The 57,671-nt window shown below is 40.3% G+C and carries 55 protein-coding genes (1 of these 55 running past the window's edge); 44 read left to right on the forward strand and 11 right to left on the reverse strand.

Features of this window, described 5'->3' with window-relative positions; all coding sequences use genetic code 11:
* From CYP26_RS04535 to CYP26_RS04585, 10 genes are all read left to right on the forward strand, one after another.
* On the forward strand, positions 1-461 hold a 461-nt coding region (locus CYP26_RS04535; RefSeq protein ID WP_258031343.1), incomplete at its 5' end, for a methyl-accepting chemotaxis protein.
* A 768-nt stretch (positions 462-1,229) separates the two neighbouring features.
* Positions 1,230-4,010, forward strand: a complete 2,781-nt coding sequence (gene napA, locus CYP26_RS04540; protein WP_103630541.1) for a nitrate reductase catalytic subunit NapA — start codon at positions 1,230-1,232, stop codon at positions 4,008-4,010.
* A gap of 11 nt (positions 4,011-4,021) precedes the next feature.
* Positions 4,022-4,780 (forward strand): ferredoxin-type protein NapG, encoded by a 759-nt coding sequence (napG, locus tag CYP26_RS04545; protein WP_410368994.1) that lies wholly within the window; start codon positions 4,022-4,024, stop codon positions 4,778-4,780.
* On the forward strand, positions 4,777-5,568 hold the full coding sequence (gene napH / locus CYP26_RS04550) for a quinol dehydrogenase ferredoxin subunit NapH (RefSeq protein ID WP_103630543.1): 792 nt from the start codon (positions 4,777-4,779) through the stop codon (positions 5,566-5,568). The genes napG and napH overlap by 4 nt, the downstream gene beginning before the upstream one ends.
* Positions 5,565-6,092, forward strand: coding sequence for a nitrate reductase cytochrome c-type subunit (locus CYP26_RS04555; protein ID WP_012001478.1), 528 nt, complete (start codon positions 5,565-5,567; stop codon positions 6,090-6,092). Before napH ends, CYP26_RS04555 begins: the two co-directional genes overlap by 4 nt.
* A complete protein-coding gene (locus CYP26_RS04560) occupies positions 6,092-6,559 on the forward strand; it encodes a 4Fe-4S ferredoxin (RefSeq protein WP_103630544.1) in 468 nt (155 codons plus the stop codon). The genes CYP26_RS04555 and CYP26_RS04560 overlap by 1 nt, the downstream gene beginning before the upstream one ends.
* Positions 6,556-7,491: a WD40 repeat domain-containing protein gene (locus tag CYP26_RS04565; protein WP_103630545.1), complete on the forward strand. Its 936-nt coding sequence runs from the start codon at positions 6,556-6,558 to the stop codon at positions 7,489-7,491. Before CYP26_RS04560 ends, CYP26_RS04565 begins: the two co-directional genes overlap by 4 nt.
* Complete coding sequence (locus tag CYP26_RS04570) at positions 7,488-7,829, forward strand: chaperone NapD (protein WP_103574268.1); 342 nt, start codon at positions 7,488-7,490, stop codon at positions 7,827-7,829. Before CYP26_RS04565 ends, CYP26_RS04570 begins: the two co-directional genes overlap by 4 nt.
* Positions 7,830-8,602: 773 nt before the next feature.
* Positions 8,603-12,214, forward strand: coding sequence for a DNA polymerase III subunit alpha (gene dnaE, locus CYP26_RS04580; protein ID WP_103630547.1), 3,612 nt, complete (start codon positions 8,603-8,605; stop codon positions 12,212-12,214).
* A gap of 15 nt (positions 12,215-12,229) precedes the next feature.
* Positions 12,230-12,937: a DUF6882 domain-containing protein gene (locus CYP26_RS04585; protein WP_103630548.1), complete on the forward strand. Its 708-nt coding sequence runs from the start codon at positions 12,230-12,232 to the stop codon at positions 12,935-12,937.
* A gap of 35 nt (positions 12,938-12,972) precedes the next feature.
* On the opposite strand, the gene waaF is transcribed toward CYP26_RS04585, so the two are convergent.
* Genes waaF through CYP26_RS04600 form a run of 3 tightly spaced genes read right to left on the reverse strand, consistent with a single transcriptional unit; the run spans position 12,973 to position 16,095 of the window.
* Positions 12,973-13,926, reverse strand: coding sequence for a lipopolysaccharide heptosyltransferase II (gene waaF / locus CYP26_RS04590; RefSeq protein ID WP_103630549.1), 954 nt, complete (start codon positions 13,924-13,926; stop codon positions 12,973-12,975).
* Positions 13,923-14,954, reverse strand: coding sequence for a glycosyltransferase family 4 protein (locus CYP26_RS04595; protein WP_103630550.1), 1,032 nt, complete (start codon positions 14,952-14,954; stop codon positions 13,923-13,925). Before CYP26_RS04595 ends, waaF begins: the two co-directional genes overlap by 4 nt.
* Positions 14,926-16,095: an O-antigen ligase family protein gene (locus CYP26_RS04600; RefSeq protein ID WP_103630551.1), complete on the reverse strand. Its 1,170-nt coding sequence runs from the start codon at positions 16,093-16,095 to the stop codon at positions 14,926-14,928. Before CYP26_RS04600 ends, CYP26_RS04595 begins: the two co-directional genes overlap by 29 nt.
* Positions 16,096-16,181: 86 nt before the next feature.
* Between CYP26_RS04600 and CYP26_RS04605 the strand changes: the two genes are divergently transcribed.
* The 3 genes from CYP26_RS04605 to CYP26_RS04615 are packed head-to-tail and all read left to right on the forward strand — an operon-like array spanning position 16,182 to position 19,030.
* Positions 16,182-17,210, forward strand: coding sequence for a glycosyltransferase family 2 protein (locus CYP26_RS04605; RefSeq protein ID WP_181000862.1), 1,029 nt, complete (start codon positions 16,182-16,184; stop codon positions 17,208-17,210).
* A 3-nt stretch (positions 17,211-17,213) separates the two neighbouring features.
* Positions 17,214-18,263: a glycosyltransferase gene (locus CYP26_RS04610; protein WP_103630553.1), complete on the forward strand. Its 1,050-nt coding sequence runs from the start codon at positions 17,214-17,216 to the stop codon at positions 18,261-18,263.
* Complete coding sequence (locus tag CYP26_RS04615) at positions 18,260-19,030, forward strand: polysaccharide deacetylase family protein (RefSeq protein ID WP_103630554.1); 771 nt, start codon at positions 18,260-18,262, stop codon at positions 19,028-19,030. Before CYP26_RS04610 ends, CYP26_RS04615 begins: the two co-directional genes overlap by 4 nt.
* A gap of 75 nt (positions 19,031-19,105) precedes the next feature.
* Here CYP26_RS04615 and CYP26_RS04620 read toward each other — a convergent pair whose 3' ends face one another.
* From CYP26_RS04620 to waaC, 7 genes are read right to left on the reverse strand one after another with little or no spacing between them, the layout of a single operon-like run.
* Complete coding sequence (locus tag CYP26_RS04620; RefSeq protein WP_103630555.1) at positions 19,106-19,609, reverse strand: hypothetical protein; 504 nt, start codon at positions 19,607-19,609, stop codon at positions 19,106-19,108.
* Positions 19,609-20,406 (reverse strand): polysaccharide deacetylase family protein, encoded by a 798-nt coding sequence (locus CYP26_RS04625; protein ID WP_103630556.1) that lies wholly within the window; start codon positions 20,404-20,406, stop codon positions 19,609-19,611. Before CYP26_RS04625 ends, CYP26_RS04620 begins: the two co-directional genes overlap by 1 nt.
* On the reverse strand, positions 20,403-21,482 hold the full coding sequence (locus CYP26_RS04630; RefSeq protein ID WP_103630557.1) for a glycosyltransferase family 4 protein: 1,080 nt from the start codon (positions 21,480-21,482) through the stop codon (positions 20,403-20,405). The genes CYP26_RS04625 and CYP26_RS04630 overlap by 4 nt, the downstream gene beginning before the upstream one ends.
* Entirely contained in the window at positions 21,479-22,549 is a 1,071-nt protein-coding gene (gene rfaQ / locus CYP26_RS04635; protein WP_103630558.1) for a putative lipopolysaccharide heptosyltransferase III, read from the reverse strand. Before rfaQ ends, CYP26_RS04630 begins: the two co-directional genes overlap by 4 nt.
* Complete coding sequence (locus tag CYP26_RS04640; RefSeq protein WP_103630559.1) at positions 22,546-23,250, reverse strand: glycosyltransferase family 2 protein; 705 nt, start codon at positions 23,248-23,250, stop codon at positions 22,546-22,548. Before CYP26_RS04640 ends, rfaQ begins: the two co-directional genes overlap by 4 nt.
* Entirely contained in the window at positions 23,244-24,137 is an 894-nt protein-coding gene (locus CYP26_RS04645) for a lipid A biosynthesis lauroyl acyltransferase (protein WP_103630560.1), read from the reverse strand. Before CYP26_RS04645 ends, CYP26_RS04640 begins: the two co-directional genes overlap by 7 nt.
* Complete coding sequence (gene waaC, locus CYP26_RS04650; protein WP_103630561.1) at positions 24,130-25,104, reverse strand: lipopolysaccharide heptosyltransferase I; 975 nt, start codon at positions 25,102-25,104, stop codon at positions 24,130-24,132. The genes CYP26_RS04645 and waaC overlap by 8 nt, the downstream gene beginning before the upstream one ends.
* Before the next feature lie 63 nt (positions 25,105-25,167).
* Between waaC and CYP26_RS04655 the strand changes: the two genes are divergently transcribed.
* Genes CYP26_RS04655 through CYP26_RS04670 form a run of 4 tightly spaced genes read left to right on the forward strand, consistent with a single transcriptional unit; the run spans position 25,168 to position 28,684 of the window.
* Positions 25,168-26,178: a 3'-5' exonuclease gene (locus CYP26_RS04655; protein WP_103630562.1), complete on the forward strand. Its 1,011-nt coding sequence runs from the start codon at positions 25,168-25,170 to the stop codon at positions 26,176-26,178.
* 20 nt (positions 26,179-26,198) lie between these two features.
* Positions 26,199-27,257, forward strand: coding sequence for an NAD-dependent epimerase (locus tag CYP26_RS04660; RefSeq protein WP_103630563.1), 1,059 nt, complete (start codon positions 26,199-26,201; stop codon positions 27,255-27,257).
* Positions 27,258-27,836, forward strand: a complete 579-nt coding sequence (locus tag CYP26_RS04665; RefSeq protein ID WP_103630564.1) for a DNA-3-methyladenine glycosylase I — start codon at positions 27,258-27,260, stop codon at positions 27,834-27,836.
* 20 nt (positions 27,837-27,856) lie between these two features.
* Positions 27,857-28,684: a DNA ligase gene (locus CYP26_RS04670; protein ID WP_258031418.1), complete on the forward strand. Its 828-nt coding sequence runs from the start codon at positions 27,857-27,859 to the stop codon at positions 28,682-28,684.
* Here CYP26_RS04670 and CYP26_RS04675 read toward each other — a convergent pair.
* Positions 28,681-29,721: an LLM class flavin-dependent oxidoreductase gene (locus CYP26_RS04675; RefSeq protein ID WP_103630566.1), complete on the reverse strand. Its 1,041-nt coding sequence runs from the start codon at positions 29,719-29,721 to the stop codon at positions 28,681-28,683. The genes CYP26_RS04670 and CYP26_RS04675 overlap by 4 nt on opposite strands.
* Before the next feature lie 190 nt (positions 29,722-29,911).
* On the opposite strand from CYP26_RS04675, the gene galE reads away from it, so the two are divergent.
* The 27 genes from galE to CYP26_RS04810 all read left to right on the forward strand — a co-directional run.
* A complete protein-coding gene (gene galE / locus CYP26_RS04680; RefSeq protein ID WP_103630567.1) occupies positions 29,912-30,895 on the forward strand; it encodes a UDP-glucose 4-epimerase GalE in 984 nt (327 codons plus the stop codon).
* An 8-nt stretch (positions 30,896-30,903) separates the two neighbouring features.
* Entirely contained in the window at positions 30,904-32,226 is a 1,323-nt protein-coding gene (locus tag CYP26_RS04685) for a UDP-glucose dehydrogenase family protein (protein ID WP_103630568.1), read from the forward strand.
* Positions 32,223-32,669 (forward strand): ecotin, encoded by a 447-nt coding sequence (locus CYP26_RS04690; protein WP_103630569.1) that lies wholly within the window; start codon positions 32,223-32,225, stop codon positions 32,667-32,669. The genes CYP26_RS04685 and CYP26_RS04690 overlap by 4 nt, the downstream gene beginning before the upstream one ends.
* Positions 32,666-33,898 carry a nucleotide sugar dehydrogenase gene (locus CYP26_RS04695; RefSeq protein ID WP_103571625.1) on the forward strand — a complete coding sequence of 411 codons (1,233 nt, stop codon included), beginning with the start codon at positions 32,666-32,668 and terminating at the stop codon, positions 33,896-33,898. Before CYP26_RS04690 ends, CYP26_RS04695 begins: the two co-directional genes overlap by 4 nt.
* A gap of 118 nt (positions 33,899-34,016) precedes the next feature.
* Positions 34,017-35,534, forward strand: a complete 1,518-nt coding sequence (locus CYP26_RS04700; RefSeq protein ID WP_103630570.1) for an MATE family efflux transporter — start codon at positions 34,017-34,019, stop codon at positions 35,532-35,534.
* On the forward strand, positions 35,535-36,296 hold the full coding sequence (locus CYP26_RS04705; RefSeq protein ID WP_103630571.1) for a glycosyltransferase family 25 protein: 762 nt from the start codon (positions 35,535-35,537) through the stop codon (positions 36,294-36,296).
* Positions 36,297-37,229, forward strand: coding sequence for a glycosyltransferase family 2 protein (locus tag CYP26_RS04710; RefSeq protein ID WP_103630572.1), 933 nt, complete (start codon positions 36,297-36,299; stop codon positions 37,227-37,229).
* On the forward strand, positions 37,226-38,284 hold the full coding sequence (locus CYP26_RS04715; RefSeq protein ID WP_103630573.1) for a glycosyltransferase: 1,059 nt from the start codon (positions 37,226-37,228) through the stop codon (positions 38,282-38,284). The genes CYP26_RS04710 and CYP26_RS04715 overlap by 4 nt, the downstream gene beginning before the upstream one ends.
* A complete protein-coding gene (locus CYP26_RS04720; protein WP_103630574.1) occupies positions 38,281-39,324 on the forward strand; it encodes a glycosyltransferase in 1,044 nt (347 codons plus the stop codon). Before CYP26_RS04715 ends, CYP26_RS04720 begins: the two co-directional genes overlap by 4 nt.
* The gene (gene pglJ / locus CYP26_RS04725) at positions 39,321-40,445 is read left to right on the forward strand and encodes an N-acetylgalactosamine-N,N'-diacetylbacillosaminyl-diphospho-undecaprenol 4-alpha-N-acetylgalactosaminyltransferase (RefSeq protein WP_103630575.1); all 1,125 of its coding nucleotides are present in this window, start codon (positions 39,321-39,323) and stop codon (positions 40,443-40,445) included. Before CYP26_RS04720 ends, pglJ begins: the two co-directional genes overlap by 4 nt.
* On the forward strand, positions 40,438-42,537 hold the full coding sequence (locus tag CYP26_RS04730; RefSeq protein ID WP_103630576.1) for an STT3 domain-containing protein: 2,100 nt from the start codon (positions 40,438-40,440) through the stop codon (positions 42,535-42,537). The genes pglJ and CYP26_RS04730 overlap by 8 nt, the downstream gene beginning before the upstream one ends.
* Before the next feature lie 2 nt (positions 42,538-42,539).
* Positions 42,540-43,655 carry a N,N'-diacetylbacillosaminyl-diphospho-undecaprenol alpha-1,3-N-acetylgalactosaminyltransferase gene (gene pglA, locus CYP26_RS04735; RefSeq protein ID WP_103630577.1) on the forward strand — a complete coding sequence of 372 codons (1,116 nt, stop codon included), beginning with the start codon at positions 42,540-42,542 and terminating at the stop codon, positions 43,653-43,655.
* Positions 43,648-44,253: an undecaprenyl phosphate N,N'-diacetylbacillosamine 1-phosphate transferase gene (pglC, locus tag CYP26_RS04740; RefSeq protein WP_103630578.1), complete on the forward strand. Its 606-nt coding sequence runs from the start codon at positions 43,648-43,650 to the stop codon at positions 44,251-44,253. Before pglA ends, pglC begins: the two co-directional genes overlap by 8 nt.
* Complete coding sequence (gene pglD, locus CYP26_RS04745; protein ID WP_103630579.1) at positions 44,240-44,830, forward strand: UDP-N-acetylbacillosamine N-acetyltransferase; 591 nt, start codon at positions 44,240-44,242, stop codon at positions 44,828-44,830. The genes pglC and pglD overlap by 14 nt, the downstream gene beginning before the upstream one ends.
* A gap of 49 nt (positions 44,831-44,879) precedes the next feature.
* Positions 44,880-45,971 (forward strand): UDP-N-acetylbacillosamine transaminase, encoded by a 1,092-nt coding sequence (gene pglE, locus CYP26_RS04750; RefSeq protein WP_103630580.1) that lies wholly within the window; start codon positions 44,880-44,882, stop codon positions 45,969-45,971.
* The gene (gene pglF / locus CYP26_RS04755; RefSeq protein WP_103630581.1) at positions 45,972-47,753 is read left to right on the forward strand and encodes a UDP-N-acetylglucosamine 4,6-dehydratase (configuration-retaining); all 1,782 of its coding nucleotides are present in this window, start codon (positions 45,972-45,974) and stop codon (positions 47,751-47,753) included. It begins immediately after the preceding gene.
* Between the two features lie 2 nt (positions 47,754-47,755).
* The gene (locus CYP26_RS04760; RefSeq protein WP_009294679.1) at positions 47,756-48,652 is read left to right on the forward strand and encodes a PDC sensor domain-containing protein; all 897 of its coding nucleotides are present in this window, start codon (positions 47,756-47,758) and stop codon (positions 48,650-48,652) included.
* A complete protein-coding gene (gene hisH, locus CYP26_RS04765) occupies positions 48,649-49,260 on the forward strand; it encodes an imidazole glycerol phosphate synthase subunit HisH (protein ID WP_103630582.1) in 612 nt (203 codons plus the stop codon). The genes CYP26_RS04760 and hisH overlap by 4 nt, the downstream gene beginning before the upstream one ends.
* Positions 49,260-49,970, forward strand: a complete 711-nt coding sequence (gene hisA, locus CYP26_RS04770; protein WP_103630583.1) for a 1-(5-phosphoribosyl)-5-[(5-phosphoribosylamino)methylideneamino]imidazole-4-carboxamide isomerase — start codon at positions 49,260-49,262, stop codon at positions 49,968-49,970. The genes hisH and hisA overlap by 1 nt, the downstream gene beginning before the upstream one ends.
* A 63-nt stretch (positions 49,971-50,033) precedes the next feature.
* On the forward strand, positions 50,034-50,399 hold the full coding sequence (locus CYP26_RS04775) for a chemotaxis response regulator CheY (RefSeq protein WP_002939933.1): 366 nt from the start codon (positions 50,034-50,036) through the stop codon (positions 50,397-50,399).
* Entirely contained in the window at positions 50,399-51,232 is an 834-nt protein-coding gene (locus tag CYP26_RS04780) for a 50S ribosomal protein L11 methyltransferase (protein WP_103598477.1), read from the forward strand. Before CYP26_RS04775 ends, CYP26_RS04780 begins: the two co-directional genes overlap by 1 nt.
* Entirely contained in the window at positions 51,225-53,150 is a 1,926-nt protein-coding gene (gene ftsH, locus CYP26_RS04785; protein WP_103630584.1) for an ATP-dependent zinc metalloprotease FtsH, read from the forward strand. Before CYP26_RS04780 ends, ftsH begins: the two co-directional genes overlap by 8 nt.
* A gap of 1 nt (position 53,151) precedes the next feature.
* Positions 53,152-53,769, forward strand: a complete 618-nt coding sequence (locus CYP26_RS04790; protein WP_103630585.1) for a phosphatidylserine decarboxylase — start codon at positions 53,152-53,154, stop codon at positions 53,767-53,769.
* Between the two features lies 1 nt (position 53,770).
* Positions 53,771-54,502, forward strand: a complete 732-nt coding sequence (gene pssA / locus CYP26_RS04795; RefSeq protein WP_103558772.1) for a CDP-diacylglycerol--serine O-phosphatidyltransferase — start codon at positions 53,771-53,773, stop codon at positions 54,500-54,502.
* A 139-nt stretch (positions 54,503-54,641) separates the two neighbouring features.
* On the forward strand, positions 54,642-56,156 hold the full coding sequence (locus CYP26_RS04800; protein WP_103630586.1) for a 2-isopropylmalate synthase: 1,515 nt from the start codon (positions 54,642-54,644) through the stop codon (positions 56,154-56,156).
* Positions 56,157-56,534: 378 nt separating this feature from the next.
* Positions 56,535-57,251 (forward strand): basic amino acid ABC transporter substrate-binding protein, encoded by a 717-nt coding sequence (locus CYP26_RS04805; protein WP_103630587.1) that lies wholly within the window; start codon positions 56,535-56,537, stop codon positions 57,249-57,251.
* A 100-nt stretch (positions 57,252-57,351) separates the two neighbouring features.
* Positions 57,352-57,671, forward strand: partial view of a M16 family metallopeptidase gene (locus CYP26_RS04810; RefSeq protein ID WP_103630588.1) — the beginning only. It continues 2,419 nt past the right edge of the window; 320 of the gene's 2,739 nt are visible here — the first part of the coding sequence; it begins with the start codon at positions 57,352-57,354; the stop codon falls past the right edge of the window.

The raw sequence follows: 57,671 nt of genomic DNA on the forward strand, positions 1-57,671 counted from the left end.
TTGAACAAATGTCTAGCTCAATGAATGCTATCTCTCAAAAGACAGCTGATGTCATAAGACAAAGTGATGAAATTAAAAACATCATAACTATCATTAGAGATATAGCAGATCAAACAAACCTTCTAGCTCTTAATGCTGCAATAGAAGCAGCACGTGCAGGAGAACATGGCAGAGGATTTGCAGTTGTTGCTGATGAAGTAAGAAAACTAGCTGAAAGAACTCAAAAATCTCTAGGAGAGATAGAAGCAAATACAAATGTCCTAGCTCAATCAATAAATGAGATGAGTGAATCAATTAAAGAGCAAAGTGAAGGAATCAATATGATAAATCAATCAGTTGCTCAAATAGATCACCTAACAAAAGAGAATGTTGTAATTGCAAACCAAGCAAATGAAGTAACATCAGAAGTAGATGAGATGGCTAAAGCTATTGTTGAGGATGTTAGGAAGAAGAGGTTTTAACAAACAAACCCAAGCACAATACAAAGCATAGTCCTCTGAAGCATTAGAGGGCTATGTGAATTTAGACTACTTGTTTTTCTGCTTTAAACTTTGAATTTAATACTCAAGAAAATTCAAGCAAATTTTAAAATTAGAGCTGGCACATCACGCTTCCAAATTCAGTGGCAAGTGATAACGAGACCTAAAATCAGTAGTCAATTCTTGCGAGTGAATGGAATTTTAAAATTTGTAAAGACAGCTTAATTAAATTTCTAAATTTGCTTTATCAAAAAGGGGAGACAAGGGGACTTGAATTACGAAGCTGTCCCCTTATCCCCCTTTTTAAATCCCCTAAACCCCTCGCACGTTAGAGGTGCATGCAATTGTGCTAAAGCACTGCATGTGGATGATTTCAATAAAATTTAAATTTAGAGCCGTGATATGCTCGTTTATAAATTTTAAAATTTCTTGTTCCATCGTGCATAAATTTGATTAAATAAAAGATAAATTTAGCCCAATTTATGTGTTACTTTTCTACTCAACTATTTAAATAAATTTATAATTTATTTTTTTAAGATTTACTTGTAAAATCCCCATAAATATGTAAAAAAATTGCTTTAAATTATCACATTAGTTCTTTTATCAAGGGCTATTTATATAAATTTTCTTAAACTAATATGTAATTTTATGTTTTAAGTTTATTAAAATTTTATCTATGTAAATCAGGGGTAAATAAGTTTAATGAGGATAATATCTATTAAATTTGTTTAAATCTTTGAAGGAGAAAAAATGAATCGACGAGATTTCATCAAAAGTGCTGCAGCTAGTGCTGCTTGTGCTAGTGCTGGCATCGCTGTGCCAAGCTCGCTAAGTGCGGCAAGTGAAGTTGAAAAAGGTTGGCGTTGGGACAAAGCTGCCTGTAGATTTTGCGGAACTGGATGTGGCATCATGGTCGCAACCAAAGAGGGCAAGATAGTAGCTGTAAAAGGCGATCCAGAAGCACCAGTAAACCGCGGTCTAAACTGCATCAAAGGCTACTTTAATGCTAAGATCATGTACGGCGAAGATAGGATCACTCATCCGCTTTTACGTGTAAATGAAAAGGGCGAATTTGACAAAAAAGGTAAATTTAAGCAAGTAAGCTGGAAACAAGCATTTGACGTGATGGAAGCTCAGTTTAGAAAGACTTATGATGAGCTAGGACCTCACGGTATCGGTGTGCTTGGCTCTGGTCAATACACTATCCCAGAGGGCTATACAGCTGTTAAGCTTATGAAAGGTGGCTTTAGAAGCAACAGTATCGATCCAAACGCAAGACACTGCATGGCAAGTGCGGTTCTTGGTTTTATGCAAGTTTTTGGTATCGATGAGCCATCAGGCTGCTTTGATGACATCGAGCTAACAGATACCATCATAGCTTGGGGCGCAAATATGGCTGAGATGCACCCGATCCTTTGGGCGCGCGTGAGCGATAGAAAGCTTAGCGATCCTGATAGAGTAAAGGTCGTAAATTTAAGCACTTACTCAACTAGAACATCAAATTTAGCCGATATCGAGATCATTTTTGCTCCGTCATCTGACCTTGCTATCTGGAACTACATCGCTCGTGAGATAGTTTATAACCACCCTGAGATGATCGATGAAGAGTTTGTTAAAAAACACTGCGTCTTCACAGCTGGCCCAGTTGATATCGGATATGGTCTTCGTCCAGACATCCACCACAAAAAATATGCTCCAAGCGAGCTAGACACAGCTGCGACTGAGAAGTCAAAGGTGCTAAGCGAGGCTGAGGGCGTTACGCTTTCTTATCTTGGCCTAAAGGCTGGTGATACGCTAGAAAATAAAAATGCTGCAAAAGCTGGCGATCACTGGCAAATAACATTTGAAGAGTTTAAAAAAGCTCTTGCGCCTTACACACTTGATTTTACAGCTAAAGTGGCAAAAGGCGATCCAAACGAAGATATCAATGAATTTAAGAAAAAATTAAAAGCACTTGCTGATCTTTACATCGAGAAAAATCGTAAAGTCGTGAGCTTCTGGACTATGGGCTTTAATCAACACCAACGCGGCACATGGGTAAATGAGCAAGCTTATATGGTGCATTTCTTACTTGGCAAGCAAGCACTTCCAGGCTCAGGTGCCTTTTCTCTAACAGGTCAGCCAAGTGCGTGCGGAACAGCAAGAGAGGTTGGAACATTCGTTCACCGCTTGCCAGCTGACATGGTTGTCGGCAATCCAAAACATAGAGAGATCACTGAAAAACTTTGGAAACTACCTGCTGGCACACTAAATGCCGTACCAGGCTCACACTACGTAAAAATGATGCGTGATCTTGAAGATGGCAAGGTTAAATTTATCTGGGTTCAAGTAAATAACCCATGGCAAAACACTGCAAACGCAAACCACTGGATCAAAGCAGCTCGCGAAATGGACAACTTCATCGTCGTAAGCGACCCTTATCCAGGAATTTCTGCAAAAGTAGCTGACCTTATCCTCCCAACTGCGATGATCTACGAAAAATGGGGCGCATACGGCAACGCCGAGAGAAGGACACAGCACTGGAGACAGCAAGTGCTCCCTGTTGGCGAAGCGATGCCTGATATCTGGCAGATGCTTGAGTTTAGTAAGCGCTTTAAACTAAAAGATGTTTGGGGCGAGAAAAAGCTAAATGACAAAGTGACACTTCCAAGCGTGCTTGAGGCTGCAAAAGCTATGGGATATAGCGAAGAAGATACGCTATTTGACGTGCTTTTTGCAAACGAAGATGCTAAGAAATTTAGCGCAAACGATCCGATCATGGAAAACTATGACAACACAGAAGTCTTTGGCGACAGCAGAAAAGTGATCGGCTCAGATGGTAAAGAATTTAAAGGATATGGATTTTTCATCCACAAATATCTTTGGGAAGAGTATAGAAAATTTGGCGTTGGCCACGGCCACGACCTAGCTGACTTTGACACTTACCACAGAGTAAGAGGTCTTAGATGGCCAGTTGTCGATGGTAAAGAGACTCAGTGGAGATTTAACACCAAATTTGACCCATACGCTAAAAAAGCTGCTCCAAATGATAAATTTGCATTCTACGGCAACAAAAACGCAGCCCTTCCAACAGGCGATCTAAAAGGTGTGAAAAATCAAGAGAAAACTCCTCTTGCAAACAAAGCAAAAATTTTCTTCCGCCCTTACATGGATCCATGCGAGATGCCAAGCAAAGATTATCCATTCTGGCTATGTACTGGCCGTGTTCTAGAGCACTGGCATACAGGCACGATGACTATGCGTGTTCCTGAGCTTTATAGAGCCGTCCCAGAGGCGCTTTGCTACATGCACGAAGATGACGCTAAAAAGCTTGGCGTAATGCAAAACGAGATCGTTTGGGTCGAGTCACGCCGTGGCAAGGTAAAAGCAAGAGTAGATCTAAAAGGTAGAAATAAGCCGCCAGTAGGACTTGTTTATGTGCCTTTCTTTGATGAAAACGTATTTATAAATAAAGTCTGCCTTGACGCTACTTGCCCTATCTCAAAAGAGACAGACTATAAAAAGTGCGCGGTTAAAATTTACAAGGCGTAAAAGTGGCTGATATGGAATTTTCAAGTAGGCGAGAAGCTTTGAAATTTGGAGCTAAGGCAGCGATCTTAGCTCTTGGCGGAGGCTTTGTATGGTCACTTAGTGCCAAAGCCTCACCGCTTGTACTTCTTAGACCGCCTGGTGCGAAAGCGGAGAAGCAGTTTTTGAAAAGCTGTATTAGGTGTGGGCTTTGCGTAGAGGCCTGTCCATTTGATACGCTAAAACTTGCTACTCTTGAAGATGGTATAAGTGTCGGTACGCCTTATTTTGAGCCTAGAAAAATTCCTTGTCATATGTGCGAGCATATCCCTTGCGTGCCAGCCTGTCCGACTGGGGCACTAGACGCAAATTTAGTTAGCACAGCTGGCAAACTCGATATCAACAAAGCCAAAATGGGCGTTGCAGTGGTCGATATGAAAAACTGCGTGGCCTACTGGGGCATACAGTGCGACGCTTGTTACAGAGCCTGTCCGCTCATAGACAAAGCCTTGTATCTTGAGTATCGCCGCAACGAAAGGACGCAAAAGCATGCATTTTTGCTCCCAGTAGTTGACAGCGATATTTGCACGGGTTGTGGCGTGTGTGAGCGAGCCTGTATCACCGAAAAAGCAGCCATTACTGTGCTAAACCGCGAGGTTGTGCTTGGCAAAGTTGGCGATAACTATGTCAAAGGCTGGATAAAAGAAGATGAAAGGCGCGTGGATGATGCCAACAGCAAGATAAAGCTCGACATAAAAAAGGCGACTGACTATCTAAATGGCGGTGAGCTATGAAATTTTTAATCTTAAGACGAATAACTCAAATTTCTATCCTAGTGCTATTTATCCTAGGAAATGTTTATGGAGTTAAGATACTTAGCGGAAATTTAAGCTCATCTACGCTTTTTGGACAAATTCCACTAAGCGATCCATTTGCGGTGCTTCAAATTTTACTAGCAAGCTTTAGCGTAGGCATAAATGGGGTAATAGGCGCAATCATCGTCTTTGCATTTTACGCACTCATCGCTTCTAGAGCGTTTTGCTCGTGGGTTTGCCCAGTAAATTTACTAACCGACATTGCTTACAAGCTAAGGGAGAAATTTGGCTTTAAGGGTGAGAAAATTTTAAACGTAAGTAAAAATTTGCGCTATTACTTACTAGCGCTTGCTCTTATCTTAAGCCTTGCTCTGTCAGTGCCAGCGTTTGAGAGTATTAGCTTTATAGGTATCATCCAGCGTGGCATCATCTATGGCTCAGTTAGCGCCATTGGCATCGCCATTGGCATAGTGGCCTTTGATATGTTCGTACTAAAGCGTGGAATTTGCTCACACGTCTGCCCGCTTGGTGCATTTTACGCGGTGATATCAAAATTTGCTCTTATCAGAGTAAAACACGACGCAAATGCCTGCACAAAATGTATGAAGTGCAAGCTCGTCTGCCCAGAGGTGCAAGTGCTAGATATGATCGGCAAAGAGAGCCGCGCGGTTAGCTCAAGCGAGTGCATAAGCTGCGGTAGATGCATCGACGTTTGCGGCGACGGGGCGCTAAATTTTAGTATTAGAAATTTAAGGAGAGAAAAATGAAAATGAAAATAATGGCGCTTGGAGCACTATGCGCTGCCTTTTTAGCGGCATGTGCATTGAATAATCCAAGCATTAGCGATTCGCAGATCGGCCTTAGAAATGTCGATTTGTTAGATGATAAAGACGTTGTTTTAAAAGACATCAACTACACAAAAGAGCCAGCGGGTATGGCAAAGAGGTTTGATAGATCTTTTGAAAATGCACCTCCGTTTATCCCACACGACACTGAGGGTTTGGTGCCTATCACAAAAGATTCAAATATGTGCGTAACCTGCCACATGCCTGAGTTTGCAAAAGATAGCGGAGCTACTCCTATCCCAGCTTCTCACCTTTATGACATCAGAAACAAAAAAGATCTTGCAGGCAAGCTTGATGATGAGAGATATAACTGCACAACTTGCCACGTCGAGCAACAAAATGGCGTAACTCAGCTTGTTGGCAATAAATTTAAGCCTGACTTTAGAGATAAAAACGGCTCACATAAGTCAAATTTACTAGACGTTTTAAATGACGGCGTTAAGTAATGCAAAGCAGGCGCGAGCTTTTTAGCAAAATTTTGGGGGCAAAACCTGCTCCCAAATTTATAAATCCGCCATTTTTTAGCGGTGAATTTGACTGCGCTGGCTGTGAGGCTGGCTGCGTAAGTGCCTGCGAAAAAGAGCTTCTTAGCTTTGAAAATGAAAGAGTTGTTTTTAAAGTTAAAAAGCTAGGCTGCGACTTTTGCGAAGAGTGTGCGAAAGCTTGTCAAAGTAGCGCTCACGTGACACTAAGCTTAAACTCGCCAAAGAGCATAAACGCAAAGGTTAGCATCAACGTCGCTAGCTGCCTAGCGTGGAATGACACGATTTGCTACAACTGCCTTGATGCTTGTAAATTTAAAGCAGTTGAGTTTCTTGGTGTTTTTCGCCCTATAATCAATCAAAATTGCGTAAGCTGCGGCGAGTGCTTTGATGTTTGTTTTAAAAATTCGCTTGAGATGGAGGCTTTATGAGAGTTTTATTTTTTCTTTTTTGCTTGTTAAATTTTGTCTTTGCAAATGAGATCACAATGCCTGTTAAAGAGATAGAAGCTAGTGCAAATGTGCTTAATACTACGCTGATAAATGGCAAACTTTTTATCGCAACTGATGGTGGCACGGTTGAAATTTACGATCCAAAAGAGTCTAAATTTGATGAGATCATCAAAATGGATGATATAAAAACATACGTAAGCGACCATGAGAGGCCAAAAATTTTAAGCGTAGATGAGCTTGGCGGAAAGATCCTCATCCTAAGCGAGGGTGACTACGCTACAAAGGTGCTTTATATAAGAGAAAATGGGCAGATGAGAAGCATAAAAATGGCTAATCAAGCGATAAAAAAGGCTCTATTTTTAGGTGATGAGCATATAGCACTTGCCTCGATCAGCAATGAAATTTACTTTTTAAACCTAAAAAGTGGCGAAATTTATGATAGTTTTAAAATATCAATCGCAATGCTCTCAGATATGGAGATAAGCGAGGATAGAGGCACGCTAGCGATCGCTTGCGAGAGTGGTAAGGTCTATTTTTACAATGTTCGCACTAAAAAAATGGACAAAATTTTAGATATCCACACTGATAATATCTACGACGTCGCCTATAAAAATGGCGTCATGATAAGTGGAGGCACCGACAGGATCGTTGGCATCTTCTCAGCTGGGACGCTAAAAAAGATAAACACTGGCTTTTTGGTTTATGGCGTGGGGCTTAGTAGTGACGGTAAGACCGCTGCATATATGAGCGATGAGATGAGCGATGTAAATTTGGTTGATAGCACAAGCCTAGAAAATATCGCAATGCTAAAAACTGGGCAAAGCACGATAAATAGCATAGTTTTTATAAGCGACAACGAGGTTGTGACCTCTGCTTATGAGAAGAAAATTTTATTTTGGAGAGTTAGATGAATATTTCAAGCCTGATAGTCTATACTGATAATAAAAACGAGAGCGTAAAAAGCGAGATAGGCAAGCTAAAAGAGTGCGAGATCATCACTGATGCAGAAGATAGGATCGTGGTGGTAGTTAGCTCAGAGAGCATAGAAGATGAGATCAGAGTTTTTAAGATGATAGAGGGCATTAGCGGTGTGGTGAGCGTTGCGATGGTTTATAGCTATCAAGAAGACGCTCAGGAAAATAGAGAGAGGCTTGAAGCAAACGGCAAGATAAGTGAAATCTTAACAAGCGATGACGTAAAAGCCGAAGATATCGCATACGGCGGTAGCGTGCATTATAAGGTGAGGTAAATTTAACTCCCTTTTGGATAAAAGAATTTATAAATTTAAAGTTGAGATTTCAAAAATAGAAATTTATTATTTCGCAAATTTTAAAACTTTACTCACTCGCCTTAGCAACTTACTAAATTTAGCTCTTGTAAAACTCGCCACTAAATTTAGAAGCGTGATATGCTCGTTCTTAAATTTTTAAAATTTGCCTACACTTGCCTGACGATAAAACGCATGCAGTGCGTTAGCACTATCGCATGCACCTCTAACGTCGTCGGGGTTAGGGGGATCGTTAAAAAAAAGGGGGGGGGCTTCTTTGCTTCGCAAGCTCGCAACTGCAAGCAGACCGTAATTCAAGCCCCTTCCCTCTTAAAAAAGAAGCAAACATTTAAATTTGATTAGATTAATTTACAAATTTTAAACTTTCACTCACTCGCAAGAATTGACTACTGATTTTAGGTCTCGCAAAGCTTGTCACTAAAATCAGAGCCGAAATTACTCGTTCATAAAATTTTAAAATTTGCTGGAATTTCAATAAAATGTATGCATTGTAAAGCAAATTTTAAAATCTTACTTGCTCGCCTTAATATACCACTAAATTTAGAAGCGTGATTTGCCAGCTCTAATTTTAAAATTTGTCAGACGCTAAATAGCGCAGCGCGGTAGCATAATCGCGCGCTTTGCTCTTACTACATACCGAAAAATATCTAAATTTTTAAAGCTCCCATTAAGTTTTCATCAAGCGCCTTATTAGCCAAAATTTTGTAAAATCCGCTCATTAAAAAGGATAAAAAATGAGTGAAAATTCTGGCTTTACACACCTACATTTACACACCGAATACTCCCTACTAGACGGAGCTAACAAGATAGAAGAGCTAGCTCATACGCTCCATGACAGAGGCGACACGGCAGCAGCGATCACGGATCACGGCAACATGTTTGGCGCGATTGATTTTTACAAAAAGATGAAAAAAAATGGGATAAAACCGCTAATTGGCATCGAGGCTTACGTGCACAACGGCGAGCAGCTCGATGATAAGAGCACCAAGCAGCGCTTTCACCTCATACTAATCGCCAAAAACGAGACTGGCTATAAAAATTTGATGTATCTTAGCTCCATGAGCTATATCGAGGGCTTTTACTACTATCCTCGTATCAATAAAAAAATCTTAAAAGAGCACAGCGAGGGGCTAGTTTGCAGCTCTGCTTGCTTGCAGGGTGAGGTGAGCTGGCATCTAAATTTAAGCGAGCGTAACGTTAAATTTGGTGCTAAAGGCTACGAGAGGGCAAAAGAGGTCGCGCTTGAGTATAAAGAAATTTTTGGCGATGACTTTTACCTTGAGATCATGCGCCACGGCATCGGCGATCAAAGGCGCATAGACGATGACATCTTGCGTATCGCAAAAGAGACTGGCATCAAGGTCATCGCCACAAACGACACCCACTACACTTTTAAAGAAAGAGCCGCTGCGCACGAGGTTTTCATGTGCATTGCGATGAACAAAACATTAGACGATCCAAACCGACTTCGCCACAGCGTCCATGAGTTTTTTGTTAAAAGCAAAGAGCAGATGAATGAGCTATTTTTAGACATCCCTGAAGTGATAGAAAACACCCAAGAGATCGTGGATAAGTGCAATCTTGAGATCAAGCTTGGTAACCCAACTCCGCCAAATTTCAAATTTACTCTTGAGTGCGCCAAAGAGAGAAATTTAACCCTCCCAGAGCCAGAAAACAGATATAGTTTCAAAAATGACGCTGTATTTTTCGAGCACGAGTGCAGAAAAGGCCTTGAAGAGAGGCTGAAATTTGTCCCAAAAAATTTACACGAAGAGTATAGAAAGCGCCTTGAGATAGAGATCGGCATCATCAATAAGATGAATTTCCCAGGATATATGATGATCGTTTGGGACTTCATCAACGAAGCCAAGCGTAGAGGCGTGCCAGTTGGCCCAGGACGTGGCTCTGCGGCTGGTAGCTTGGTCGCTTACTCGCTAAAGATAACTGACCTTGATCCTATCCCATACAACCTGCTTTTTGAGAGATTTCTAAACCCAGAGCGCGTTAGCATGCCAGATATCGACGTGGACTTTTGCCAAAGCAGGCGTGGCGAGATCATCGACTACGTCACGCAAAAATACGGTAAATTTAACGTTGCTGGCGTCATTACATTTGGTAAATTGCTCGCAAAAGGTGTCATCAGAGACGTCGCTAGAGTTTGCGACATGCCTTATGCGGAGGCTGATGCGATGGCAAAACTTATCCCTGATGAGCTAAATATCACACTAAAAGATGCCTATGATAAAGAGCCAAAGATAGCTGAGCTAATAAGTCAAAACCCAAAGGCGGCTAAAATTTGGAAATTTGCCCTTGATCTTGAGGGGCTAAACAGAAACGCCGGTCAGCACGCAGCGGGTGTCGTCATCTCAAACGAAGAGCTTTGGAACAAAACCCCGCTATTTCGCCAACCAAACAGCCCAGAAGATCGCTTTGTCACTCAGTATAGCCTCAAATACCTTGAAGACGTTGATTTAATAAAATTTGACTTTCTTGGCCTTAAGACGCTAACGGTTATCGACAATGCGATAAAGCTCGTTAAACAGCGCACTGGCAAGGAGATCATCTGGGAGCAGGTCGATAAAAACGACTCTGGCGTTTATAAAATGATACAAAGTGGCCAAGCCATCGGTATCTTTCAGATAGAGGGCGAGGGCATGAGAAAGCTAGGAACTAGCCTGCGCCCAGACTGCTTTGAGGACATCGTTGCGATGCTAGCACTCTACCGCCCAGGGCCTATGGAGAGTGGCATGCTTGATGACTTCGTCAAAAGAAAACATGGCGAAGCGGAAATAACATACGCATTTAAGGAGCTTGAGCCGATCCTTGCGCCAACATACGGCGTCATCGTCTATCAAGAGCAAGTCATGCAGATCGTGCAGGCCATAGGCGGCTTTAGCTTAGGCGGTGCGGACCTTGTGCGCCGTGCGATGGGTAAAAAGATCAAAGAAGAGATGGACAGGCTAAAGGGCGAGTTTGTAAAAGGTGCTGAGGCAAAGGGGCTAAATGGACAAAAAGCGGACGATCTTTTCGAGCTGATCGTTAAATTTGCAGGATATGGCTTTAACAAGTCTCACTCTGCAGCATACGCTTATGTCACATTTCAGACTGCTTATCTGAAGGCTTACTATCCGGCTGAATTTATGGCGGCACTTCTAACAAGCGAGGAGAGCAACGTCGATAAGATCGTTCGCTACATCGATGAGATAAAACGCATAAACATCGATACCTTGCCACCATCTATCAACAAATCAACCAAAGAATTTAGTGTCGTTAAAAATGAGGGTCACGATGGCATTATATTTGGACTTGGGGCGATTAAGGGCGTTGGTGGAGCGGCAATTGAGAACATCATCGCTGAGCGTGACGCAAAAGGCGAGTTTAAGAGCATGGATGACTTTGTCTCAAGGATCGATCCATTTAAGGTCAATAAAAAGGTCTTTGAAAGCCTTATAAAAGCTGGTTGCTTCGATGAGTTTGGCTTTAGCCGCAAGATGCTTTTACAAAATGTAGAAAATATCGTAGAAGCTTGCAAAAATGCAGCCCAGATACGTAAAAACGCGGCTGAGAGCCTATTTGGCGAAGATGATAGCATGAATGATGTGAAGATAAATTTCGTCACTATAGATGATGAATTTGACATCAAGCAGATATTGAAATTTGAGCAAGAGAGCGTTGGCATCTACCTCTCAGGCCACCCGCTTGATGACTATAAGGACGAGATAAATAAGATCAAATACACGCTAAGCTCGGAGTTTGAAACCTTGCCGCAAAGTGCTGAAATTTTGGTAGTTGGCAAGATCGAGGACTTTAGCACAAGGATCACAAAAAGCGGTAAAAAAATGGGCACTATAAATGTGCTTGATTTTCACGGCAACATCGAGATCGCCGTCTTTGAAAGGGAGCTTGGCAACATCGAAGATATCGTAAAAGACGAGGCAAAGCGCGATTTGCCTTATGCTTTTAGGATAAATATCTCGCGCGACGATCAGTTTGTTAGGACAAATTTAAATGAGGTTTATAGCCTAGAAGACGCGCAAAATTTAGACTTTAAGACTAGAAAGCTAAAGCAAAACTCTAAATTTAGCAAAAATGAAGAGGCGAGCGCCCCTCAAAAAGTAAGAGAGTATGCCGAACTAGAGGTGCTTTTGATGCTGAGCGAGCTTAGCAGGCAAAAGCTGGAGCAAATTTACTCGCTAGTTTTTAGCAAAAATGCTCCAAATAATCAAAAACGGCTAATTTTGAAGATAAAAAATGAAGCAACTGGCGAAATTTTCATCTATAAGACCGAGTTTATCGTAAGTGATGATGTAGGCGAAGAGATAGAAAAGCTAGCCGCTTCAGCGTAAATTTAAGGACGAGAAATGTTTGATATTTTTAGAAAAAAGGACCATTTTTTAGATGAGCTTGGTGTGGATAAGTCTAGCTGGAGTGAGCTTTTTAGCGCTTGCCTTGGCAGAGCGATGCTGCTTCAAAAACGGCTTTTTAAGCAAGTGGTTGAGGCTAGCAAGTGGCAGGCTGACTTTGAAAGTGGCAAAATTTGCTTTGACAAGCAGGAGTTTTATATGCAGTTTATCGGCTCTGAGAGCTTTTCGTCAAACACTTGGCTTTGGGGATATAAAAATATAAATGGCTTTAATGAGCGCTTGCTTGGACTTGCAAATAGGGCGCGTGAGTTTGGCGAGAAATTTGGGCTTGAAGCGTTTAAAACGGCGCAGTTTGAGCTGGACGAAAATGTAAATGGTCATACGCTCAGCATGGTCGCTTGCGTGGCGCTTGGCGAGGAGCTAAGCTATTATAGGATTGATTACGACGGAGGTGCTGCGTACGTGGCATTTAGGGCGGAGACTATCTTTAAAGAGCCAGTTTTAGCAAACGAAGTAGTAAGCGTAGTAAATGAGTGTATAAGTGCCTATGAGCTTGATCACAGGCTTTTTATAAAAGGGCTTTTGCTGGGTTGCGAGATAAAATTTAGTGAAAACAAAGATGAGATAGTAGCTAAATTTAAAGATAATGTAATTTTTTCATTTGATGAATTAAACAGGCTAACAAGCGTCTCTGCGAAGCTTTAAGCTTATATTTTGGCTGGGTTATTCGTGCGCTTAGCTTAATAATCTAGCTCTTTTCTTAGTAAATTTATCTCATCTATTACCATTTGTGGCTTTAGCTCTTTCATACAAGCATGCGTTTTTAGCGGGCAAACTCGCTTCATACAGGGCATGCAAGCTAAATTTAGATGCATTATCTTTGTAAATTTATTGCCCCAGGGCGAGGTCTCGCTAAATTTTGTCGGTCCAAAAAGAGCGATTGTTGGCACATGAAAGGCGGCAGCTACGTGCATAGGACCGCTATCGTTTGTGACGAAAATGCCATTTTTACTAAGTCCAGCTATGCGCTCACAAAGCTCTTTGACACTGGTTTTGCCAGCTAAATTTTGGCAAGCTACGCCATTTTCTTTTAAAATTTGCTCTATTTTTTCACAAATTTCTTGCTCGCCTTTGCCACCAAAGATAACGATCTCAAACTCATCTTTAAAATTTAAAGCCACCTGCGCAAAATACTCTGGATACCATCTTTTCGCACTTCCATAGCTTGCACCTGGATTTAGTGCTAATGTTTTTTTGGTTGAAATTTGAGGTGTAAAATGTAGCTTTAGCTGAGTAGAAATTTCGCTTAGGCCTAGGGCATTTTTTACAAAATTTGCATATTTTAGCACCTGATGAAGGACAGTTTTACTCTTTTTAAATATGGCTTTTTTCTTAGCATTTATAAAAAATAGCAAAAATTTACTAGCAAACGAGCTTCTAAAGCTAAGCGCTAGATCAAATTTGCCAAGACTTTTTGCACTTTTTGCAAGAGATAAAAGTCTAAATTTAGCCTTTTTGCTCTCATCAACGACTACTTTTTCGCAGTTTGGATGGCTTTTGTAAAGCTCGCAAGCTACAAATGAGCCAAAAAAAACAATTTGTAAATTCTTCTCATTTTGCACCAAATTTTCGATCGCAGCGCTTGCCATCACACTATCACCAAGCCAGGTTGGAAGCTCGATAAAAACTCTCATTTTAAGGCATCTTTTATAACATCAAGCGTAAGAGCGGCGTTTTTTTCGATGCTAAAATTTAAAGAAAGCTCGTAAGCCTTCTCTTGCAGGCTCGCTAAAAGCTTATGGTTTGTGAGAATTTCATCTATAAACTCCAGCGCGCTCTCATCATTTGGGCTTTGAAGCACAAATTTGTCTTCTAAAATCTCGCTAGCGCCATTTTGAGCTGTCGTAAAGACCACGTTTTTAAAGCTAAGTGCCTCTAGCACGACATTTGAAAATGGTTCATAGTGCGTTGGAAAGATAAAAATATCGCTCGCCTCGTAAAATTTAGCTGTGCTCTTTTGCTCGCCGACAAAGTAGGCGTTTAGTCCAAGTTTTTTAGCTAGGCGTTTGTAGCTTGAGATGTTTTTGTCTTTTCCCACAATGAGCGTATTTACGGGCGTTTTTAGCTTTGAAGCAAGGAGCAAAAACTCTTTTAGCCCCTTTCTTTTAAAGCCATTTCCCACAAAAAGCAGGGTCGCAAGCTCAAATTTAAGTCCGAATTCCTCACAAAGTGCGAGCTTTGCCTCGGCTTTTTGTACCCTTTGGGGTAAATTTACGCCGTTATAAATGGTCGTGATCTTTTCAGGCTCTATGCTGTAAGTTGCGATGATCTGCTCTTTGATGAAATTTGAGTTTGTGATGATCTTTTGGGAGTTTTTAAAGCACTTTTTCTCTAAGTATGGATAGACGAAATTTAGGGGGTTTAGCCACCAAAAGCTCTTTGTCGCCCTATAAACCTTATGCACGCCGTCTCCTGCCCTGTAGATATCGGCGCAGCTTACTCGCTCTAGGCTAAAGTAAAACTCGTCCTCTTTTTTTTGACGTTTTACTTGGCGGTTAAAATTTAGAGCTTTTTTCCAAGAAGAGACGCTGGTGTCTCCAAGATATGAGCGAATTTCTGTTTGAATACCAAGCTCATTTATGGCCTTAACAAGCCTTCTTAAGTATCTTTCAGCACCTCCAACTGCGCTTGGATTAGTTCTTAAAAATACTATTTTTTTCATCTATAACTCCTAAAGCCAGTGCCCAAAATAAGAGCATCAAAAGTGCGTTTTCATGGTGAAATGTCGTATTTACAAGTGAAATTACATTTTGAAAAAAAAGCATCAAAAGCGCTAGAAAAACTATACGGCTTTGTCTGAAATTTTTAATAAATTTAATAAAAAGTGATAGTTGAAATACTAAATACGCAAGCAGGGCGATGATGCCTTTTTCGGTTAAGAATGTTAAGAAGGTATTATGTGAATGAGATACATGTGCTTTTGCACTTTGTGGAAAAAAGTGTGTCAAATCTATACTCTTAAAATTTCCACTACCTATGCCAAAAAAGATATTGTCTTGCCATGTTTTAAATGCACTTTCAAATATGAGAAATCTAAATTCACCACCTTGCACCCCTTTTGACATTTGATCGTATATTCTTTCATCTGCAGTAAAGGCTATGGTTATATATAAGTATGTAAAAAACACTACGCAAAATAAAATGGATAGTGTTAGTGAGAGCTTAAAGCTAACCTCTTTTTTATATATCAAATATGAGAAAATTAAAACACTAACCAATGGAATCATATAAGCAGTCGATCTTGAACCAGCGATAGCAAGAGCTAAAATACAAATTATAGATATGGAAATATTTATTGATCTATTTTTATTTTTATTTGATATAAATAATAGTGCTGTTAGAAAAATTAAAAATATGTAAATAGCACTATGATTTACATGTCCAATTGATTTTAATATTAAAAAAGCCTCTGGATCTTGATCACTAAATTTTTCTATGCAAGCTGGTATAAAAGCGACAATAAAACCAGCAAATAGTGCATAAAACATAAATTTAAAATTTATTTTTTCTGTTCCAACAGTTCTAGCTACAAAGAAAAACAACATACATCTTAATGGATCAAGCACTCTTGAAGGCGAAACCCCATTTACAAGGCAGCTTATAAAAGTGGCCAAAACAAAGATAAAGAGGGAAACATTTATAACATCAAATTTAAATTGCCTTTTTTCTTTAACACAAATATAAATTCCAACTAAGACAAAAAGCGTTAAAGAAATTTGTTTTAATCCTTCGGTAACTGGTAGTGTAAATAACATCACAAGCAAAAAAAAGTTATAGAGTTTTGACGCAATCTCATTTTTCATGCATATCCTTTAAATTTAAGTTTGCATTTTATCATTGATGAACTAAAAATAATATACAATTAAACAAAAAGTTAAAAGGAAGTATTGTGTCTGGCGTGAAAATAAGCTTTGTAGTGCCTGTTTTTAACAAAGAGGAGCATGTTAGAAATTGTTTAAATTCGCTAATATCTCAAGATTTTACTGACATTGAGATAATAGTTATAGACGATGGAAGTAGTGATAATACACCACAAATTTTAAAAGAGTATGAAGATAAAATAATATTAAAAACAAAGATCAATGCAGGCGTAAGTGCTGCCAGAAATGACGGTATATTGCTAGCTAAGGGAAAATACACTATTTGTATTGATGCTGATGATTACGTAGAAAAGGATTACGCTTCAAGCGTATATGATATTGCAGAGAGGTTTGAGGCAGATATAGTAATAACAGATGCATTTAAAATTTATGGTAATAAAAAAGCATATTTAAAAGACTTTGAGACAAAAGATGAATGCACTATAGATAAAGATGAGTATTTAAGGAGATTGCTTGCTTCAAAACATAATAAAGTCTTGCATAATACATGGAATAAAGCTATTAAAACAGAAATTTTAAAAGAAAATTTGTTTCCAGTTGGGATTACACAGGCTGAAGATTTTCATGCCTTAGTAAGAAATGTTATCGCTTCAAAGACTCTTGTAAAGCTAAATAGAGCGTTTTATAACTACAATATCGGAGAAAATAACACTAGTGGCTTTGAAAAGCTAAAAGCTGTAATGGATCATAAATTTGTCTATGAGGACATAATCTCAATTTTAAGAAATAAAAATTTAGCTCTTGAGATGGTGCCTGATCTAGAGTTTAGAAAAATCAAAAGTGCCTATATGCCAGCTATCTCATCAAGACCAAATTTGAAAAATAGCAGCTATGTAAAGGCGCTTGACCTTTTCTATGAGGATATTGATAGCATTATAAGTTCAGCTGGTTTTTCAAAGCTTAGACTAAAGCATAGAATTTTGCTCAAAATGCTAAAAAATGTAAAATCATACGAAAATGTATCAAAAATTTTAAAAATCTTTAATACAATAAATGGCTTTTTATCAAATAAAAAAATGAAAGAATTTAAAGAGTAAAAAATGATAAACATACTAGAGCTTGAAAGCTCTCTTGGATTTGGCGGGCAGGAGCACCGCACTCAGCGTGTGATAAATGGACTAGATAAGAGTAAATTTAAGGTTTTTTATGGATTAAACCCTGGCTCAAAAAGTCTTGAAAAGCAAATAGAGTGCGAATTTGTCGAGTTTAACCTTAAAAAATCTTTTAATATCTTTGAAATTTTAAAAATTTGCAAATTTGTAAAACAAAATAATATAAAAATCATCTCAACTCACTCAGGCAAAGATGGCACCATAGGCGCTATCGTGGGTAAAATTTGTGGCGTTAGTGTGGTTCGCACTAGACATTTACAACTACCTATAAGCTCTCCCATACCTTACAACCTAAGCACAAAAGTGGTCGGCGTTTGCAACTCAGTCTGTGCTGATCTTATAAAAAGAGGTGTCAAAAAAGAGAAAGTGCTAAAAATCTATACCGGCATCGACACGAAAAAATATACGCCAGAATTTAAGATAGACATGAAAAAAGAATTTGGCCTAAGTGACGACGTAGTAGGCGTTTGTATCGTGGCAGTGCTAAGAGCTGCTAAAAATCACAAGCTCTTAATCGATGCGTTTAGCGAGCTAAATTTAGAAAAATCAGCCCTTTTTATCGTGGGTGATGGTCCTCAAAATAAAAATTTACACGAGTATATAAAAGATAAGAAAAATATCTTCATGCTTGGCAACAGAACCGACGTGAGCGACTTTTTAGGCTCGCTTGATATCTGTGTGTTACCCTCAGACATGGAGGCTATCGGCGGGGCGCTACTTGAGGCATCTTCGTGCAAGCTAGCTACCATCGGAAGTGATGTGGGTGGTCTTGGCGAGGCGGTAAGCGACGGAAAGAGTGGATTTTTATTTCAAAATGGTGACAAAGAGGGGCTAAAAAAGGTGCTTGAAAGGCTTATTTTAGATGAAAATTTAAGAAAGCAGATGGGCGAGTTTGGCAGAGAGTATGTAAAAGAGACATTTAGCATCGAAAAAATGATAGAAAACACACAAAAATTATATATGGAGCTTGTAAAATGAGCGTACCAGTTTTGATGTATCACCACGTGCTTGAAAAGAGTGGATTTATCGCTAGCAGTGTGAATGAGTTTAGATCGCATATGAAATTTTTAGCCGAAAATGGCTATAAAACGCTAAGCATAAATGAATTTATCGCATACAAAAAGGGTGAGCTTGAAGTGCCCAAAAAGAGCGTTTGCATAACATTTGATGATGGCTGGATGGACAACTACATCTATGCCTATCCTATCGTGAAAGAATTTGGACTAAAAGCAAATATATTTATAATAACTGGCTGGATAGAAGCGGCGCAAAAGGCTCATGAGATGAGGCCTGCTAGCTTTTTAAACGTCGATCACAACGAGTGTAAGAAGCTTGCGCCAAGTAGGCCGCAAGATGTGATCTTAAATTTAGAGCAGATCGAGAAGATGAGTGAGTGCTTTAGCTTTCACTCGCATACGCACGGCCATTTTGATGGCTACTTTGGGCAGCTTAGCTTGGATGAGGAATTTGGCCTTTGTCGTGAGTTTATGAAGAAAAACTTTTGTTTTGAGGATGAAGCACTTTGCTGGCCAAGGGGTAAATATAATGATGAATACCTAAGTACTGCTAAAAAGCATGGCTACAAGGCATTTTTCACGACAAAACGTGGCATAAACAAGGCCGATGGCAACCTTGAAGAGATAAAACGCATAGTGACAAAACGCGACGAAAAGTGGCTTAAAAAGACCATGTTTATCTACCAAAATGACTTTCTAGGATCGATCTACGCAGCGATAAGGTCCTAGTGGGCTAAACTATTTAGTAAAAATTTTCTAGTTCTTTGCTAGATGTTTTTCGCAATATCTAGGAATTACTTGTGTTTAAATATTTCGTTTTATTGGTGATTTAAACTCTAATTTAAATTTATACTCAAGGCCCGTTAGATCAAGCTCCTTTTTATCTATATGCTTTTGAGTGTTGTCTGGATATTCGCTGGAGTTTCTTTTGTAAATTCCAGCGATTCTATCTTCTTCGTTCATGCTTAAAATACAGAGTATATCGCATTTGCTTATGCGCGTAAGAGGGTTGGCACTTGCGTAGATCACAACCTTTACAAATGGCATGATAAATTTAAAAAATGGCCTTAGCTCGTCTCTTTGATCACTCTTGATTTTTACTCTTGGGCGTATAAAAAAAAGATTTACACTCATCACTCCATCATCTATTACGGCGATCTGATATGGTTTAAAGTTACCAAAACCTTTGCGTCTTAGCTCTTTACCAAGTGTGCTTTTACCACTGCCGTGAAGTCCGGTAAGAGTGATAAGCACCCTTTTTTTTTCTTTTAAAATCTCTTTGCAAGCCTTATTTAACGCTTCAAACACTATTTGTAGCCCCTATTTCTAAAATCTGAGTAAATTTTGCCAATAAATGGAGTCGAATATATAAAAAGCTTTTTCTTAACCCTAAAAACGTAGTCATCATCGTTTTTTGAGCTGCTAGAGATATCTATACGTCTTATCTTAAATTTATCATCTCCCATGCAATATCCACCATCTATCACGCTAAAAGCAAAGTCATAATACTCTTTAACTATCCTTTGTGAAAGCTCATTAAAATGCCCTTTTGGAAAGCAAAAGCCAAATTCTTTTTTCTCTGGAAATAGCTCTTTTATCTTAGTAAGCGAGCTAAAAAACTCCTCTCTTAACCTTGCCTCATCGTCACTTTTACAAGAAAAGTGGCTCGCTGTGTGGCTATCAAACTCAAAAAGTCCGCTCTCTTGCATATGCCTAATCTCATCTAAATTTAAAAAATACTCTGCATCTTTATCGTAGTCGATATCTTTGTGCTGTTTAAACGAAAAATCATAATCCTGCCTTTTAAAATCCCTGATCTTATCTGTGATCAAAAAGCAAACAGCTGGGATATTTAGCTCTTTTAAGAGGGGAAAAGCAAATTTATAATTGTCAAAATATCCATCATCAAAAGTTAGTAAAATGCTCTTTTTATGAGCCTTTACTCTGCCAGCAACGATATCTTTAAACTGACCATAATTTATAAATTTATAGCCTTCGTCTAGTGCCGCTTGGAGTGATTTTTTTAAAAGTTCTGGGCTTATGGCAAAGTCATTTTTATTGTTGTTGCAGTGGTGCACTGTTAGTACGCAAACTGGGTTATTCATAGGCTCTCCAATAATCTCTTGATATATGTTTTTAGAATTTGTGTGTCGTAATTCTCTTTGACAAAGGTGCTAGCATTTTCTGCGCATTGTTTGGCCAGCTCGTCATTTTGTATGTACGCATTTATATTCTCCGCCATATCTTGCGCGTCTAAAAATTTAGCGCACTGCCCTCTATTCTCTGCGAGTAATTTATTCATAGGGGCAATATCAAAAGCGACTATTGGGCGAGATAGAACCATGGCCTCCAGTAAAGCCGTAGGAAGACCTTCTGTATGAGAAGGAAATGCGTAATAATCTATACCTTTTACTACGTTTGCTATATCGCTTCTAAAGTCAGTAAAGAGTAATTTTTCTCTCATTGCTTCATCAAAGATGCTTAAAATTTGATCTTTTGTATTTTTGTTGATATTTCCACCAAAAATGCCATATATATCACTGTTTTCTTGCATGAGAATTTTTAGCGCATTTGCAAATTCAAAAACACCTTTTTGGCGACTAAGTGAGGAAAACATGCCTACTGTTATCGCTTCTTTTGGGATGTTAAATTCTTCTTTGAATGTTGATCGCACCGCATTTAGAGCATCATAATCCACAAAAGTTGGGATAAAAAATATTTTTTCATCTTTTACACCTATTTTTTGTAAAACTTTTGTTACATTAGGACTCACACTTATGATCTTATCAAAAAGTGTAGTGTGCAAAAATTTACTTAAAAAGCCTCTTATCGGAAACTCATTGTGTCTTTCTCGTATAAATTTAACACCTTTTTTTCTGGTAAAAATTTTTGATATAGCAGCTACCCAGCTGTCTGTGGAGCCATTTGATATGACCACGTCTATATTTTCTTGCCATAAAATTTTACAAAGTATCGGCACTGTTTTGTGAAAATTCTTTTTATTCATCTCACATGCGATAACTTTAAAATTTTCTTTTCGAGCGCGTTTTAAAATTTCAGAATTTGGGTTGCAAAATAACATTACATTGTGACCCAGCTCTTGCGCCGAATGCATTTCGTTTATCACTTTATTTTGTTGTCCGCCCCAGTTATAAAGCGTCTCCGTGTGAAGTATATTCATCGCTCTAGTCCTAAATTTTGCTTTATTTTTGCTTTTATCTGTGGCATCTCGTCGCTAAAATCCATCAGCGTTTTTTCTACGCCATGCTCTTTTATGCCCTCTTTGTCACAAGGCACAAAGTCCCACTCCTTTTGATAGACGATGTGCTTGCCCATGCTTTGGATGCCATTTTGCGCTGTGTAGCCATTTTGCATCAAGCCATTATCCCATGGTCCCCATTCAAAAGCATTGCTTGGGCCAAAAAAGGCGATCACTGGCACGTCATTTGCTGCAGCTATGTGCATGATAGCAGTATCGACGCCGATAAAGAGACTTGAGCGCTTTGAGAGGGCGATCGTTTGTTTTAGGCTTAGCTTGCCGCCTAAATTTATAGGCTCACTTTTGCAAATTTTTAGCACGCCTGCAAGTTTTTCAAGTTCATTTTCTTTGTTGTCACTTGTTAGCACGACCTTTACGCTAAGCTCATTTTCGCAGTAGTCGATGAGCTCAGCCATGCTCTTGTCGTTTGCGCATTTAAACATCCAGCGGCTTGTTAGATGCACATGCACAAAGCGCTTTGGTAAATTTAGATGCTCCACGCTCTCGTCTGAAAAAACGCTCACTTTTTTGCTCACCGGCTCAAAGCCCAAAGCCCTTAGCGCATTTAAATTTAGATCAACCGTGTGGGAGAAATTTTCGTAGTATTTTGCTTTTACGCTTAAAAGCTTATTTATCGCCTTATGCTTGCCTAAAAAGCCAACTATCTTTTTGATCTTGGCGTACTTTGAGATGATGACGCCGCGGTCTCCAGTGGTCGTTTGCACCGCCATATCGTATTTCTCTTTTTTGATCACTCTTATAAATTTTAGCTCGGTAATTAGCTTTTTAAAAAAGCCAGAATTTGCACTTTGTCTATCGTAAATGTAGATTTTGTTTATATAAGGATTGCCTTCTATCATCGCTTCTGTCCCTTTATTTAGGGCAAAGTCGATGGTCGCATCTGGGTAGTAGTGGTGCAAATTTTCAATGAGCGGCGTTGTTAAAAGCACGTCGCCGATATTTCTAAATTTAATTACAAGTATTTTCATTTTATATATTTCCAAAATGTGTACTGGGCGTAAAGTCTAGCGATAACGTAGCCCGTAAGACCCTCTTTAAAGCCACCTTTTAGCACATAAAGCTTAAAAAATGTCCAAGCTGGGCTCGTAAGCGCCTTTAGTAAATTTCTTTTTGCGCCCATGCTTGAGTAGCGATTTTGCTTGGCGATAAACTGCTCGATACTCTCATACGCATAGTGCAAGAAGTGATTTTTAAGTGCTCCAAGCCTTTGTGAGCCATCATTTAAAACAACCTTTTCATGCACGGCTCTGCCATCAAATTTGGCAAAATTTTTATTAAAAAGCCTCACCGTGTAGTCTGGATATAGCCCCATGTTTTTTATCGCTTTGCCAAAGAAAAAATTTAGCCTAGCAACGTTGTAAGCCATAAATTTAGGCTCTTTTAGCATGCTAATGATCTCGTTTTTAAGCTCACACGTGATCACCTCGTCGCTATCAAGCACAAAGACCCACTCGTTTTTGGCTAGATCCACGCCCTTTTGCTTTTGTGCGCCAAATCCAAGCCAAGCTTGCTCGTGAAATTTCACACTGCTAAAGCCATCACAAATTTGCCTTGTGTTATCTCTTGAGCCGCTATCAACCACGATGATCTCATCAGCAAATTTAGCACTCTCTAACACCTCTTTTAGGTACTTTTCGCTATTAAAAGTCAAAATGACAACGCTTAGCATTTATACTCATTTTCGTAAAATCTCTTAAACCTTTGGTGAAACCAAAAGTACTCTTCTGGCCTTGCTCTAACCATCTCTTCGCACGCACTGCACTGCATCTGCGTTGCTTTTTGTACGGCATCTTCTTTGTCAAATGTGCTTATGTCGATAGGCTCTTCAAAGCAAATTTCGCTTAAATTTTCATCTTTTTGGTAGATAAATGCGTTTATGATTAAAGCATTTGTCTTTTGAGCCAGCACGCTTGCAGCCGGCGTGTGAAGCACATCTTTACCAAAAAATTTCACCTTTATACCCTCTTTTGGTGCCGTGTTTTGATCGACTAAAATTCCTACTATTCGCCTAGCCTTTAGCGCTTTTAATATATCTTTTGCGCCGCCATCTTTGTCTATTAGCTCCACGTCAAACTGCGATCTATTTGCCTTTAAAATTTTATCCATGACGCTGCTATCAAGCCTTCTGCCAAGCGCCGAAGAGGCTCCAAAGCGAGCTGCAACAGCAAGCCCAAATATTTCCCACTGCCCAAAATGCGCAGTCGTGACGATGATGGGCCTGCCAGACTTTATCGCGTCAAGTAAAAAGTGCTCATTTTTAAAAACAACTTGCTCTAGTATCTTTTGTTTTGTCGTGTTTTGATTGAGGATAAAATTTATACCAAGGTATTTTGCAAAGTTGTAGTAGCATTTTTTGGCGATTTCTAGCTTTTCTTCTTTGCTCTTTGTCTCGCCAAATGCAAGATTTAAATTTGTCATCACGATGTGAAATCTCTTTTTTTTAAGCCTCATAAACGCAAATGCCATAAATTTAGCAAGCAGGTTTTGAAGCGAGCAAGGCATTATAAATATAAGAAATTTTAAAGTGTAAAAGCCAGCTAGATATATCCTATCCATTTAGCAGCCTTTTTGCGAAATTTGCAACCGTTTCAGGGTAAATTTCTCTTATGCAAAAGTCGTTTTTGTCGATACTTCTAGCATCTATCTCCTTGCCCATATCAACAACAAGGTTTGTCTCCGTCACAAAAGCATTGCGGTGGCTTGGTCGGTTACCAAAAAGCGTGATAGAAGGCCTATTTACAGCCCATGCAAGGTGCGTTAGGCCACTATCATTGCCGATTACTAGATCGCAGCTTGCGATAAAATCTATCATATTTTTTATGCTTAGTTTTTCAAGCAGTTTTGCTTTGGTGCCTGAGATGATCGCCTCAGCCCTTGCTTTTTCGCTCTCACTCCCGTAGCAAAGGTAAATTTCACAATCATCAAGAAGTCTGATCACATCTTTAAATTTGTCATAAATTTTACTCTCTTCACTTGCAAAGGCAGCGATTAAAACGCGTTTTTTTCCGCTTTCATTTTTAATTTTTTTGCAAATTTCAAAGCAGGTCGATTTTTCTAAAATTTCACCTCTATCAAAGCCAAAATTTAGAGCATATCCAGCAAGGCTTAGGTTTCTAACTATGATATTTTCGTTGTAGTCGATCTTAAATTTATGCCTATAAAGCCTGGCTGCAATCTTTTCTTTGACGCTTTCTCTGCTAAAGCCGTAAATTTCTTTGCCAAGTAGTTTTGCGACGACAGCTGATTTGAAAAGTCCTTGCAAGTCGATGATCTTATCAAATTTGCCAAGCGTTTTTATGATCTTGTAGCTCTTTTTAAAGCTCTCTTTAAGCGGCAAAACGACTAGCTCGTCGATTAGGGGATGATCTTTTAAAAGGCTTGCAAAACGGGCATCAACAAGCCACGTGATGTGAGCATTTGGGCAGTGCTTTTTGATAAACTGAAGCACGATGGCTGCGTGCACGATGTCCCCAAGAGCGGAGAGCTTGACGATGGCTATTTTTAGCTGATTTTTATCTTGCATTGGCTACTTTAAATATAAATTTTTGGTATGATTTTAAAAAAAAATGCTTAAAAAAGGGCTAAAATGGCAAAAAGTTACATCTGCGTCTTTGACTGCGAGACGATACCTGATGCAAATTTGATAAGAAAAATTTACGGCATTGACGGAAGCGACGAAGATGTGAGTGTGCAGGCGATGGCCTTGCAAAAAGAGGCCAGTGGCAGCGACTTTTTGCCTGTGATGTTTCATAGAGTTGTGGCGATCTCAGCAGTGATGGCCGATGAGTACGGCAAATTTTTAAAAGTTAGCACGATGGAGGGCAAGGACGAGCGCGAGATCATCGCTAAATTTTTAAAATTTATAAATGACTATAACCCAAGGCTTGTTAGCTTTAATGGTCGCGGCTTTGACCTGCCAATGCTAATGGTACGTGCGATGCGATACAACCTAAATGCGGCGGCTTACTACGAGAGCGAAAATAAAGAGCTAAACAAAAATAAATGGGAAAATTATAGAGCTAGATATTCGCCTAAATTTCACCTTGATCTGCTTGATTTTATAAGCGATTTTGGAAGTGTTAGAGGGCTAAAGCTTGATACGCTTTGTACTAGCTTAAATTTACCTGGCAAATACGACGTGCACGGCGATCAGGTGCTTGAGCTTTACTACGCAGGCGAGCTTGATAAGATAAACGAATACTGCGAAAGTGACGTGCTTAACACCTACTGGCTCTTTTTGAAATTTGAGCTTTTGCAGGCAAATATCTTGCAAGATGACTACATAAATCACCTAAATGTGATGAGTGAATTTCTAGCCAAAAACTGCGCTCACAGGGGATACACTGAGGTCTTTTGTGCCGCGATAAGCGACGAGCTAGCAAGGCTATCTGGCAAGCTAGACTACGAGATAAAGGTAGATAAAGAGGCTTTGGAATTTAGTGAATTTGATGAGGTAAGGCCGATTAGCAAAGAGGAGCTAAACCGCGATATGCTGGGCGGTCTGCTTAAAAAAGCAAGCGATCTAAAGCCAAAAGAGCCAAAGAGCAAGACACTTTTTGAAGAGAAAGTGCCTGAGATAAATTTAGACGACGAATAAGCCAAAATGAAAGGAAAAATATGAAAATTTTAGTAACTGGAACAGCTGGATTTATAGGATTTCACCTTGCAAATGCCCTTGTGGCACGTGGAGATGAGGTCGTTGGATATGACGTGATAAATGACTATTACGACGTAAATTTAAAGCTTGCACGCCTAAAAACGGCTGGTTTTGACGTGAGCGAGATAGACTATGGCAAGCTTATCATCTCAAAAACTCATCCAAATTTAAAATTTATAAAAGCCGACCTTGCTGATGAAAAGACGATGAAAGAGCTTTTTGTTAAAGAAAAATTTGACGTAGTGGTAAATTTAGCCGCACAAGCTGGCGTTCGCTACTCGCTCATAAACCCAAAAGCCTACATCGACAGCAACATCACAGGCTTTATGAACATCCTCGAGTGCTGCCGCCACAATGAGGTCAAAAATTTAGTCTATGCAAGCTCTAGCTCGGTTTACGGCCTAAATGAAAACATGCCATTTTCTACACACGAAGCGGTCAATCACCCTATAAGCCTCTATGCAGCGACTAAAAAGAGCAACGAGATGATGGCGCACACTTATAGCCATCTATTTAACGTGCCAACGACTGGACTTCGCTTTTTTACGGTTTATGGACCATGGGGACGCCCTGATATGGCGCTATTTTTGTTTGTTGATGCGGCACTTAAAGATAAAACCATCGACGTCTTTAACTACGGCAAGATGAAGCGCGACTTTACCTACGTGGACGACATCGTAAAGGGCATCATCAAATGCATCGACAACCCTGCTAAGCCAAATCCAAATTGGGACGCAAAGCACCCAGACCCTGCCACTTCAAAAGCGCCGTTTAAGGTTTATAATATCGGCAACAACAGCCCAGTTGAGCTCATGGACTACATCAAAGCAGTTGAGATAAAGATCGGCCGTGAGATCAAGAAAAATTTTCTCCCACTTCAAGCAGGCGATGTGCCAGCGACATTTGCTGATGTGAGTGACTTGGTGGCTGACTTTGACTACAAGCCAAATACAAAAGTAAATGACGGCGTGGCTAAATTTGTCGAGTGGTATAGCGAGTTTTACGGGATCAAAATTTAAATGAGACGTTGCGAGTGGGCCAAGGGCGAGCTTGACATAGCCTACCACGACAATGAGTGGGGCAAGGTCATAAAAGATGATAGAAAATTTTTTGAAATGATAGTTTTAGAGGGCTTTCAAGCGGGACTTTCGTGGCATGGGGTGCTTCAAAAAAGAGAGGCTATGAGAGCGGCGTTTGACAGCTTTGATCCTGAAAAGATCAAGCTTTATGGCGAGGCTGAGATAGCTAAATTTATGCAAAACGATGGGCTGATACGCAATAGACTAAAACTAAAATCGCTTGCCACAAATGCCCTTGCATTTTTATCCGTAACTCAAGAATTTGGCAGCTTTTATGACTATTTGTGGGGGCATCTGCTAAAGAAATTTGACCCCAAATTTGACGGCAAACAGATCATCAATCACTATCAAAATATCAAGCAAGTGCCAGTAACCACGCCGATGTCTGACTTTGTGGCAAAGGAGCTAAAAAAGCGAGGGTTTAAGTTTCTAGGCTCTGTTAGCACCTATGCCTTTTTGCAAAGCGTGGGCGTGTTGGATGATCATATGGACTATTGTTTTTGTAAGGCAAAAGGCTGATTAGGATAGTTTTTGCACTTTTGGTGCTTTTAAATTTTGCATTTTCTCTTGAACTATTACGCCTTAGCGAATTTAAAGATCAAAACGTCTCAGGCTGGCTAGCTAGCGAGAAGCTTGATGGTGTGCGTGCCTACTGGGACGGAGAGAATTTGCTCTCAAGGCAGGGCAAAAAGCTAAATGCACCACTAAGTTTTACTAAAAATTTCCCTAAATTTGCACTTGATGGTGAGCTTTACGCAAAGGAGCTTAAATTTGAAGAGATTCAAGCAAGCGTGATGGATAAGCTGCCAGATGAAAAGGCGTGGAGCAGGCTTAAATTTCACATTTTTGACGTGCCAGAGGCAAGTGGTGGCTTGCTTGCTAGGCTTGAAGTTTTGGCTAAATTTCTAAAAAATGAGCCAAATGACAATTTGATCATCATAAAGCAGATAAAAATGCGCGATAACGCTCAGTTTTTAAAATTTGCTGAAAGTATCATCGCAAAAGGCGGCGAGGGGGCAGTCGTGCGTGAGCCAAATGCGCCATACGAGCGAAAACGAAGTAAAAATGCGCTCAAATTTAAGAAATTTAAAGACGCCGAGTGTGAGGTTATTGCTATAAATAAAGGTAGCGGCAAATACGCTAATCTTGCTGGCTCGCTCACCTGTAAGGCGCTTGGCGGCAAAGATGATAAAGAAAAAGCTGGCGAGCCAAAAGAGGGCACTATCTTTAAAATAGGCTCAGGACTAAGCGATAAAGACCGTCAAGATCCCCCAAAGATAGGCTCTATCATCACATATAAATTTCAAAATTTAACCTCTAATGGCAAGCCAAGATTTCCCATATTTTTAAGGGTTAGAGAGGATTAAATTTCATCCGCGATCTCTTTTAACGCCCTAAAAGAGCTAAGCTGCGCCTCCTCATCAAAGATGAAGCTTTGAGCCATGATCTCATCGACTTCAAGTCTATTTTGAAACTCTAAAATTTGCTCTTTAACGCTTTGTTTTGAGCCTATAAAAGAGCACGCCATCATCTCTTCCGTGACGCTTCTTTCTCTATTTTTTAGCTCTATTTGCCTAAAGTCAATCGGTCCAAAATGCGGAGCCTGTGCGCCTACCTTGCCACTTATGGCAAAGACCTCGTCGTTGTCCTTTTTTGGTGGCTGCAAATACTCTTTTTCGCCAGTGACCACGTTTAAGAAAAACTGCGTTTGTGTAGTGGCTAAACTCTTTGCTAGCTCGTCAGTCTGGGCTATTATCACATTTGCTCCTGCGATGACATAGGGCGCTTTTAAAAAGGGCGATGGTTTGAAATTTTGACGATAAATTTCTACCGCTTTTTCTAGTGCACGTGGTGCAAAGTGCGACGCAAAGGCGTAAGGCAGGCCAAACTCAGCCGCCACGTATGCGCTATATATGCTTGAGCCAAGTATGTAAATAGGCGGAAATTTTTCAATTTTTGGATAGGCTTTTACGGCTCTTTTGGCGTTAAAATAGTCCATTAGCTCGTTTATCTGCATGTTAAATTCCACCTCTCTTGCGCCTCGTCTAAGCACTGCAGCCGTCTCTTGGTCGGTCCCTGGAGCTCTGCCTAGCCCAAGATCGACGCGGTTTGGATATAGCGTCTCAAGAGTAGCGTACTGCTCGGCGATGGAGTATGGGCTGTGGTTTGGTAGCATCACGCCGCCAGAGCCCACACGCAAGCTTTTTGTATGCTCTAAGATGTGTGCGATGATGAGCTGCGTGGCTGAGCTAGCTAAGTTTTTCATATTGTGATGCTCTGCGACCCAGTAGCGCTTTATACCGATATCTTCGGAAAATTTAGCCAGTCTGACGGCCGCATCTATGGCAGTTTTTGCGTCACCGCCTTGTTTTATCGGTAGTAAATTTAATATTGAGAGATCCATTTTTTATCCTTTTTTGTAGATGAGGGATTATAAAGATTAAATTTAAAATAAATTGTAAGTCTATTTTAAATTTCTAAAGATAGATATCCATTTTGCAGCTTTTAGGCAAAATTTAAAAACTAACCTTGCTTTACTTTTGCTTTACTCTATTTTTGATAAAATTAACCACTTTTTTATGAAAGGCTTAAACTTGAAGATTTTAGTAACAGGTGGAGCTGGATATATCGGCAGCCACGTAGTAAAAGCACTTTTAAAGCAAGGCAAAGATGAGATAACCATCATCGACAATCTCTGCAAGGGCTCACAAAAAGCACTTGAGGCACTTCAAAAGATAGGAAATTTTAAATTTATAAATGCAAATTTAGAAGATGATTTGAGCGAAATTTTTGCAAATGGCAAATTTGATGCGATCATTCATTTTGCAGCGTTTATCGAGGTCTTTGAGAGTATGAGCGAGCCGCTAAAATACTATCTAAACAATACCGCAAACGTCGCAAGAGTGCTAAAATACGCAAAAACTTATAACGTAAATAAATTTATATTTAGCTCAACTGCTGCAGTTTATGGCGAGCCAGACGTGGCGGAGGTGAGCGAAACGACAGCTACAAATCCGATAAATCCATACGGCAGAAGCAAGCTAATGAGCGAGCAGATCATCAAAGACTACGCTGCGTCAAATGAAAATTTCAAATTTGCGATTTTGCGCTATTTTAACGTCGCAGGCGCAGACGAAGAGGGACTTATCGGTCAAAACTATCCAAACGCCACGCACCTTATCAAAGTAGCCGTGCAAACAGCCCTTGGCAAGCGCGATAGCATGGGTATCTTTGGCGATGACTACGCGACAAAAGATGGCACATGCGTTAGAGACTACATCCACGTTAGCGACCTAGCAGACGCCCATATAAGCGCGCTGGAGTATATCGGCCAAAATGGCAGCGAAACTTTTAATGTGGGATATGGCAGGGGATTTAGCGTAAAAGAGGTGATCGAAACCGCAAAAAAAGTAAGCGGAGTAAATTTCAAGGTGCAAAACGCGCCAAGAAGAGACGGCGACCCGGCTATTCTTATCTCAAACGCAAGCAAACTGCGCTCGCTAACTAGCTGGAAGCCAAAAAGAGACGATCTAGCGCTCATCATAAAAACCGCCCTTGAGTGGGAAAAGAGAATTTAGGGGAAAACATGAAAATAGCAGTAATTGGAACCGGATATGTTGGACTAGTAAGTGGTGCGTGTTTTGCCAAAATGGGCAACAGCGTCATCTGTGTCGATGTCGATAGCAAAAAGATCGAGGCGCTAAAAAACGGCGTCGTGCCTATATATGAGCCAGGACTTGCTGATATAGTGAGTGAGTGCTACAAAAACGGCTCGCTTAAATTTAGCACTCAGATAACCGAGGCGCTAGAGCATGCAGATGCGCTATTTATCGCAGTTGGCACGCCTATGGGTGCTGATGGGCAGGCGGATTTGAAATATGTCCTCTCAGTTGCGAAATCTATCGGAGAAAATTTAAGCAAACCGCTAATCGTAGTCGATAAATCAACCGTTCCAGTGGGTACTGGAGCTAAGGTGCATGAGGTGATCGAGGCTGAGCTTAAAAAGAGAAATGTAGAGGTTAAATTTGAAGTCGTCTCAAACCCAGAGTTTTTAAAAGAGGGCGCGGCGGTTGAGGACTTTTTAAAGCCAGACCGCGTTGTTATCGGAGCTAGCAGCGAGTGGGGCTTTAGCGTGATGAGAGAGCTTTATGAGCCATTTATGAAAAATCATGACAGGCTCATTTGCATGGACGTAAAATCAGCCGAGATGACAAAATACGCTGCAAATTCGATGCTGGCAACCAAAATAAGCTTTATAAACGAGATAGCAAATATCTGCGAACGAGTGGGTGCTGATGTAAATTTAGTTAGAAAAGGTATCGGCAGCGACTCAAGGATCGGATATAGCTTTATATATCCTGGCTGCGGATATGGTGGTAGCTGCTTTCCAAAAGACGTCGAGGCACTCATCTACACAGCTAGACAAAATGGCTTTGAGCCAGAGCTTTTAAACGCGGTCGAGTCAAGAAATAAGGCACAAAAAAGGGTGCTATTTGAGAAAATTTATAACTTCTTTGGCGGCAACCTAAAGGGTAAGACGATCGCACTTTGGGGGCTTGCGTTTAAGCCAAATACCGATGATATGAGAGAGGCTAGCTCACTAACTTTGATAAGGCTTTTAGACGAGGCTGGCGCAAAAGTGGTCGCTTACGATCCAAAAGCGAGCGAAGAAGCTAAAAAATATATGCCAAATTTAGATGTGAAATACGCTAAAAACAAGTATGACGCTCTTGATAACGCCGATGCTATGGTGCTTGTGACTGAGTGGAGTGAGTTTAGATCGCCTGATTTTATGGAGATCAAAGAGAGGCTAAAAAATGCTGTCATATTTGACGGACGCAACCAGTATAACGCTAGAGTTTTAGCCGAGCATGGCTTTAAATACTTCCAAATAGGCGTCAAAGCGTGAAGCAAATTTTGTCTTTTTTCGCAGCTTGCTTGCTGCCTTTTACGCTCTTAGCTAGCGAAACGGCAGGTAAAAACAAAGCAAAGATGCAAGAGCAGGTTTTTGAGCTACCTATCTCAAAGATGCCGAATGATTATTTTAAATATGAAGTTGCATTTTTTAAAGAGATGCAAACGGATTGCGAATGTGCTATGCTAGAGGGCGGACATTTAGATAAAAAAGAGGATAAAAGCGGGGTTCGTTATGAATTTAATGCAGACGATAAACCGCTTAAGCCTTGTAACGGCAAAAAGAAAAAGAGGCAAATTTATTATGAATTTACTCAAATTTTGCCTGGCGCTAGCCCCATAAGGATCGTAACTCCGCAAGGTGTAGGCGCAGAGATAAGAATTTATGAACGTATAAAAACGATAAAACCAAAAATTTTAAAAAGGAAAGAGAAATGAAAATAGCAGTAGTAGGACTTGGCTATGTGGGACTTCCACTAGCAGCAGCTTTTAGTGAAAAGTACGAAGTAGTAGGCTTTGACGTAAATGCAAAACGTATAGAAGAGCTTAAGAGTGGCTATGATAGAACGCTTGAGCTTAGCAACGAGCAGATGAAAAAAGCGATCGATAATGGCATGAAATTTAGCCTAAATTTAGATGACATCAGAAGCTGCAACTTCTTCATCGTAACCGTCCCAACTCCGATAGATAAGAACAAACGCCCTGATCTAACCCCAGTGGTAAAAGCGACCCAGAGCGTGGCAAAAGTGCTTAAAAAAGGTGACATCGTCGTCTATGAAAGCACCGTTTATCCAGGCGTTACAGAAGAAATTTGCGTGCCACTTCTTGAAGAGAGCGGACTTAAATTTAATAAAGACTTCTTCTGCGGCTACTCTCCAGAGCGCATAAACCCAGGTGACAAAGAACACACTGTTACAAAGATCAAAAAGATAACAAGTGGCTCAACTCCAGAGATCGCTGACAAGGTCGATGAAATTTACCGCTCTATCATCACAGCTGGCACTCACAAAGCTTCAAGCATCAAAGTAGCAGAGGCTGCAAAGGTCATCGAAAACACCCAACGCGACATCAACATCGCCTTTATAAACGAGCTTGCGATGCTCTTTGAAAAGCTTCACATCAATACTATCGACGTTTTAGAGGCGGCTGGTACTAAGTGGAATTTCTTAAATTTCCGCCCAGGTCTAGTCGGCGGTCACTGCATCGGCGTAGATCCATACTACCTAACTCACAAAGCTCAAGAAGTGGGCTACAACCCTGAAATGATCCTAGCAGGTCGCCGCATCAACGATGATATGGGCAGATACGCAGCTGATCAAGTGATAAAACTAATGATAAGAAAAGGTGTGCTTATTAATAAAGCACGCGTGCTTGTTCTTGGCATGACATTTAAAGAGAACTGCCCAGACATAAGAAACTCTCGCGTTATAGACGTGGTTGATGAGCTAAAAGACTTTGGCTGCAAGGTCGATGTGACCGACCCTTGGGCTGATAGCGCTGAGGTAAAACACGAGTACGGCTTTGATCTAGTAAAAGAGTATAACCTAGACGACTACGACTGCATCGTGATCGCCGTAGCTCACAATGAATTTAAAAAGCTCAACCTAAAGGGCCACTTGGTTTATGATATAAAAAATATCTACCCAGAGGCTGACGCTAGGCTGTAAGTGAGCGTTAAATTTAAAATTTACTTAGTTGCCTTGCCATCTGGCTTGGCGGCTAAAATTTATGGTTTTTTCTTTTTAAATTTAGCTTTTGGGCTAAATTTCAAAGGTTAAAAGTCTAATGCTAATCAATCTAATAAGCTCAATCGTCGTTTTTGTCGTATCAATGGGCATAAATTTCTTTCTTACGCCATTTATCTTAAAAAGCCTTGGCAATGAGGCTTTTGGCTTTGTAGGCCTTAGCAACGCCATCGTTAGCTACGCCGCAGTCGTGAGCGTGGCGATAAACTCAGTGAGCGGCCGCTTTGTCGCTCATGCGTGGCACAAAAAAGATCTAAGCCTTGCAAACACCTACTACTCATCAGTGCTTGTTGTAAATATCTTCTTTTGCGCCGTTGTCGTGGTGCTTAGCTCTGTTTTCATACTAAATTTGCAAAGTTTTTTAAATGTCCCTGAAAATTTACTTTTTGATGTGAGAATGACCCTTGTTTTTTACTTTATAAATTTCTGCGTCGGCCTATTTAACGGCGTTTTAACGGTTTGTGCGTTTGTGACAAATAAGCTCTATCTGCTCTCCATCAGAAACGCCATCTCAAGCGCTATCCTAGCAGCCCTTATCGTCGCACTTTTTTATTTTTTTAAGCCATTTATTTCTTACATCGCTATCTCAGCGCTAGTTGCTAGCCTTTTTGTCTTTTTTAGCACCATTTTTATGTCAGCTCGCATCACGCCAGAGCTAAAATTTAGCCTTAGTAAATTTGACTTTTCTAAGATAAAAGAGCTTCTTAGCTCTGGCATTTGGAATAGCTTTAATGCGCTAAACCGTATACTTTTAACAGGCATGGACCTATTTATCTGCAACATTTTTGTAAATGCAAACGCCACGGGTCTTCTTTCAGTCGCCAAGGCCGCCCCTATCATACTTGAGAGCTTTGTAGCGCAGCTTAGCGGTATCTTTGCGCCAAAATTTGTCGAGCTTTACTCTAAAAATTTGATCACGGACCTCATAAAAGAGGCTAAATTTTCAATGAAGGTGATCGCCTTTGTGATGAGCGCTCCGGCCGCATTTTTCGTCGTTTTCGGGCTAGATTTTTACACGCTTTGGCTACCTTTTAAAAGCGCAGATGAGGTCAAATTTATCTACAACGTCTCGATGATCACGCTTGTGCCCATTGTCTTTATAAGCTTTGTTTTCTCGCTTTTTAACCTTGATAGCGCAACAAACAAGCTTCGCCGACCAGCCATTGCCAACACTATCCTTGGCGTTAGCACGATCATAGCGCAGATCGCACTGCTTAAATTTAGTGGCTACGGCGTTTATGGTATCGTCATCGTCGCAGCCATTTTTTATAGCATAAGAATTCTCGGCTTTGACCTTATAAATGCCGCCTTAAATTTAGAGGTGAAACTCACCACGTTTTATGGGGTTTATTTTAAAAATTTAGCCGTTTTTGCGCTTTGCGTGTTTGCGATGTTTGCCTGTAAGGACTTTGTGAGCTTAGATAACTGGCTAAAATTTGCTATCTTTGCTGTGATATACGCCAGCGCAGCTTATATTTTGGGATATTTTTTGTTTTTTAATGCCTTTGAGCGAGGCATAGTTTGGCGTAAAATTTTAAAAAAATTTAAAAGGTCTTAAATGAATGAAATTTATCTGATCTCTTTGACAAAAGACACTAAAAGGCGAGAGCTTTTGCAGCAGAAATTTGGCTCTTATGATAGCTTTAAGCTAATAGACGCAGTTGATGGCAGGGAGCTAAACGCGAGGGAGTACTATAAGATTATTTCGCCATCATTTAAAGCTTACGGCAAGGTTTTAAGCCCAGCAGAAGTTGGCTGTTCGCTCTCGCACGTAAAAGCCTACGAGGCGTTTTTGGCGAGTGAGGCGAAATTTGCCCTCATCTTTGAAGACGACGTGATAGGCGATGATCAGGCTATAAAAGAGGCCTTTTTAGCAGCTAGCAAGATGCCTGAAAATAGCGTGCTGATATGCGGCATGCAAGATGGGCTAGAAGGCAGGTTTAGCGCCTTTGGTAAAAAGGTGGATACCAGCCTAAGTAAGCCGCTTTGGCAGGTCTCAAAGCACTCATTTTCGAGCATTTATAGAGCAGGGGCCTATGTGCTAACTAAAAAAAGTGCTAAGAATTTGCTTGAAATTCATAAACGTGCGCTTTGCACGACCGATGTTTGGGACTATTTGCTCGGTGTTAATGATATGCAGATGTATTTTTGCGATCTTTTTGCGCACCCAACTGATCTTAGTGGCTCAAATATCGAGGGTGAGCGCCTTGAGAGAGGATACAGCGCAAATTTAAAGGCATATATAAAAACAATTAAATTTATACTTTTCTCACGGCTTGAAAAGCTTCAAGGCTATGAGAGAATTTTTAAAAGGGGCTAAATGAGCGAGCCATTAATCAGCATCGTAACCGCGACTTACAAGCGTCCAGAGCTTTTAAAAAAGGCCATAAAAAGCGCTCTAGCTCAAAGCTATAAAAATTTAGAAATAGTTGTAACTGACGACGGCGATGATGAGAGTGCGAGTAACATTTGCAAGAGTTTTAATGATGCTAGGATCAAATTTGTAAAAAACAGCACTCACAAAAAGAGCCCAAATGGCAACAAAAATAACGGCTTTGACAACGCAACAGGCGAGTTTGTCTGCTTGCTTGACGATGACGATGAGCTTTTGCCAGAGGCGATTGCTTTGTGCTATGAAATTTTAAAAAGTGGCGAGTATTCGTGCGTTTTTGCAGATGCGATCTGCGAGAAAGACGGCGTGATGACCAAGATGATAGCTGGTAGAAGCCCATATAGCAAGAGTGGAGCGATGAGCAAGGTTGATTATCACTGCGGGCGGATAAATGGCGAGTATTTTAAGCTTTTTTCACGTGAATTTATAGACGGCTTTAGGTTTGATGAGAGCAGTTTTGGCGGCGAAAATGAGCTTTACATCCGATTTTTTGAAAAAAATGTCTTTTATCTTAAGAAGCCACTTTACATCTACCGTATCGCAAGAAGCGATAGTGCGACGTTAAATGCCGGCAAACACGCGCTAAATGTGGCAAACGCTTACATCAAAACAGCAAATTTGCACTACGACATCGCTATAAAAAATGAGCCAAAATTTCTAGCTATGCAGTATAAAAACGCCGCTTACTACGCCAAAATAGCAGGCGAATATGGGCTGATGTTAAGGTGTATTTTTAAAAGTCTTAGCATTAAATTTAGTAAAGAAGCGTTTATATTTTTGCTGCTTAGCCCGCTTCCAAGTGGCATTTTACCAGCACTTTCAAAGCTTAGAGTAAAGATCAAGCAAAGGTTTGGCGTATGAGGATATTATTTGTCACATCAACGCTTAGAAGTGGCGGTGCAGAGCGAGTTTGCGCGGTGATCGCATCAAGATTTAGCATGGATCACGATGTAAGCCTTGTTAAATTTGATAAGGACGAGCCATTTTACGAGCTAACAAGCGGCGTGAAGCTCATAAATTTAGGCGTTGGGGCTGATGAACTTGGCTTTGTTGGAAATTTAAAAAAGAGAGTTTCAAAGGTGCTTGCTTTAAGAGCGCTCATAAGAGAGGGCAAATTTGACGCTGTGATATCGTTTTTAGACGCCGTAAATACCTTGGTTCTCTTTAGTTCAGCCGGACTAAAAACGCCTATAATCATAAGCGAGCACACAAACTATCTTGCGCCAAAAAGGGCGATCTTTAAGGTGCTAAGACGCATAAGCTATCCATTTGCAAACGCACTTAGCGTCTTAAGCGATGAGGATCTAGGCTACTACTCGAAATTTTGCAAAAATGTGATGAAAATTTACAACCCACTCTTTGAAGAGGTGCGCAGCGAGAGCTTTGCAAAAGAAAATTTAGTCATCTTTGTTGGCAGGCTAAATAAGATAAAAAACTGCGAAATGTTTGTAAGAGTGGCTGCAAGCTTAAAGCAAAGCGGCTATAAATTTGCTGTCGCTGGAGATGGCGGCGAGAGAGCAAATTTAGAAAATTTAGCTAAAAATTTGGGCGCCGAGATCGAATTCTTAGGCAACGTTAGCGACATCGCCTCGCTTTATAAAAGAGCAAAGGTGCTGCTATCTTGCTCAAATTTCGAAGGTCTTGGAAACACCTTGATAGAGGCGATAAACTATGACTGCGTGCGGGTTGCGACAAAAACTAGCGGGGCAAAAGAGCTTATAAAAGATGGCTTTGATGGCTTGCTTTGCGAGATAAATGACGATAAGCAGATGAGCGAAAAGCTTGCAAATTTGCTGCAAGATGAGGCAAAAATGGGCGAATTCGCTAAAAACGCAAGAGCTAGACTTGATGAGTTTAGTGTGGAGCAAATTTATAAAAAATGGTTGGAGCTTTTAAGGCTTGGAGGTGTGAAGTGAAAATTCTTTTTGTCATCGCCGCACTTAGAAATGGCGGAGCTGAACGTGTGCTAAACGTGCTAGCAAATGAGCTTAGCAAGGACAATGAGATCACTATCGCCCTGCTTGAAGAGGATCTTGGACTTTATAAATTTAGTGAAAAGATAAATATCATAAATCTTAACGTCGCTGGCTCAGGGCTTGCTTTAAAATTTAAAAAAATCCTCGCTCTTAGAGCGCTTTTTAAAGAGCAAAGGGCTGATCTGATAATGAGCTTTATCGACTGGACAAACGTCGCTTGTGTGTTGGCAAATGCTGGGCTAAAGAGCAAACTAATAGCAACCGAGCATCACGAGCACAGCTACTTAAAAAGCAAAATCGCAAGCGCTATGCGTGATATTAGCTACCGCTTTGTAGATGGCTTAAGCGTGCTAAGTAAAAGCGACTTCAGCTACTATAAATTTGCCAAAAACCGCGAGGTCATCCACAACCCACTTTTTATCGACGTGCCTGAAATTTGCAAGAAGCAAAACGTCATCTTAAGCGTGGCTAGGCTGGAGGCGGTAAAGGGCTATGATATCTATTTTGAGGCGCTTAGTAAGGTGGATAAGAGCTTGCTTGATGGCTGGGAGATAAAGATCGCAGGCAGTGGCAGGCAAGAGGTCGAACTGAAGCAAATGGCGTCAAATTTAGGGCTTAATGTCAAATTTCTAGGTCACATGAATGACGTTACAAAGCTTTATAGCGAGGCAAAAATTTTTACTCTTAGCTCACGAAGCGAGGGGCTTTCAAATGCGCTAATAGAATCAGGCGCTTTTAACTGTGCTAGGCTAAGTAGCGACACTGTGGGCGCAAGAGAGCTTATAAATGACGGCATTGACGGGCTTATCTTTAAAAATGGTGACGCAAATGATCTAAAAGAGAAGCTTGAGATGCTTTTAAAAGATGAAAATTTAAGGCAAAAACTAGCAAAAAACGCCAGCGAAAGTGCAAATTTATTTAGCAAAGAAAATATCATCAAACAGTGGCGAGAATTTATAAAAAAGGTTGTTAGCAAGTGAAAAAATTAGCCGTTTTTTTATATTCGATGGGGCCTGGCGGTGCTGAGCGAAATGTGGCAAATTTACTGCCATTTTTGGTAAAACGTTATGAAGTTCATCTCATCTTAATGAGCAAGGTCATCGCCTATGAGATTCCAAGCGAGGTGCAAATTCACTTTATAGAAAATAGCGATCCTTACGAGAGTGGGCTAAAGAAGCTTGCAAGGCTCTTTTTAGCGATGCCAATGCTTGCCTTTAAATATAAAAATCTTTGCCAAAATTTAGGCATCAACACGCAGTTTGTGCTGATGAACCGTCCATGCTACATCGCTGGGGTTGCTAGGATTTTAGGGCTAAAGGCTAGGCTGGTTATCAGCGAGCGAAGCTGTCCGTCGATCCTATATAAAGACGATCTAAGCGGTAGGGTTAATAAATTTTTACTCACTCATCTTTATAAAAAGGCTGATCTCATTTTGGCAAATGCAGCTGGCAACAAAGAGGATCTGGTGCGAAATTTTGGCATGAGCGAGGCAAAAACAAAGGTGCTTTATAACGCCCTTGATCTAAAAACTATAAATTTGCTAAAAGATGAGCCGCTTGAGAGCGACTTTAAGCCATTTTTCATAAACATAGGCCGCCTTGATAGCGGTAAAAATCAAGCCATGCTAATAAAAATAATAGCTTCGATTAACGACCCTCGCGCTACGCTTGGCATCCTTGGCAAAGGGCCTTTAAAGGACGAGCTACAAAATTTGATAGACAAATTTGGCGTGGGTGATCGAGTAAAGCTTCTTGGCACTGATAAAAATCCTTTTAGGCATATAAAAAACGCCTCTTGCTTGCTTTGTGCTTCACGTTTTGAGGGCTTTTCAAATGTCTTGCTTGAAGCGCTAGCATGCGAAAAAACTATCATTTCAACCGAGCATAAAAGCGGCGCAAAGGAGCTTTTGGGCGAGAGTGAGTTTGGCATCTTAGTGCCTGTTGATGATGAAAATGCGATGAAAGAGGCGATGATAAAGGTGCTTAACGAGCGTGAAATAAGGCAAAATTTTGAAAATGTTGCGTATAATCGGGCTAAATTTTTTGATAGTGAAAATATAGCGAGCGAGCTTATAAAATTTTTGGAAAATCCTAATGAATAGAAATTTATTTTTTAAAAATTACTCTTTATACCTTATGATATTTGTCGCAGTCATCTTTGGCATGGTTTGCAGGCTTTACTGGGTCTTTTGGGCTAGTGAGTATCCGGTATTTTTCTGGAACAACGAGCTGATGATCAGCACAAACGACGGCTACGCATTTGCCGAGGGCGCAAGGGATATGCTAGCTGGCTTTCACCAGGAAAATGACCTTAGCTACTATGGCTATCCGCTTTCGACGCTTACTTACTGGATCGTGAAATTTCTAGGCGTTAAGCTTGAGACGGCGATGATTTATATGAGCGTATTTTTTTCGTCGCTTGTGGCTGTGCCTGTTATCTTGATCGCAAATGAATATAAAGCAAAAATGGCTGGCTTCATCGCTGCACTTCTTGCAGTGATCGCAAATAGCTACTACAACCGCACTATGGCAGGATATTACGACACCGACATGCTCATCATCCCACTTAGCGTTTTTGTCGTTTGGGGGCTTGTTAGAGTGCTTGAGAAAAAGGACGCAAAGAGCCTGATAATAGCACCTTTAAGCGTGCTTATCTATATGTGGTGGTATATGAGCGCCTTTTCGCTTATTAGCATTTTAACTGGGCTATTTTTACTTTATACGCTCATTTTTGATAGGAAAAATCCACTTTTTTACCTTGAAATTTCGCTGCTTTTGCTTGCCATCTCAAACCTTGATCTAACTCTTAAGTTTATCGCTGTCATCGTTATTTACGCACTTTGTCTATTTAAAAAAGAGGTGATAAATTTAAAATTTGTTCTTAGCGTTTTGGCGGTTATATTTATCGTCTTTGTCATCCGTGGCGGGCTAAATCCGATAATCTTTCAGCTTAAATTTTACGTCTTTAGAGATGCGCCTGAAGTTGGCGGCATGAGCTTTCACTTTTTTAATGTCAATCAAACTATCCAAGAGTCAAGTGTCGTTGATTTTACACTATTTTGCGAGAGAATCAGCGCAAATGTCATCACATTTTTGATCTCGCTTGCTGGCGTCGCTCTGTTTTGCTACAAGCACCGCTCATTTGCCGTCTCGCTTGGCATGCTAGCTCTTGGCTTTTTAGCCTTTAAAAGCGGCCTTAGATTTACCATTTATGCTGTGCCTATCATGGCACTTGGCTTTGGCTACTTAGTGGAGTTCGTGCTTGCAAATTTAAAGCTAAAAGGAGCCGTGCTAAATCTCATAAGAGCGTTCATAGCAGCTCTTGTGCTTGCTCCAGCGCTCATTCACATCTATGGCTACAAGGCTGAGCCAGTCTTTGTAAATAAAGAGGTTGAAATTTTAAACAAGCTAAAAAGCATCGCAGGACGCGAAGACTACGTGGTTGCGTGGTGGGACTATGGATATCCGATTAGATATTACAGCGATGTTAAGACGCTAATTGACGGCGGAAAGCACCTTGGACGTGAAAATTTTGCCGTGAGTTTTGCGCTTGGAAGCGACGAGATGAGCTCGGCAAATATGGCAAGGCTTGATGTTGAGTATACGGAGCGAAATTTCAAAGAGCACTTTAATGGCAACTTGGCTCAAATTTTAAAAGATAGAAATTTAAGTGTTGATCAGTTTTTTAGCGAGATAAAAGAGGCAAATTTTAGCCTGCCAGCAAAGAGCAGAGAGATATATTATTACCTACCAGATAGGATGCTTAGCATCTTTCCGACCATTTTGCAGTTTAGCAAGATCGATCTAAAAAGCGGTAAAAACCTAAACAACGGACTTTTCATCACCACAAGAGTGATCTCGCAAAACGAAAAGGGCATTAGGCTAAGTGGCGGATTTACACTAACAAGCGATGTCACAAATTTGATCTATGATGGCAATGTCTTACCGCTAAGATCTTTCATAGAGACCGACTACAACGAGGCTGGCAAGCTAAATGTAAAAGAGTATAAAAATAACGAAATGTCAAACATTTCTGTCATTTATATGAGGGATTATGGCAGATTCATCATCCTGGATGAGAGCATTTTAAATAGCGCCTACATCCAGCTTTTCGTGCTTGAAAGATACGATCCAAAGGTCTTTGAGCCAGTCATACTTGACGGGGCGGCAAAAGTTTATAAACTAAAGAGGTAGAGATGGCAAGGATAGGATTTTTAAGCCACGCTGATATGAGCATACACTTTTTTAGACGCCCTATTATGCAGGCTTTAAAAGATATGGGGCATGAAGTTTTTGCTATCGCTCCAAAAGGAAATTTTACTAATGAGCTTGCTAAAAGCTTTCACACCGTCACCTACGAGCTTGATAAGGCGAGCCTAAATCCACTAACTGTGATAAATAACTCAAAAAAACTATCTCAAATTTTAGGTGAGCTAAATTTAGACCTGCTTCAAACTGGCGCTCACAAGTCAAATGTCTTTGGCACATTTGCTGCTAAAAACGCTGGCATAAAGCACGTGATAAATTTGGTTGAAGGCCTTGGTAGCTTTTACATCGATGATGATCTTAAGACAAAGGCCGTGCGTTTTGTCATGGAGAGCCTTTATAAGCTCTCTTTTACAAAGGCTGATGCTTGCATCTTTGTAAATGACGCAGATCCAGACTATCTGATCTCAAGAAATTTGATAGACAAAAGCAAGGTTTACCGCATAAAAAGTGTCGGCGTGGATACTGCTAAATTTGACCCAGCTATCACGCAGGCGGCTGACCTTGGTGAAAAAAAGGTCATTTTAATGATCGCAAGAGCCATGTGGCACAAGGGCGTTCGTGAATTTTACGAGGCGGCAGAAATTTTAAATGGCTATAAAAACTGCGAATTTGTCTTTGTGGGCGAGGGCTTTGCTGGCAATAAATCAACCGCGGACGAGAGTTTTTTAAAAGGTGGCAAAGTACGATATTTAGGAGCAAGAAACGACATCCCGCAGCTTTTAAAGGCTTCTTATTTGCTTGCTTTGCCAAGTTATAAAGAGGGCTTTCCAAGAACGGTTTTAGAGGCGATGAGTATGGCTAAAGCAGTTGTCGCAAGTGACGTGACAGGCTGCAATGAAGCTGTAAAAGAGGGCTACAATGGACTTTTATGCAAGGTAAAAGACGCAAATGACCTAGCAAGTAAGATAAAAATTTTACTTGATGACGAGGAGCTTTGCGCTAAGCTTGGGCAAAATGGCAGGGACTGGGCGGTTAGCGAGTTTGACGAGAAGCAAATCGCAAAAAGATATATAGAAATTTATAGGAAATTTATAGATGTATAGAAATTTTTTAAAGAGGACGATTGACATTTTGGGAGCTTTGTTTTTGCTCATTTTAACATCACCTATCATCATAGCAACGGCGATCTTTATCTATTTTAAGGTAAGCCGTGATGTCATTTTTACGCAGGCTAGACCAGGGCTAAATGAGAAAATTTTTAAAATTTATAAATGTAAGACGATGAGCGATGAGCGTGATGCAAATGGCGAGCTCTTACCAGATGATCAGCGTCTTGGTAAATTTGGCAAGCTGATCCGCTCACTTAGCCTTGATGAGCTACCACAGCTTTTTAACGTGCTAAAAGGCGATATGAGCTTTATCGGACCAAGACCGCTTTTGGTTGAGTATCTACCCATCTATAACGAAACGCAAAAGCACCGCCACGACGTGCGCCCTGGTATCACGGGTCTAGCGCAGGTAAATGGCAGAAACGCCATAAGCTGGGAGAAAAAATTTGAATACGACGTCTATTACGCTAAAAATTTAAGCTTTATGCTTGACGTAAAGATCGCCTTGCAGACCATCGAAAAGGTGCTAAAACGAAGTGGTGTAAGCAAAGAGGGGCAGGCGACGACGGAGAAATTTAATGGCAAAAACTAAGAAAATTTACATCTACGGAGCGAGCGGTCATGGTCTTGTGATCGCTGACATCGCTAGAAATAACGGCTATGATGAGATAGTTTTTTTAGACGATGCTAGTGAGCGTAAATTTAGCCCAGAGCTTGAAAAAGCTGACATCATAATAGCCATAGGTGATAATAAAACAAGGCAAAAGATCAGCCAAAAGGTGGAGGATGCTGGCTTTGAGATAGTAAATTTGATCCATAAAAGTGCAGTTGTAAGTGAAAGTGCTGTGATAGAAAAAGGTGTGGTTGTCATGCCAAATGCCGTGATAAACGCAAAAGCTTGCATAAAAGAGGGCGCCATCATAAACTCTGGTGCGGTGATAGAGCATGAGTGTGTGATAGGTAAATTTGCTCACATCAGCCCAAATGCAGCCCTTGCTGGAAACGTGAGCGTGGGCGAATTTACGCACGTTGGCATTGGCTCAAGCGTCATTCAAGGCATAAATATCGGTAAAAACTGCATCATAGGCGCTGGAAGCGTGGTCGTTAGAGATATAAAGGACGGTATAAAGGCGTATGGCGTGCCTGCATGCGAGCGCGCTAAGTTATAAATTTAAAAATAAGTGCTAAAATCGCCAAAAAATCACGAAAGGTATGAAAATGGATAGGGTTTTTTTATCTCCACCAAATATGAGTGGAAAAGAGCAAGAATATATAAAAAAAGTTTTTGAAAGCAACTACATAGCGCCACTTGGCGAATATGTCAATAAATTTGAAGATAGCATAAAGGCTTATACTGGTGCCAAAGATGCGCTTGCACTATGCGCTGGAACTGCGGCACTTCACCTAGCACTCCGCGTCCTTGGCATAAAAGAGGGCGATTTTGTGCTGGCTTCTAGCTTTACTTTTATGGCTTCAGTCTCGCCGATACTTTATGAAAAGGCAACTCCAGTTTTTATAGATAGCGACGAGAGCTGGAATTTAAGCCCAGAGCTACTAAAAAAAGCTATATCAAATTTACCTAAAAAGCCAAAAGCGCTAGTCGTTACTCATCTTTACGGCCAAGCTTCAAAGATGAAAGAAATTTGCGAAATTTGCCAAAATGAAGGCATCGCTTTGGTTGAAGATGCAGCTGAAGCACTTGGCGGATTTTACGGTGGCAAGGCGCTTGGCACATTTGGCGTGATGGGTGGATATAGCTTTAATGGCAACAAGATCATCACCACTTCAGGCGGCGGCATGCTAGTTGGAGATAGTGAATTTGTAGAAAAAGCTAGATTTTACAGCACACAAGCAAGGGAGCCACTGCTTCACTACGAGCATAAAGACTACGGCTACAACTACCGCTTAAGTAACGTCCTAGGCGCTATTGGCGTGGCTCAGATGGAAGTTTTAGAAAAGAGAGTCGAGCAAAAGAGAAAAGTCTTTGAAATTTATGAAAAAGAGCTTGGCGATATTTTAGAATTTATGCCAGAGCTACCAAATTCTCGTGGAAACAGATGGCTTACAACCGGCGTTTTTGCTAAAAAAGACGCACATTTAAAAGTTATAAAAGCACTAGCTGATGCAAACATCGAGAGCCGCCCACTTTGGAAGCCTATGCACTTACAGCCAGTATTTAAAGGCGCGCTAAGTTTTGTTGATGGATATAGCGAAGATCTATTTTCAAGAGGAATTTGCTTGCCAAGCGGCAGCGATATGAGCGAGCAGACACAAGAAAGAGTGATAAAAATAGTCAAGGAAAATGCGTAAATGTTTCATGCAACGAAGTTAAAAAGGCTCGTATTTTTCCTTCTTGGTGATGTTTTTATATTTGTTTTTTCGATATATGCAGCATATCTTTTAAGATTTAACGCCGACATCCCAGATATCTACGTGCAAGGACTTTTTGTAACGGCTGGATTTTTGATCGTATTTAAGCTCTTTTTCATGTGGATGTTTAAAATTTACAAGGTGCCGTGGAGATTTTTTGGCTTAAACGAGGCACGTAAAATTTTCCTAGCTCACGTTTGTGCGGCGATCTTATTTACACCACTATTTTTTGTATTGCAAGACATTTTTGCAATGTATCCAAGAAGTGTTATTTTGATAGATATGCTTATATCATGCTTATTTATTGGAATATTGAGAATTTCAAAACGAATGGCGATTGACTTTTCAAACAGACCTCACAAAGGCGAGCCTTGTATCGTTATAGGTGCGACCTCAAAGGCACTTCACGTTTTGCGCGGCTTAAAGCAGGGCTATCTTGACTACTATGCAGTTGGTGTGGTAGATGGCAGAAGCGATCTTGTTGGCACATATTGTGATGGATTTTTAGTTCAAGATAAAAAAGATATACCAAGCCTTATAAAAGACTATGACGCAAAGACTGCTATCATCGCACTTGCGCTCGATCAAGACGAGCTTCAAGCTTTAGTTGATGAGCTAACTGGATATGGCATAAGAGATATGAAGCTATTTTCGCTTATCGAAAATGAGCCGATCAAAGATATCTCGATCGAAGATCTGCTCGCTAGAAAGCCAAAAGACCTTAATCCAGAAGCCATTTCAAATTTCTTAAAAGATAAAATAGTGCTTGTCACTGGAGCTGGTGGCAGCATAGGAAGCGAAATTTGTAAGCAGTGCTTGAAATATGGCGTAAGTGAGCTTATAATGGTTGAACACAGCGAGTTTAACCTTTATAAAATAGACGAAGATACAAGAGATAAAAGAACTGTTAGCAAGCTCGTAAATATCACAAATTTAAAAGACTTTGAAGAGGTTTTTGAAGAATTTAGACCAGAGATCGTCATCCACGCTGCAGCTTACAAGCACGTGCCACTTTGCGAGCTAAATCCTCGCTCAGCAGTTGAAAACAACATCCTTGGCACAAAAAATGCAGTCGATCTTTCTAAAAAATATGGTGCTAAGAAATTTGTCATGATCTCTTCAGACAAGGCTGTGCGCCCAACAAATATAATGGGTACAACTAAGCGTGTTTGCGAGCTTTACGCACTAAATTCAAACGAAGCAGGTGTGTGCGAGATAGTTTGTGTGCGCTTTGGTAATGTCCTTGGCTCAAGCGGCTCAGTCATACCTAAATTTAAAGCGCAAATCGCTGCAAATAAGCCACTAAGCGTCACTCACCCAGAGATCACAAGATACTTTATGCTTACGTCTGAAGCGTGCCAGCTAGTCCTTCAAGCAGCCTCTATCGCAAAAGGTGGAGAGCTTTTCGTGCTTGATATGGGCGAGCCTGTTAAGATCGTCGATCTTGCTAAAAAGATGCTTCTGCTTTCAAATAAAGAGCATCTGGGCATCGAATTTGTAGGGCTTAGACCTGGCGAGAAGCTTTATGAGGAGCTGCTTATCAACAAAGATGACGTTCAAACTAAGTATGAGTCGATCTTTGTGACACACTCGCAGCCTTATGATCTGACCCTTTTAAATTCACAGATAAATGGGCTTTTGCAGCTTGAAGATGACGAGGTGGCACCTGCTCTTAAGGTGATCGTGCCAGAGTTTAACCATGCATTAAATTTAAAAGGCTAGTTTTGGTTATAAAAGATATTAAGAGATTTAGTGACACGAGATATAAGGCAAGGGCGTATATCTGCTATTTATTTAGTAGAAATTTGCCAAACAGACTGCCTGGAGTGTGCTTAGAAAACATAAAAGCTGGCTTTGATAAGATCAGCCACGAGATAGAAAATTTTGATGCACTATACATCTTAGATGAAAATGGCATACAGATCGAAGACTCGATCAGCCTAAATGAAAAGTATAAAATCCCAAAAGGTGAAAACCGCGCAAACAAAGCCTACTACTACACCGCTGTGCGCGAGAAAAGGTGTGTTTTAAGCGATCCATATCCATCAAGTCTAAATGGAGGTTTATGTGTCACAGCAAGCGTGCCTATATATAATGAAAAAAATGAGCTTAAATTTATCGCTTGCATCGATATAAGCCTAGAAAATATCCTAAATATGGTCGATAGCGGCTTTGTCGAGGAGCATTTTGGTAGATTTTTAAAGACAGTCTATGCGCTCTTTTGTGCATCGCTTTTTATGATCTGTGCATTTTTATTTTGGCACGGTGTAAAGAGCTTTATCTCAAAGAGTATCGAGCATATAAATGTCGAAGAAATTTTTGAATCAACCATCATTTTAACGCTGGCCCTTGCCATTTTTGACCTTGTTAAGACGATATTTGAAGAAGAAGTTTTAGGTAAAAATCACGAAGAAAATAGCGTTATTTATAAAACAATGGTTAGATTTATCGGCTCTATCATCATCGCACTTGCGATCGAAGCGCTCATGCTAGTCTTTAAATTTGCTATCACTGCACCTGAAAATATCATAAACGCTATCTATCTAATAGGCGGTGTGGCGATGCTGATGGCAGCACTTAGCTTTTATCTCTTTAGCGTAAAAAGACAAGAGAACAGATGATTGCTATTATTGATTATGGCGCGGGCAATATCAAAAGTGTGATAAATGCTTTTAAATTTCTTGGACATGAGTGCGTTTTGTTAAGTGAGCCTGGGAGCCTAAAAGAGCACTCTCACATCGTTTTACCAGGTGTTGGGGCATTTGGCGAGGCGATGAATAAGCTTAAGATTAACGGCATGGATGAAGCGATAAAAGAGGCTGTAAAAAATGGCAAAGCCTTTATGGGAATTTGTCTTGGTATGCAGCTTTTGTTTGAAAAAAGCTTTGAATTTGGCGAGCATGAGGGGCTTTCTCTTTTGCCAGGCGAGGTCGTTAAATTTGATGAAACTAAATTTGATAAACCACTAAAGATCCCACACGTTGGCTGGAACACACTTAGCTTTAAACAAAATGGCCCTTTAAATTTAGGACTAAAAGAGCTTGAGTATTTATACTTTGTGCATAGCTACCACGTGGTTTGCGATGATAAATTTGCACTTGCAAAGACAACTTATGGATATGAATTTACAAGTGCGGTGCAGCATGAAAATCTCTTTGGCTTTCAGCCTCATCCAGAAAAAAGCCACGAGGTTGGGCTTAAAATTTTAGAAAATTTTGCGAGGTTGTGATGGAAATTTTCCCAGCGATAGATCTAAAAGAGGGGCAAGCAGTTAGGCTTAGCAAAGGGCTCATGCAAAGCGCTAAAATTTACAGCAGTGAGCCAAGTGAGCTTGCTAAGAGGTTTGAAGATTACGGCGCAAAATGGCTGCATGTGGTTGATCTTGACGGAGCATTTGCGGGAGAAGCTATAAATTTTAACACGATCGAAAAGATAGTAAAAGCTACAAATTTAAAGGTGCAAGTTGGTGGTGGCATAAGGGATGAAGAGCGTATAAAGCGCTATTTGGACCTTGGAGTTAGCAGGGTGATCCTTGGCTCAGTTGCTCTAAAAGACCCAGAATTTACAGCAAAAATGGCTGGATTTTACAGGGTCGTAGTTGGCATAGATGCCAAAGATGGCTATGTGGCAGTGCAAGGCTGGGGTGAGGTTTCAAATATAAAAGCGGTCGATCTTGCAAAAAAATTTGCAGATGTGGGTGTAGAAGCTGTGATTTGCACCGATATTAACAAAGATGGAATGCTTGGCGGAGTTAATGTTGATTTTAGCTTGCAAATAGCTAGAAGCAGCAAGCTTGAGACCATAGCAAGTGGCGGTGTGAGCGATATAAACGATATTTTGGCGCTAAAAGAGACAAATGAGATCTCTGGCGTGATCGTTGGTAAAGCTTACTATGAAGGACGACTTGATTTGAAAGAAGCTTTCAGACAAGTTGGCTAGCGTTAAAGCTTTTATAAATTTTAATTAGCTAGAATAGGGCAATTTTTACTAAAAGGATATTATGTGAAGATTTTGGTTGTAGATGACAGCTCAACAATGAGAAGGATCATAAAAAATACTTTGCAAAGGTTAGGACATCAAGAAATTCTCGAGGCTGAGCATGGGCTTGAAGCTTGGAATATCTTGACGCAAAACGAGGGTATTGAGGTTCTTATTACTGACTGGAACATGCCTGAGATGAACGGTCTTGAGCTTGTTAAAAAAGTAAGAGCTGAGCAAAAATATGTTGATATGCCTATCATAATGGTAACAACAGAGGGCGGAAAAGCCGAGGTTATAACAGCTTTAAAAGCAGGTGTTAATAACTACATCGTAAAACCTTTTACGCCACAAGTTTTAAAAGAGAAGCTTGAAGACGTTCTTGGTTAATGAAAGATAAATTTTACGAATTAAGCATCAAAACATCAAATTTTTATGATGAAATTTTAGAGTTAGTTTTCTCTTTTGGGGTTACCTGTGTAGAAGAGCTAGACCATGAGATCATCATCAGGGAAGAGTATGATCTAAAAGATATAGCTTGGGGTGTCGAAGAGTATGCAAAAGGGCTCTCTAGCGTTCGTAAAATTCCAAATGATTTAAAAATTTCTCTTAATTTAAAAGAAAATAAAGACTGGCTAGGTGAATATAAAAAGGCAGTTAAGCCTATTTTGGTTGATAAAATTTATATTAGACCTAGCTGGGAAGAGCCACTTAATGGCGTAACAAATATCATAATCGACCCAGCGCTAGCCTTTGGCTCAGGGCATCATGAAAGCACAAATTCTTGCTTGCAACTTTTACAAAAATATGCAAAAAGTGGCGATAGTGCTTTAGATGTGGGATGTGGAAGCGGGATATTAAGCATAGCTTTAGCAAAGCTTGGCTGCAAGGTCGATGCCTGCGATACAGACGAGCAGGCCACGCAAAGCTCGCTTAGCAATGCCCAGCTAAATGAGGTTAAATTTAATAAAATTTGGACAGGTTCTATTGCAAATTTAGAGCAAAAATATGATATCGTCGTAGCAAATATCATTGCTGATGTCATTTTTATGCTCTCAAATGACTTGAAAAAATCGCTTAAAAAAGGCGGTTATTTAGTATTGTCTGGAATTTTGAACAAATACGAAGATAGGATTAAAGATACGTTTAAGGATTTGGAGCTAGTTGAGATAAAACAGGCTAATGATTGGGTTAGCTTTGTTTATAAGGAAATGGATGAATAATCAAAATAATAACCAAAACAACGGCGATAATAACGGGTTTTTCAACAAAAATCCCATCTTTATCTTTGCTATTTTTGCAATAGTTATAGTTCTAGCTTTTAGAAGCTTTAGTGGTGACGGACTAGGCGGTACTTTTGGGCTTGGTAGCAACGCTCAAAGCAAGATGATAGCTTATTCTGAATTTAAGGATATGCTAAAAAATAAGCAATTAAATGAAGTTGCGATATCTGAAACCACGATAAAAGGCGTTGGTAATGACAAAACCATCTACCTCGCAAAGCGAATAAATGATCCAACGCTCATTGGCATACTTGAGCAAAACGGTATAACTTACAGTGTTTATAGCGAAAATAACTGGTTTGGAGATCTTATATTTTCATGGATCATACCGGTATTTATATTTTTTGCTATTTGGATGTTTATCGCTAGTCGTATGCAAAAGAATATCGGCGGTGGCATACTTGGCATAGGAAGTGCGAAAAAGCTTATAAATTCTGAAAAGCCAAAAGTTAAATTTGATGACGTCGCAGGCGTTGAAGAGGCAAAAGAAGAGGTTCAGGAGATAGTTGATTATCTAAAGAGCCCAGATAAATATCTAAGACTTGGAGCTAAAATTCCAAAAGGTATTTTATTAGTTGGCCCTCCAGGTACTGGTAAAACGCTTCTTGCAAGAGCTGTTGCGGGCGAGGCTAGCGTGCCATTTTTCTCTATGTCGGCATCAAGCTTCATTGAGATGTTTGTTGGCGTTGGTGCAAGTAGAGTTAGAGATCTTTTTGAAAATGCAAAAAAAGAGGCTCCAGCGATCGTTTTTATAGATGAGATCGATGCGATCGGTAAGAGCAGAAATTCTGGTCCAATGGGAGGAAATGATGAGAGAGAGCAGACGCTAAATCAGCTTCTTTCTGAGATGGACGGCTTTGATGCGGATAAGTCACCAGTTATTGTTATAGCAGCTACAAACAGACCTGAGGTTTTGGATGCTGCGCTTTTAAGACCTGGTAGATTTGATAGGCAAGTGCTTGTTGATAAGCCTGATTTTAAGGGACGTTGCGACATTTTAAAAGTTCATATGAAAGATGTAAAGATCGGCAAAGACGTTAATATCGAAGATATAGCAAGGCTTACTACAGGTTTAGCAGGGGCTGATCTTGAAAATATCATAAATGAGGCAGCTCTTCTTGCAGGACGTAAGTCAAAGACTTTTGTTGAGCAGGCTGATCTAGTGGAAGCTGTTGAGAGATCGATAGCTGGTTTAGAGAAAAAATCACGCCGCGTAAATCCAAAAGAGAAAAAGATAGTCACTTACCATGAAAGCGGCCATGCCTTGGTAGCTGAGCTAACAAAAGGTGCAAAAAGAGTGACAAAAGTCTCAGTCGTGCCACGCGGTCTTGCAGCGCTTGGCTATACGCTAAATACGCCTGAAGAGAATAAATTTATGATGCAAAAGCATGAGTTGCTTGCAGAAGTGGATGTGCTTTTGGCTGGTAGGGCTGCTGAAGAGGTCTTTATAAAAGAGATATCAACTGGAGCTAGTAATGACCTAGAGCGTGCAACTGATATCATAAAAGCTATGGTTAGTATGTATGGTATGAGCGATGTTGCCGGTCTTATGGTACTTGAAAAACAACGCGCGACATTTTTAAATGGCGGACAGAGCATAAAAGACTATAGCGACAAGATGGCTGAAAAGGTCGATGAGTTTGTAAAAGCACTTCTTCATGAGAGATATACAGCTGTGCTTGGTCTTCTTGAAATTTATAAAGGTGCCATTGAAAACATGGTCTCAGCGCTTTATGAAGAGGAGACCATTGAGGGAAAAAGAGTTAGAGAGATCATCAAAAACTACGAAGAAGAAAATGGTCTTGTAAGCAGGCTTGTAGAGCTTGAAGAAGAGGAAAAAGGCAAAAAAGAGGAATAAAATGAGTGGTTACATCGCTAAAGCAGGGTATAAATTTATATTATTCTTTTTGATTTTATTTGTTATATCTGTGTTATTTGGTATTGCGCCGCTATTTTTTCTAGCGCTGCTTCTTTTAACTCTATATTTTTTTAGAGACCCTGAAAGAGAGCCTTTTACTGACGACAAACTAGCTTTGCTTTCGCCTATAGATGGCAAGATAAAAGAGATCAGCGTTTCAAATTTTGATGATAAAGAAGTAGCTAAGATAGTTATCTCAAAGCCTTTTTTTGGCGTTGGCACGCTAAGGGCAGTTAGTGACGCTAAGGTCGTTGATATCAAAAGAAGGCACGGACTTTTTTTGTGCCAGGCGATGAAAATTTCAGAGATGCTAAATGAAAGAGCGATAATTCGTTTTGAAAAAGGAAATATCAAATTTGCTATGAAGATCATAGCTGGTGTTTTTAGCAGAAGTTTGGAAATTTATAACATTACCAGTCTAAAAGCCTCTAGAAAATTTGGCTTTTTAGGAAGCGGCGAAGTGACCTTATACTTGCCAAGAGATACTAAAATTTGTGTAAGTGTTGGCGAGAGCGTTAAAGCTGCTTCACTTCTTGGATACTTTGAAGAGGAAAAATAAAATGAATAGCTTACAAAAAATGCAGTTAATGTATATCTTGCCAAATTTATTTACCGCAGCAAGCGCTTTTTTGGGCGTTATAAGCATTATTTCATCTATTCAGGGAAACTATTTTAAAGCTATTATTTATATCATTCTTTCTCTGATTTTAGACGGACTTGATGGACGCGTGGCAAGACTTACAAAGACTACAAGCAAATTTGGCGTGGAGTTTGATAGTCTTGCAGACCTTGTAGCATTTGGCGTGGCTCCAGCGATCTTGTTTTATCTAACAGTTGGTGCAAAATTTGGCAGATTTGGCGCACTTATAGCAGCCATGTTTGTAGTCTTTGGAGCTATTAGACTAGCTCGTTTTAACGTCACCACCGGCACATACGAGCCAAATGTTTTCATCGGACTTCCTATACCATCAGCAGCCATCATCGGAGTGCTTTGGGTTGGTATTTATCTAAAGCATGATTTTTTATATGGCTTTGAGTGGTGCTTGATACTACTTGAAGCGGTTTTGGCTATCTTGATGGTTAGTAATATCCGCTACCCAAGCTTTAAAAAGATGAACTTAAAACAAACTCATGTTATAAGAATTTTAGTAGCGCTCGTGGTTGTATTTTCTATGCTTTATCTATATCCTTACGAGAGTGCGACATTTTTGATGAGCGTTTATATGCTTTATGGTATTATTAGAGCGGCTATAATGTTTAGCAAAAATCACAAAAAAAAGGAGAGCGAATGAGCGAAAATGGCATAATAAAATCGCGTAAATTTTTAACAAAAATCGAAATCAAAAACTCTCTACTGCTGCTACTTAGGTAGCAAATTCTTCTTTACTTAACTCATTAAATTTAAATATAAAAAATAATAAAAGGAAAAAAATGGATAAAAATAAAATTATAATCTTTGATACGACTTTAAGAGATGGCGAACAAAGCCCAGGAGCTTCTATGAACACAGCTGAAAAGCTTCAGATCGCACTTCAGCTTGAAAGGCTTGGTGTGGATGTGATGGAGGCTGGATTTGCAGCTGCAAGTCCAGGGGACTTTGACGCGGTAAATCAGATCGCAAAGCAAGCTTCAAACATCACTGTCTGCTCGCTTGCACGTGCGGTTGATCGTGATATCAAGGCAGCTGGCGAGGCATTAGCTCCGGCAAAAAACAAAAGAATTCACACCTTCATAGCAACAAGTCCGATCCACATGCAGTACAAGCTAAAAATGAGCCCAGACGAGGTGATCAGGCGTGCGGTTGAGGCGGTACAATACTCAAAAACATTTTGCGATGATGTGGAGTTTAGCTGCGAGGATGCATGCAGAAGCGAGATGAGCTTTTTAAAAGAAATTTGCGACGCAGCGATAAACGCAGGGGCAAAAACTATAAACATCCCAGATACGGTTGGCTACTTGTATCCAGAGGAGATCACAGCTCGCATTAGCGAAATAGTAAAATTTATAGGCGATAGAGCGGTAGTTTCGGTGCATAACCACAACGATCTAGGCATGGCTACGGCAAATTCGCTAGCCGCCATAAAAGCTGGTGCAAGGCAGGTTGAGGGCACGATAAATGGCATCGGCGAGCGCGCTGGAAATGCTGCGCTTGAAGAGATCGTGATGGCTATAAAAACTCGCCAGGACGTCTTTGCACCACTTTACACAGGCATCATCTCAAAAGAAATTTATCCGACTTCAAGGCTGATCGCTAGCATCACAGGCATCGAGCCGCAGCCAAATAAAGCAATCGTTGGTAAAAACGCCTTCGCGCACGAGAGTGGCATCCACCAAGACGGCGTGCTAAAACACAAAGAGACCTACGAGATCATCAGCGCTGAAAGCATCGGCTTAGAGAAAAATTCGCTCGTTCTTGGCAAACACAGTGGCCGCCATGCGTTTAAAGATAAGCTTGCTAGCCTTGGATTTGACCTTGATAGCGAGGCGCTTAATAAGGCATTTGAGAAATTTAAAGACTTAGCAGATAAGAAAAAAGAGATATTTGACGATGATATCAGGGCGCTTGTGGCAGAGGAGATCACGAAAATACCGCAGGCTTACGAGATCACAGACTTGCTTCAAAGTAGCGGTGGCAGCTTAGCAAGTGCCTCTATGAGCATCAGGCACAACGACGAGATCGTTAGCGACTCAGCCCTTGGCAATGGCACTGCTGATGCGATATTTAAGGTAGTTGATCGCATTAGTGGCATTAGTGGCACGCTAAAAGACTACAAGGTCACAGCTGTTTCTCAAGGCAAAGACGCTCTTGCAAAGGTCGATGTAAAAGTCGAGTTTGAGGGCAAAACAGCCGTAATGGGTCACGGACTTGATATCGATACGATGATGGCAAGTGCTAAGGCCTATGTTGGCGCGCTAAATAGCTATCTTCGCATACATAAAAACTAAAATTTTTGGCTGGCTGCTGAATTTGCAGCTGGCTACTTTAAATTTAACTCTCTTTGAATAAAGGTTTAAATTTATTGGCTTTTTAATTTCTAAATCTTTACCAATTTTAAAATTTAATCAAGCTATTTTTACAAATTTTAAACTTTCATTCACCCCTAAGAATTGGCTACTAAAATTTGGCTTCGCTTATAGCTTAGCTCAAATTTTAGAGCCGAAATTACTCACTCATGAAATTTTAAAATTTGCCTGACCTCTTTTAGCGCACTTGTCTATACATTTTACAAACTTGTGCAATTTTCTGTCATTACGCTAAATTTAAACAAATTTTAATAGATAAATGCCGATAATTAGGGCATTAAATCACCTTAAAGGATAGACATGAAAAAGATCTTTGCTCTTTTACTGACAGCTTTTGTTGCTCTTTGTGCAAACGAGCTAAAATTTGGTACAGCGGCAAACTACCCGCCATTTGAATACATCGATGAAAACAACAAAATAACAGGCTTTGACATCGATCTTATAGATGAAATTTCAAAGCGTGCTGGTTTTTCATACAAGATCATAAATATGAGCTTTGATGGTCTTATCCCAGCGCTTAAAGCTGGCAAGATAAATGGCATCATAAGTGCGATGAGCGCGACTCCTGATAGACTAAAGTCGATTGATTTTACAAAGCCATACTACCTAACTGAAAACATCTACCTAAAGAAAAAAGGCAACGATGCTTTAAAAGCTAAAGAGGAGCTAGCTGGCAAAAAAGTAGGCGTGCAACAAGGCACCATCCAAGAGCTAGCTGCAAATGCGATAAGTGGCGCAAAAGTAGTGCCTTCAGAAGATACTGTGCCACTCATTATGGGGCTAAAAGTTGGCAAATTTGACGCGGTTATCCTTGATAGCTCGATCGGCTATGGCTTTATCAAGAAAAACCCTGAAGTAGAGGCGTTTTTCAAAGAGGTTGATGGTAGCGAAGGCTTTTCAATCGCTTTTGATAAAAATAAGCAGAGCGAGCTTATCGCTAAGATAAATCAAATTTTAGATGAGATGAAAAAAGACGGCAGCTACGACGCATTGCTTAAAAAATACGAACTAAAATAACACCTCCCAACTAGCCTGCAAATTTAGCAGGCTAGCTTTATCTTGCATTTTAAAATTTATACTAAAATCCGCTTTTACATAGAAATTTAAAGGACGGATTATGAGAAAAATTCTGCTACTTTTATGCCTAGCACTTAGCCTCTTTGCCTTGCAAAATGACAAAGATATGCTAAGTGGCGAGCTAAAAAACGGGCTTAAATACTATATAAAAGGGAATAAATTTCCACAAAAAACGGCCATCTTTTACCTAGTCGTAAATTCAGGCTCGACTGATGAGAGAGATGGCGAGCAGGGGCTTGCGCACTTTTTGGAGCACATGGCGTTTAATGGCAGCCGTGACTTTAGCAAAAACGAGCTCATTAAACAGCTTGAGAGCCTCGGGGTCAAATTTGGCGCTGATCTAAACGCGCAAACAAGCTA

The sequence above is a fragment of the Campylobacter concisus genome (assembly GCF_002913225.1).
GTDB classification, from domain to species: Bacteria; Campylobacterota; Campylobacteria; order Campylobacterales; family Campylobacteraceae; genus Campylobacter_A; species Campylobacter_A concisus_J.

Excerpts from the sequence above, each read along its gene's own strand:
- napA (WP_103630541.1), top strand. The coding sequence starts at position 1,230 with ATGAATCGACGAGATTTCATCAAAAGTGCTGCAGCTAGTGCTGCTTGT.
- napG (WP_410368994.1), top strand. The coding sequence starts at position 4,022 with ATGGAATTTTCAAGTAGGCGAGAAGCTTTGAAATTTGGAGCTAAGGCA.
- napH (WP_103630543.1), top strand. The coding sequence starts at position 4,777 with ATGAAATTTTTAATCTTAAGACGAATAACTCAAATTTCTATCCTAGTG.
- CYP26_RS04555 (WP_012001478.1), top strand. The coding sequence starts at position 5,565 with ATGAAAATGAAAATAATGGCGCTTGGAGCACTATGCGCTGCCTTTTTA.
- CYP26_RS04560 (WP_103630544.1), top strand. The coding sequence starts at position 6,092 with ATGCAAAGCAGGCGCGAGCTTTTTAGCAAAATTTTGGGGGCAAAACCT.
- CYP26_RS04565 (WP_103630545.1), top strand. The coding sequence starts at position 6,556 with ATGAGAGTTTTATTTTTTCTTTTTTGCTTGTTAAATTTTGTCTTTGCA.
- CYP26_RS04570 (WP_103574268.1), top strand. The coding sequence starts at position 7,488 with ATGAATATTTCAAGCCTGATAGTCTATACTGATAATAAAAACGAGAGC.
- dnaE (WP_103630547.1), top strand. The coding sequence starts at position 8,603 with ATGAGTGAAAATTCTGGCTTTACACACCTACATTTACACACCGAATAC.
- CYP26_RS04585 (WP_103630548.1), top strand. The coding sequence starts at position 12,230 with ATGTTTGATATTTTTAGAAAAAAGGACCATTTTTTAGATGAGCTTGGT.
- waaF (WP_103630549.1), bottom strand. The coding sequence starts at position 13,926 with ATGAGAGTTTTTATCGAGCTTCCAACCTGGCTTGGTGATAGTGTGATG.
- CYP26_RS04595 (WP_103630550.1), bottom strand. The coding sequence starts at position 14,954 with ATGAAAAAAATAGTATTTTTAAGAACTAATCCAAGCGCAGTTGGAGGT.
- CYP26_RS04600 (WP_103630551.1), bottom strand. The coding sequence starts at position 16,095 with ATGAAAAATGAGATTGCGTCAAAACTCTATAACTTTTTTTTGCTTGTG.
- CYP26_RS04610 (WP_103630553.1), top strand. The coding sequence starts at position 17,214 with ATGATAAACATACTAGAGCTTGAAAGCTCTCTTGGATTTGGCGGGCAG.
- CYP26_RS04615 (WP_103630554.1), top strand. The coding sequence starts at position 18,260 with ATGAGCGTACCAGTTTTGATGTATCACCACGTGCTTGAAAAGAGTGGA.
- CYP26_RS04625 (WP_103630556.1), bottom strand. The coding sequence starts at position 20,406 with ATGAATAACCCAGTTTGCGTACTAACAGTGCACCACTGCAACAACAAT.
- CYP26_RS04630 (WP_103630557.1), bottom strand. The coding sequence starts at position 21,482 with ATGAATATACTTCACACGGAGACGCTTTATAACTGGGGCGGACAACAA.
- rfaQ (WP_103630558.1), bottom strand. The coding sequence starts at position 22,549 with ATGAAAATACTTGTAATTAAATTTAGAAATATCGGCGACGTGCTTTTA.
- CYP26_RS04640 (WP_103630559.1), bottom strand. The coding sequence starts at position 23,250 with ATGCTAAGCGTTGTCATTTTGACTTTTAATAGCGAAAAGTACCTAAAA.
- CYP26_RS04645 (WP_103630560.1), bottom strand. The coding sequence starts at position 24,137 with ATGGATAGGATATATCTAGCTGGCTTTTACACTTTAAAATTTCTTATA.
- waaC (WP_103630561.1), bottom strand. The coding sequence starts at position 25,104 with ATGCAAGATAAAAATCAGCTAAAAATAGCCATCGTCAAGCTCTCCGCT.
- CYP26_RS04655 (WP_103630562.1), top strand. The coding sequence starts at position 25,168 with ATGGCAAAAAGTTACATCTGCGTCTTTGACTGCGAGACGATACCTGAT.
- CYP26_RS04660 (WP_103630563.1), top strand. The coding sequence starts at position 26,199 with ATGAAAATTTTAGTAACTGGAACAGCTGGATTTATAGGATTTCACCTT.
- CYP26_RS04665 (WP_103630564.1), top strand. The coding sequence starts at position 27,258 with ATGAGACGTTGCGAGTGGGCCAAGGGCGAGCTTGACATAGCCTACCAC.
- CYP26_RS04675 (WP_103630566.1), bottom strand. The coding sequence starts at position 29,721 with ATGGATCTCTCAATATTAAATTTACTACCGATAAAACAAGGCGGTGAC.
- CYP26_RS04685 (WP_103630568.1), top strand. The coding sequence starts at position 30,904 with ATGAAAATAGCAGTAATTGGAACCGGATATGTTGGACTAGTAAGTGGT.
- CYP26_RS04695 (WP_103571625.1), top strand. The coding sequence starts at position 32,666 with ATGAAAATAGCAGTAGTAGGACTTGGCTATGTGGGACTTCCACTAGCA.
- CYP26_RS04700 (WP_103630570.1), top strand. The coding sequence starts at position 34,017 with ATGCTAATCAATCTAATAAGCTCAATCGTCGTTTTTGTCGTATCAATG.
- CYP26_RS04705 (WP_103630571.1), top strand. The coding sequence starts at position 35,535 with ATGAATGAAATTTATCTGATCTCTTTGACAAAAGACACTAAAAGGCGA.
- CYP26_RS04710 (WP_103630572.1), top strand. The coding sequence starts at position 36,297 with ATGAGCGAGCCATTAATCAGCATCGTAACCGCGACTTACAAGCGTCCA.
- CYP26_RS04715 (WP_103630573.1), top strand. The coding sequence starts at position 37,226 with ATGAGGATATTATTTGTCACATCAACGCTTAGAAGTGGCGGTGCAGAG.
- CYP26_RS04730 (WP_103630576.1), top strand. The coding sequence starts at position 40,438 with ATGAATAGAAATTTATTTTTTAAAAATTACTCTTTATACCTTATGATA.
- pglA (WP_103630577.1), top strand. The coding sequence starts at position 42,540 with ATGGCAAGGATAGGATTTTTAAGCCACGCTGATATGAGCATACACTTT.
- pglC (WP_103630578.1), top strand. The coding sequence starts at position 43,648 with ATGTATAGAAATTTTTTAAAGAGGACGATTGACATTTTGGGAGCTTTG.
- pglD (WP_103630579.1), top strand. The coding sequence starts at position 44,240 with ATGGCAAAAACTAAGAAAATTTACATCTACGGAGCGAGCGGTCATGGT.
- pglE (WP_103630580.1), top strand. The coding sequence starts at position 44,880 with ATGGATAGGGTTTTTTTATCTCCACCAAATATGAGTGGAAAAGAGCAA.
- pglF (WP_103630581.1), top strand. The coding sequence starts at position 45,972 with ATGTTTCATGCAACGAAGTTAAAAAGGCTCGTATTTTTCCTTCTTGGT.
- hisH (WP_103630582.1), top strand. The coding sequence starts at position 48,649 with ATGATTGCTATTATTGATTATGGCGCGGGCAATATCAAAAGTGTGATA.
- hisA (WP_103630583.1), top strand. The coding sequence starts at position 49,260 with ATGGAAATTTTCCCAGCGATAGATCTAAAAGAGGGGCAAGCAGTTAGG.
- CYP26_RS04780 (WP_103598477.1), top strand. The coding sequence starts at position 50,399 with ATGAAAGATAAATTTTACGAATTAAGCATCAAAACATCAAATTTTTAT.
- ftsH (WP_103630584.1), top strand. The coding sequence starts at position 51,225 with ATGAATAATCAAAATAATAACCAAAACAACGGCGATAATAACGGGTTT.
- CYP26_RS04790 (WP_103630585.1), top strand. The coding sequence starts at position 53,152 with ATGAGTGGTTACATCGCTAAAGCAGGGTATAAATTTATATTATTCTTT.
- pssA (WP_103558772.1), top strand. The coding sequence starts at position 53,771 with ATGAATAGCTTACAAAAAATGCAGTTAATGTATATCTTGCCAAATTTA.
- CYP26_RS04800 (WP_103630586.1), top strand. The coding sequence starts at position 54,642 with ATGGATAAAAATAAAATTATAATCTTTGATACGACTTTAAGAGATGGC.
- CYP26_RS04805 (WP_103630587.1), top strand. The coding sequence starts at position 56,535 with ATGAAAAAGATCTTTGCTCTTTTACTGACAGCTTTTGTTGCTCTTTGT.